We start from the raw sequence: 46,819 nt of genomic DNA on the forward strand, positions 1-46,819 counted from the left end.
AGTGGCGAAGTGAGATAAGCGCAACGCAACTCAGCGCGTCTTGCCGTAACGATCGGCGCCATCCAATTTTGCGAGCAGGTCTTTGAGATCCTCCGGCGCCGGCTTCAAGATCAGGTCGAGATAGAGAAGGGAGAAGCGCTTTTCGAGCGCTTCGCGCAACGAGCGTCGAAGCAGCGCCTTCTTGCCCTCCTGCGAGCCGGTTCCCGGTGACGCGATTGTCATGACGCGCGTTCGACCTCTTTGAAGAGAGACCGCCAGTTGGAAGGTCCTTCGCGTGCGTCTTTGCCCGAGAAGGTGCGTTCAGGAGATTGGTCGGCAAATCGAAACGACTCGCCGCCTCGGACCAATCGTGACCTGCCGCGCTTCGCGCGATATTCGATGATGAACGGGCGAACGACTTTCTTCATGGACGAGCCTTCGTCTTGCGTGCGGACAACGATCAACGATTATGCGACGCAAATGTTCCGGTTCTTCAAAGTCGGAAAGAATGCGCGCGCTCATCTGCAAATTTCAAGAAAGAATACGCAAACTTAAAAAAAGAATGCCGGCGAGTTTGACTCGCCGGCGTAGGCAATGAAGCGTCGGCGCTAGTGGCGCGACATCCAGTCGTCGATCTGCTCTTTGGCCTTGTCCTTCGCCAAGCCGTAACGCTCCTGGATCACGCCTTCGAGCTGCTCGCGGTTGCCATTGATGCGGGCAATGTCATCATCGGTGAGCTTGCCCCACTGCTCCCTCACATTGCCCTTGAATTTTTTCCAGTTTCCTTCGATCGTATCCCAGTTCATGGATTCCTCCTTATCAGGAAACGGCCGCAATCGCGGCGTACGCCTTGGAAAGCGAGCCCGGGCCTGACTTTCACGTCCGATTAACCCTTCGCTCGCGCAGATGTTCCATGTCGACTTGCGCGCGCGCTCACATTTAAGGTTTCGCACGGCGCGGGACCTCTGCCGTAGCCTGTTCGCCAAGCTCGAGAGCGCTTGGGCATTGCAGCGCAATGTGAGCCGCTCATTGGGCTCGAAGCGAAGCAACCAAATAAAGCGCGTGGCGACTGACCGCTACGTCGTTGGCCCCGTTGCCTGCGACATCCGAAACCGATCGGCGAGGGCGTGTCTTTGAGCGGGCCTAAGCTGATCCTAAGGCGTTATGTTGATCGTGAGATAAAGCGTGCGCGTCAGCGGGTCGAGGCTGCCGAGGCCCAGAAGGATGATGAGCCAAAGCGCCGCAGCGGCGGCGAACAGCCAGACGGTCGCGCCCTCTTGACCGAGGTCCATGAATCCGACCGCGGCGACGCCCACCATCGTCGCCGCGACGATCGCGACGCCGCCGCGTCCCCAACCCGGAAAGGCGAACGTCGCCGCGAGTTCTGCGGCGAGAAGCGCAAACATCAGCGACGCGACCGCGACAAGACGAACAATGACCGCCGTCATGACGCGCGTCCTATGAGATAGATGAGCGGAAACAGGACGAGCCAAATGATATCGATAAAGGTCCAGTAGAGCCCCACGACACGGACCGGACTATGGCGCTCGGCGGTAAACCGTTCGGCTTGGAAGATGATCCAGGCAACCAGCCCAAGTCCGACGACAAGATGCAGGCCATGAAGGGCCGTGCCGAAAAAGTAAAAGGCGAAGAACAGTTGAGCGCCGCTTCTGGCCGGCCCATGAATTGCGAAATTTGGGCCGGGAAACAGACCTTCCTTAAGGTCCATTCGCCATTCGACTCCAAATTTGAGACCGATGAAAGCGGCGCCGAGCGCCCAAGCGATCGCCAGCCATATGACCATGCCGCGACGGCTTCCGAATGCGATACAGGCCAGCCCGACGCTATAAGTGAAACTGCTCGCGAGCAGTAGCCCGGTGTTGGTCAAACCGATCATCAGCGCCGTGTGTCGACTGCCGGCGTCGAATGCGCTCGGATCGGCATGACGCGCATAGATCCACGAAAGGAAGATCGGACCAAAGAACAGCGCCTCGGTCGCGAGAAAAAGCCACATCCCGGAAATCGCCGCTTCATGCTGACGTTCGGCGCTTCCGAATTGGAATTCATGAGCCTCGGCGTCACTCATGGTTGACGGTCTCCGCCTGCCTGTACTGGTAAGGCTCTTCCGTTACGATCGGCGTTACGGCGAAATTTTCCGTTGGCGGAGGAGAAGGCGTCGTCCATTCGAGGCCGGTCGCTCCCCAAGGATTGGCCGACGCGCGTTCGCCATAGAACAGCGACCAGGTGAGATAGCCGAGCGGCAAAATATAGCCGACCGCAAGCGTCAAAGCGCCTGCGGAAGACAGCAGGTTCAGCGCTTCGAAATGTTGCGGATACGCAAAATAGCGCCTCGGCATGCCGAGATAGCCAAGCAGGAACTGCGGAAAGAAGGTGAGGTTGAACCCGACGAATATGATGATTGCGCCGGCGCGGCCCCACATCTCAGGATAAAGACGCCCGGTCATTTTCGGCCACCAGAAATGAATGCCGGCGAAATAGGCCGAAACCATGCCGCCCACCATCACATAATGGAAATGCGCCACGACGAAATAAGTTTGCGTGAGATGGACATCGGCGGCGAGCGCCGCGAGGAAGAGGCCCGTCAGACCGCCTGTCGTAAACAGCCCGATGAAGCCGATGGCGTAAAGCATCGGCGCGTCGAAATGGATGTAGCCCTTATGCATCGTGCCGATCCAATTGAAGACTTTGATCGCCGATGGCACCGCAACCATATAGCTGAGCAATGAAAAGACGAGCGCCGAAAAGAGCGACGTTCCCGCCACAAACATGTGATGGCCCCAGACGAGAAAGCCGATGACGGCGATCGCGATGCTCGCCCAGACGACGAATTTATAACCGAACAGCTCCTTGCGAGAGAACGCGGGAATGATTTCGCTGATGACGCCGAAGCCGGGAAGGATCATCACATAGACGGCAGGATGCGAATAGAACCAGAAGAGATGCTGAAACAGCAGCGGATCGCCGCCGATCTTCGGATCGAACACGCCGATCCCGAAGATGCGTTCGAATGCGAGCAGCAGCAGGGTCATCGCGAGCACGGGCGTCGCGAGGACGAGAATGACGCTGGTTGCGTAAAGCGACCACAAGAAAACCGGCATCCTGTACCAGGTCATGCCCGGCGCCCGGAGCTTGTGTATGGTGACGATGAAATTGAGTCCGGTTGCGATCGACGAAAACCCAGCGATAAAGATGGCGACGACCGCCGCAATCACATGTCCCTTGGAGTAGAACGACGTCAGCGGCGTATAAAATGTCCAGCCGGTGTCGACGCCTCCGCCCACGACCGCATAGAGCGCGACGACGCCCGCGACCATGAACAGATACCAGCTCAGCAGATTGAGCCGTGGAAAGGCAAGGTCGCGCGCGCCGAGCATCAGCGGCGCCAGGAAATTGCCCAGCGTCACCGGCACGGCTGGAACAAGGAAGAACCAGACCATCAATATGCCATGCATCGAAAAGAGCCGATTATAGGTCTCCGCCGACCCGATCAGTCCCTTCGGAGAGAGCAGGTTGTAGCGGATGAGAAAGGCCGCAAATCCGCCGACGAAGAAAAAGAAGGTTATGGCTCCGATGTAGAGAATTGCGATGCGCTTGTGATCGGTGGTGAACAGCCAGCTGCGCAATGTATGGCCGTCGTCCAGATAAGAGGCCGGAGCCGCCGAAGGGTTCATGTCCGGCTCCCGGACTTAAGCGACTTGATGTAGGCGATGAGCCGCAGCACGTTCTCCTCGCTGATCTGGCCTGAAAAGGATGGCATGATCTGCGGATAGCCGGCGATCGGCATTTTGTCGGGCGTCAGAAGACAGTCGCGGATGAATTTTTCATCAGCCGTTACGGTCGCGCCGGTTTGCAGCTTGACCGAACGGCCCAACAGCCCCGCCAAGGCGGGCGCGCTGACGCCCGTCGTCGCGGGCGATCCGCCGACGCCACCTTCGCCGTGACAGCCGCTGCATCCATGCGCCGTAAAGAGCGCCTTGCCGGCGGCCGCCATATCTTCGCGCTGGCCAGGCGCGGCGCCGCCCGCGAGCCAGGTTTCGAATTCGGGCTGCGACATCGCGACGACTTCGCCGCTCATCGAATAATGGCCGACCCCGCAGAGCTGGGTGCAGAAGAGTTCATAGGTTCCTGGCGTTTCGACCTGAAACCAAAGAGACTCATAGCGTCCAGGAAGTACGTCGTGCTTGATGCGAAAGGCCGGAATGGAAAAATCATGAATGACGTCTTCCGACGTCATCACAAGTTGAATCGGGCGGTTGATCGGAACGTGTAGCGCGTTGATCTCCCGCTGACCGCCCTGATGTTCGACCTTCCACATCCATTGCTTGCCGATGACATAGATCTGCAAGGCGTCCGCAGGCGGCTGGAAAAGGCGCACGTAAAGATCGCCGCCCCAGATAAACAATACGAAAAAGACCGCCAACGTCGCCGCGGTCCAGCTGATCTCGAAACGCCAGGTCTTTCGCCCCGGCGCGCCGCGATAAACGCCGCTGTCGGCCCGATATCGAACGACGTAGAGAAGGATGAGCCCAAAGACGAGGGCGAGAACGGCGCATGACACCAGTACCAGCGCGAGGATCAGGAAGTCGACTTCACGCCCCTCAACCGTTGCGCTTGGCAAATAACCGTTCATGCGCGAGCGCCCTTTCGGAACTCGCGATAAATCATTGTCGCAAGCACAAGCGCCATAACGACGGCGCCGAGGCGAATTAATTTGATGATCGCGAATGTGTATTGGCCCGTCGTCGAGTCGAAATCGAAGCAAAGCAGAAGCGCGGGCGAGGCGCGCGCCGTGACGTCCCCGGCTGCAGCGACCTGAACCGCCTTGCTTAGTTCGCCAGGGGCCGACCCGATGGCGGAGAGGTAGCCGGAAACGACTCCGCTCGGCGTCACCACAACCGCGCCGATCGGGTGAATGAATGTCTGGGGCTGCGCGCCCTCGCGATAGCGATAACCGACAGCCTCCGCGAGCGCGCGAATGTCGTCCGGCTTTCCGGTAAGGTAATAAAATCCCTCGGCCGTCCCGTTGGGCGCCACCGCGGCAAAGTCGGCGTCACGCGCATGTCGCGCGGCGTCGGCGTTTTCAGTAGCATCGATGCTGACCGCGACGAACAGATAGTCTGCGCCCGCCGACAGTCCCGCTTTTTGCGCGGCGCGCAATAAGGTCAGCCGGGTCGCTCCGCAGAGCTTTTCGCAGTGAAAATAGCCGAGCACGAGAAGGAGCGGCGCATGATTAAGCAACTCACCAATGCCAACGTCTCCACCATCGGCGTCGATGAATGCGCTTTTTGACGGAAGGCGCGCGCCTTGCTTCTGCTCGTATGCAATCCCCGCTAAGTCGGGCGTCCGTTGCGCATGGGCCGGAAAGCTGTCGAGAAGCAGCAATGCCATCAGCGTAAGAAGCAGCTTCATCCGCATTCTCCTTTAGCGGCCGAGATGGGAGCGGCGGCGCGGGCGGAGCGCGCGGCCAGTCTGCAATTCCTTCTTTTGCGATCATTCGCATCGCGGTCGCGATCGGAATATGCGCCGCGCCCTCCCCCTGATCGATCCAGCCGGCGCTGTTCAAGCGGGCCAATTCGCGCCGGTGGAAGTCCGCCATATCCTCCGCCGGGTCTGTCTGGAGCCGCGGCTCGGGGTACGGCGGGAGCGGCAGATGGATCGTCCGGTCGATCAGGGCGCCGGGAAAGAGCGCCCATGTGAGAAAGGAAAGAAAAATGACGGCGAGAATCGTTGATGCGAAGCCGATGCCGATGAATCGGCCGCTGATGTCGCTGGCTTCGTCCGAAGCTGGAGCAAGGTCTTTTTCTTGCATTGCGCTCACGCCTCAATCCAATTCGAAATTTGCTTTCTCCCGCGCGCGACGAGCAAACTCGTGCAAGCCATGGCCACCAAGGCTGAAAGCGTAAGCAGTGCGATCATCCCTGAATTAGCGCCGGCAAATGGCGCGACCAGCCAGAATTGATCAAGAATTCCACCTGCAATGATCGACGCCGCGGCAAATCCAACGGCACGTCGCGAACGTTGGGCCGCGGAGGAAAGCAGCGTGAAAAAAGGCGCAACGAAATGCGTGAGGACGATAAGTCCGCCGATGACTCGCCATCCCTGACGCCAGCGCGGAAGATACCAGGCTGCCTCGTGCGGAAGGTCGGACTGCCAGACGATCAGCAGCTGCATGAAGGCGAGATAGCTCCACAGAATGACGAAGGCGAGCAGCAGGCGCGCAAGTTGACGCAAGGCCTCGGGGTCTGGCGCCGACGAGAAGAGCAGCGCCAGCGCCGCGATGGAGAGGGACAGCGCGCCGATCTCGCTGATCTGGACGAGACCAAATATGCTGGACGCGAAAGTCGGCTCGAGCGACATGATGGCGTCGATGGCTGCAAATGTCGTCGTCAGCGCAAGAAGAATGAGCGCAGGCGGCGCAAGACGGGCAAGCTCGTTGGCGTTTTCGGCGGCGCGCGTGACGAGCACGGCCAGAACGAGCCAGATCAGCAGATAGATCACGCCGCGCAGAACGAATGCGGGGCCGTTAAGATAGAGCGCATTGTCGACTTGCGCCGCGCCGGCCTGGAGCCAAGGATACAAGCGGTGCGCGGTCAACGCGTAGGGAATGACGAACAGGGGGATAAGAAACACGCTGCGCACCCCCGCAGCGAGCGCGTGATGAGCGGCTTTTCCCCAACGGCCGCCTGTAAGGGCGTGAATCAGCATCAAGGCCATGGCGCCGAGCGGCCAGGCGATCCAGACGCTCAGCGCGGCAAGCCAGCCAAAGCCAAAGAGTTTCGGCGCCAACGCCCAGCCAAGGGCGACTCCGCCATATCCGATCGCGCCCGCCAAAACTGCAAACATAAGGATCATGGCGCGACTTCCGCTTGCGCAGCGGCGAGATCTTCCGCCGATGCGTTCTGGCTTTTTTGCAAGGCCCGGATATAGGCGGTGATCGCCCATCGATCGGCCGGCGGCACGCGCGCGGCGTAGGAATACATGGCGCCATGGCCTTGCGCGATCACATCGACAAAATGACGCGTCGGCGCTTTGAGCAATCGCGCGCTGGTATAGGAAGGCGGCTCCGGAAAGCCGCGCTGCACGATCATGCCTTGGCCGTTGCCGAGTTCGGAGTGACAGGGCGTGCAAAAAATTCGAAAGCGCTGCTGTCCGCGTTCGATGAGCGCGAGCGTCAGCGGCGGCGGCGTCGGTTCGCTGTAGAGGAAAGTTACGGCGCCCGGCGGCGTCTGCGCGGGACCGACGAGCGGCGAATAGCTTCTCTGCTTCTGCTGTTCGCTCATGTCGCTGCAGGCGGTCACAGCGCAAAGGAAAATGATGGCGGGGGCGCGGGTCAAAGTTCGGCCTCTTCGATTCCGCATGCGCCGCAGCGTTGCAGGATTTCGCGCGACCGCGCCAACGCATCCGAATCGAGAGCGCGTACGACAATGACCCATCGGTCGATCATTGCGTCCCGGAGCGCACGGATTTCGTCGGCGGAATCGTAATAGCGCAGAAAGCCGCAGCGCGCGCCGGCGCCGGCGACCGTGGCGAGAACGACCGATAAGATGCCCGCCTCGAAAGCGATGGGGATGAACGACGGCCAGGAAAACGGCGGCCGTCCGCCGATATTCAGCGGATAGCTGACAATATTTGCGAAGCTCTGCAGGCCGAAGACGGCGGCGGCGCCGAGCAGACCGATGACGAGCGCAAAGGCGGGCAGGCGCGTTCGCTTCGGCGGCTCGGGGGGCGGGAGAGGACTGAAAAGCCGCGCGTCGCCGACATCGGACGCGCTCAGTTTGGCGAGCGCCGCCAGCGCGGCGTCTTCCGACGTGAAGGTTGCCGCCAGTCCATTCGGCGCGATTGGCGCTTCGGCCGCGGCGTTCATCGATTTCGCCTCGCGCGGCGAAGAATGATTTCACGCATCTCGTACATCGAAACCGCCGGCAGCAGCCGAATGGCGATAAGAAAACCGGCGATGAACAGACCGACCGTGCCGAAGAGCGTCAGCCAATCCCAAATCGTTGGCGTGTAGTCGCCCCAGGCGGAGGGCAGATGCGTGCGCCGCAGGCTCATCACGACGATGACGTAGCGCTCGCACCACATGCCGGCGATCACCAAGAGGCTGACGAGAACGACGAGCGTTTCGTTCAGTCGAACGCTCTGGCGCCACATCGATTGCGGCGCCAGGACATTGAAGACAATCGTCGCCCAGTAGATTGGCGCCAGCTCGCCCGTGACCTTATCGATGAAGAGGCGCTTCCCGGCCGCGTCGGGCCCATAGAAGGTGGTAAACGCTTCCATGAGACAGGCGTAGGCCACGCAGAGACTGCTCGTCAGCAGCAGCTTGCCGAGAATGTCGAAATGGCGGCCGGTGATGAAATCCTCGAGCCCGAGCAACCGGCGCATGGGGACGGCGACCAGCATCACCATCGCGAAGCCCGACAGCAACGCGCCGAAAACGAAAAAGGGCGGGAATTCCGTCGAATGCCATCCGAGCGTCGCCGCGCCGGCGAAGTCGAGGCCGACGATGCTGTGCACGGAAATGACGAGCGGCGCCATGACCGCGGCCAGGAGACCATAGCCGACGCGATAGTAGCGCCAGGCGTCGTCCGAGCCACGAAAGCCCAAAGCGAGCACGCCGTAGAAGCGACGCTTATGCGGCGCGTCGGCCTTGTCGCGCATCGTTGCGAGATCGGGAACGAGGCCGAAATACCAGAAGAGGATTGAGGAGATGACATAAGTGAGGATCGCCGCGAAATCCCAAAGCAGCGGACTGCGGAATTGCGGCCAGACTCCCATGACGTTGGGATAAGGGAACAGCCAATAGAAGAGCCAAGGACGGCCAAGGTGCAAAATCGGATAGATCGCGGCGCAGGCGGCGGCGAAAATCGTGATCGTCTCGGCAATTCTGTTGAGCGCGCTGCGCCATTCGGCCTCGGCGAGGTAGAACAGCGCTGAAATAAAGGTGCCGCCCGAAGCGATGGCGATCCACCACACGTAATTGATGAGCGCGAAGCCCCAGACGACGGGCCAGTCGATCCCCCAGACGCCGACGCCGGCGTAAAACAGCCAGCCAATGGCGACGGCGAGGATAAGGACAAGGAACAGCGCCGCCGCCAGACTGAGTTTCCACCATAACGGCCATTGCTGCCGAAGAGGCGGCGCGCATATTTTCGAGGTCATCGACGATATGGTCTGCACCGGGGCGACGATCGGGTCGTTGGCGCGCGGCTTGAGGTCCTGCGCCGAGGCGCCAATCGCCGAGCCGGTCCGGAGCAACGTCACTGCTGCGGCTCTTTCGCTTCATCGACGTTGAAGACGCGCGCTTCATAGGTGACGCGCGGTTTGGTGTTCTGATCGGCGAGCAACGTATAGGACAGCGGCCCGGCGCGGCGCGCCGCGACCTCGCTCGCCTTGGCCGCGAGATCGCCGAAGGTGAAGGCCCGAGTCGGACAGGCGGCCTCGCAAGCGGTCGTCACCGCTGACGCTTTTTCTCCGTCGCGGTCGGCGACGATGCGCGCGGCGGCGATGCGCTGCAGACAGAAGGTGCATTTCTCCATGACGCCGCGCGCACGCACGGTGACCTCGGGATTGCGCGACTCGATTGCGCGGCGCTCTTCGCCCGCGAAATCGAAATAGTTGAAACGCCGAACCTTATAAGGGCAATTGTTGGAGCAGAAGCGCGTGCCGATACAGCGATTGTAGACCATTACGTTGAGCCCTTCGGCGTCATGCATCGTCGCGCCGACCGGGCAGACGGTCTCGCACGGCGCTTCCTCGCAATGCATGCAGAGAACGGGCTGGAAATTCGTTTTCGGCGACTCCGGCGGACCCTCGTAATAGCGATCGATGCGCAGCCAGTGCATCTCGCGCTCGCGCAGAACCTCGGCCTTGCCGACGACCGGAATATTGTTTTCCGCCTGACAGGCGACGACGCAGGCGCCGCAGCCGATACAGGCGTTGAGATCGATGCTCATGCCCCAGGCCGCCGGACCTTCCGGCTTCCATTCATAGAAGGTCGGCTGCGGTTCTTCGTTTCGTCGAGCGAAATTGGGATCGTTGAGGAATTGCGCAATCGTGCCGTTGCGCGCATAGACGCCCCACCCATCGGACATGGTTGCGCGATGCTGGGCGCTTGCCAACTCTTCCTTGGCACCGGTTTTCTGAATGTCCGGCGCGCCGCAGGAACGCCCCGTCAGCTTGAAGAAATCGACGCCGACATTCTGCCCGACGGGGCCTGCGTGACGCCTGCCGAAGCCCAGAAGCGCGACGACGCAATCGTCCGACTGACCCGGCGCGACGACGATCGGGGTTGTCATATGCAAGCCGTCGATGGCGATGCGCACGACATCGCCGCTCTCAAGCGACATCTCGCTGGCGCGCCGCGGCGAGATCTGGAGCGGATTGCCCCAGCTGATTCTCGTCAGCGGTCGCGGCAACTCCTGGAGCCAGGCGTTGTCGGCATAGCGCCCGTCGACAAGATAAGGGTCGGGGCGAAACAACAAGACGACCCCCGCCTTCGGCGGCTCGGGCAATTGTACGCGCGCTGCGGCGTTGGACAGCGCACGATTGCTGACTGAGCTGGCGCTGTTGGGAATGACGCCCTTGGCAAGAGCGTCGGTCCAGGCGTCCGCCGCGCCGAGTTTGTCCTTCCAGGTCTGTCGCACCAGATCGAGCGACTTCGGCGGATCGGGCCGCAGCAGCAAACCCACCAATTCATGCGGTTCGACGCCCTTGTATAAGGGAAGGGCCTGCGGCTGCATCACGCTTGCCGTTCCGTCGAAGGCGCGCGCGTCGCTCCAGCCCTCCCAAGGATGAATCATCGGAACCGCCCAGAGCGACGCTTCGGTCGTTTCGTTTGGCGTTGGGCTCAGACAGAGGCTGAATTCCAGCTGCGCGAGCGCTTCCGCGAAATCGAGGACGCCGGGCGCGGCGTAGGCGGGATTGCTGTCGATGATTAGAAGCGAGCTGACGCGACCGGCGCGCATGTCGGCGACCAGGGCGGCGAGCGAGAGCGCATCGTCGGACGAGACATGCGCAGGATCGTCGACAAGCGCATAGACGGCGCCGCGACCGCCGAGCGCCTCGTTCATCGCAAAGACGAGCGCATGCGCTTCCGGCGGATGATCGGGTCCGAGGTGAATGAATGAACGACCGCGATTGGATTTGAGATCCGATACGATCCCGCCGAGCCACGGCGGAGCTTCCGCCGGCGGCGCCCCGAGCAGCGCCGAGGCGAGAGCCTGCAGAACCCGGTGGATTTCTCGCGGCCCCGCGATGAAGCGCTCATCGGCGACGGCGCCGGTGAGCGACGGCGCTGCTTCGATCGCGTAAAGGCGATTCATTTTCGCGCGCGTCGGATTACGCCGGGCCGCGAATTCGCGCGCGAAGAACAAATGACCGGGCGCGGCGCTCAAGAGATCGCTGTCGATGGCGAGAATGACGTCGGCGTTTTGAATTTGCGGCTTCATTTCGAGGCGCGCGCCGTACGCCAGCAGGACGCCCTTTCTGACGTTCTCGCGTCCGATCGGTTCCCAATGCAGCCAGCCAATCTGCGGATAGGTCTTGCGAAGCGCATCAAGCTGCGCGGCAAGCGTCGGCGACGTCGAAGCGCCCGTTAAAATGACGAAGCCCGCGCCGCGGGTCGACGCCAGTCGGGCGCGTTGCTCGGCGAGCGCCTGTTCCAGCGCGGACCGGCTTCGCGGCAGTTTGGCGCGCGTTACCCCCCAGGATCGCGAAGGGTCGTAAAAATTCAGCAGTTCGGCCTGCGCCATGGGGCTCGTCGCCCCAAGGCTCGCGGGCTGAAAAGGATTGCCTTCGACCTTGATCGGCCGTCCCATGAAGTGCTTGACGACGGTTCCTTCGGCGTAGCCGCCTTCGACATGCGCGCTGCTGTAGTAATCGGGCATGCCTGGGACGATGCCGGGCGGCGGTCGGACGGCAGGGATAAGATGTCCTTCCGGCGCGCCGTCGCACCCGCCGAGGCCTGCGCCTGCGAGCGCCAGCGCCGCGGCCATCAGACTTAGCGCCTGACGACGATCGCGCGGCGCCGCAAGCGCGGCGGCGAGTCCTGGAAATTCCTGCTCGACGCGCAACAAAAATTGCGAATCCTGCGCCAATTCCTCCAGACTGCGCCATTGCGCCTTCACCTGTGGCATATCGAGCAGTCCGTCAGGTTTCTCTGCGGGACGCCGTATTCGGCGAGCAGGAGTTCCGGCGCCGGGGTCGTCGCGTCGCGTGTCCAGCTGGTGTCGTAAATCTTGTCTTTTGGCCGCAGGCGCGGGCCGGGATTGCGGTGGCAATCGAGACAAAATTGCATGGTGAGCGACATGGCCTTGTAGGTCAGCGCCATGCTGGCCACGTCGCCGTGACAGTTCGAACAGCCTACTCCTTTGGCGATGTGAATGCTGTGATCGAAGTAGACGTAGTCGGGAACGTCGGTGACGCGGCGCCAGACCAGAGGCCGATCGTCCTGCAGGCTGTTGCGCGCCGGCTCGAGCAGGGCGGCGTCGGTCCAGATCTGCGAATGGCAGGTCATGCAAGCGTAGGTGGGCGGCATGCCCGCATTGGAAGAAACTTCGACGGAGGCGTGGCAGTAGCGACAATCGATTCCCAATCCGCTCACATGATGCTGGTGGCTGAAGGGAACGGGCTGCGCCGGGGCCGAGTTCACGCGCCGCGCATAATCGCTTTGCGGCCAAAGCCAAACCACAAGCGAAAACGCGACGGCGGCGAGCGCCAGCATGAGGAGCGTGAGCGAAGCCCAGAAATTGGCGGCGGGTCGAAAGACCGAGCCCATCTACCGCTCCGCTTCCGTCATCGCGCTTCGCCTTTCGGCGGCGCGGCTAAGGCCTAATCCAAGCCTACAGTTGGCACAGCGCGGGTCCGCGACAAGCGCCGCGCGAAGCGTCGGCGTCTCGGTGACGAATTCGACGGAATGCGCAAGGGCGATGACTGGGTGGTTTTATCGCGCTGGAGCGGCCTACTTCGTTCTCGGCGCGCTTTCCCGAAACCGGCGCGCGCCTCCGCATATTGCGCGGGTTATCGAAACTATTCCCTCTCCGCGGAAGGGCGCATGAGCCTGTGCGTCGGCGCACAGCGCCAAAGCGCGCCTCTCCTTAAGTTTTGATCATCGCAGAGAGGAGAATCCCATGAAACCGGTGATCGCGACAGGAATTTTCGGAATCGTCGCCATTGCATTGGCCGCCGAGGCGCTCAACATCGCCATGTCTCTTAGCGAATTCAGCCATGTCGTCGCCTTGAATGCGGGAGTCTTCTGACAGCCCTCCCGCTTCGTGCGCGGGGCGCATCGACAGGCCGCGCGGAGAATTTTTATCGCTCGCGACTGAGGGCGGGGAAAAAGCCCCTTCCAATAAGTCGCGCGGCGACATCGCCGAGTGCCCTCTCGCCCTCGTCTTTCGAGGCCGATCTCAAGCGACGAGACAGGCGTTGCCTTGAAGGTGACCAAGCACGCGGTCGACGTGCTCGGCGGCGCAGACGGCGATCTCCGCCGGCTCGACCACTGTCTGGCCGGCGCGCTGGAAGGTGACGCGGCCGGCGTCCGCCGCGGCGATCGTCGCGGCGATCAGCGCCTCGCGGTCATTGCTTCCGTCGAGTAGCGGCGTCACCACTTGCGCGACGATGTCGAGCCGAATCGGCTCGTGGCGCAGATTGGCCGAGTGCAGGACGCCTGCAGCGGCGTCGCCCCTCAGCATTGGGCAGGCGACCGGCTTCGCCGAGAGGGCGCGCGCCATCCGGAAGGGCTCAGTCGAGGCGGTTGCAAGTCCGACAAAAACCAGGCGCAGCAGCGCGTCGGCGATCTTGGAGCGCATCGCCTCGTCGACAGAAGCGCCGCGCAGCTCCATCGCCGCGACGAGCTCGTCGACCGAACTCGAATCCGGCAGGCGCGCGACAAGCACTTCCATGGCCTTCCGCACATCAGGGTCCGGTGTGGAAAACCACGCCCCCGAGCCATCGGCGAAAATCGCCTTTTCGTCCTCCTCGCGCAAAAAGCCGAATTCGGGCCGCGCGACGAAATGCAGCCCCTCGAGCGCGTCCGGCATAATCTTGCGAACGCATTTTGCTTCCCGCTCTTTGTGCATGAGCAGCGTCTGCCGGAAGGTCCGGCCGGTGAAAATGTCCATGTGTTGTTCGAGCGAGACCTGATTGTCGCCCGCAAGCGCGCGCAGCAGCGGCGCCGCGGCCGGATTCATGTTCTCGGGCATCATGGTGGAAAGGCCTGCCTCGCCGAGATAGGCGAGGCCGCGTCCCCCTGCGCTGGTCATAAACTCGGAGAAACTGCAAGGCTCGTTACAGTCTTCGAGAAATTCATGGCCGAGATAGGAGTCGTCGGCCGTCCTCAGATGAGCCGCCTCGGCGCGGAAAATCGCGCCCCAGGTCGTCTCCGCCGGCGTGTTCTGTTCGAGGAACGACAGCATCTCGCGGGCGCGGGCGACGCGCTCGCGCAGCGACCCCTGCTGCCCGACGTGAAGCGCCAACGCGTCGCGCAGCGTCTGGCGCAGGCGCCATCCCGGCAGCACATTATAGCTGATGAAGGCGACGCCGTTCGGCGCAAGGTTCTCGCGGGCGATTCGCATAATCGCGTCGCGCACCTGCTCGGGCACCCAGCTGTAGACGCCATGACATATAATGTAGTCGAAGCCGCCGTCCTTGGAGCGGAGGTCGGTCAGGCTCTGGCGGCGCAGATTGACGTTGGACAGACCGAGCGCCGCGACCCGCTGCTGACCTTCCTCGATCTGCCGCTGCGACAGGTCGACGCCGAGAAAATAGGCGTCGGGGTGACGGGCGGCGAGGGGAATAAGATTGCCGCCGGCCGCGCATCCGAGCTCCAGAACACGCGCGCGAGAGAGGTCCGGGGCCGCCAGTTTGAAGATGCGCGCGACGGCGCCGATTCGCGCCGGATGGGTCTGCGGAAAGGGATGCGAAACATAAGGAAGATCGTCGTAAGAGGCGGCGTTGCGCGCAATCGCGGCCTGCACGGCCGTCCCGAAGTGAGTGGTCATCAGCAAGTTTCCGGAGCCTGAAGGAGTTTCATTCTCCACTTCGGCCGGCGAATTTGCAATGTCGCGAGATTCGCCTCGGGCTCCTCTTCGAGAATCGCTTTGTTAACGATGTTCGAATTTGAGAGGTCGTCTGTTAACGATATTTGAAGAAGCAACGCCTCCCTTGAGAAGACGACGTGCGTAGCTTTACGGAGTCAATATCAAGGCGACGCGCGTTCCCGCGTTCACTTCAATGATTTGCGATTAGACGGCGCACTTGTTGCGCTTTTCGCCCGGTCCTCCGCACTGTCTCCTTTTTATCACAGCCGCCGGAAATGTGGCCAAACCGAGCGCCAAACCAGGCGTTCTTCGTTGACTGTGCATGGGCGTCTAAACTTTATTCATCGGGACCACTTCTCCCGCAGCTCGGCAAATTTGCGGGTTGGTGCTCTTCGCAGTCCAAGGAATGGGAAACTGATCATGACCAAACTGTCTCAGAAACTCATCAAGCCCAAAAATGGTTCCATCGCACTTCGGCGCGCGCTGATGGGCGGCTCCGCCGCCGTCGCGATGGGCGTCGCCTTCGCCCCGACCTCGGCGAGCGCCGCGGTCTGCGTGACCGTCAACCCCATCCTTGCCGGCTCGAGCGACGGCGGAATAAGCACCGCCTTTGCTTGCGGCCGCTTCGCCGACGCGTCGTCGATCGGCGCCACGGCGGTCGGCGCCGGTGTGGGTGGTCAAGGCCCCACCGCTTCCGGATTATTTGCGACGGCGATCGGCGCCGGTGGCGCGATTGACGCAGGCCCGCTGGCGAGCGGCGAAGGCTCCATTGCAATCGGCAGCGTGCAGAACCCGGCCGGCACCAAAGCTCCCGTGGCGTCTGGCAAGGGCTCGATCGCGGTCGGCACCTTGACGAAGGCTACTGGCATAGACTCGACCGCCATCGGCGCTTCCAGCACTCCCGGCCTTCCCGGCGCAGAAGCGACTGCCCTCGCCGCCACGGCGCTGGGCGGCTCTGACGGCGTGACGCGCGGCGCATTGGCGTCCGGAATTCGATCGATCGCTGTCGGCACCGGCGCTGCGGCGACCGGCACCGACACCATCGCGATCGGCACGAAAGCGACAGCGACCGATTCGGTGGCGATCGGCGCCGGCGCGACCGCCTCGGGCGGCGGCACGGCGGTGGGCGACGCCTCAACGGCGACTGGCGGGCAGCCCTCAGCCGCTTTCGGCAAGGGCGCGACCGCGACCGGCTCATGGGGAACCGCCACCGGCGCATTCTCCACGGCGTCCGGCACCGGCTCGCTCGCAGTAGGTTCCGGACCGTTCGCTGGCCAAGGCCCGGCGGCGACCGGCCTCTTCTCGACCGCGATCGGCACGGGCGGCTTCATCGACAAGGGCCCGCAGGCGACCGGCGAAGGCTCCGTCGCCCTTGGCAGCGTGCAGAACCCGGCCGGCACCTTCGCTCCTGTGTCCTCGGGCAAGGGATCAATCGCCGTCGGCACTTTGGTTACGGCCAGCGGCGACTCCTCGACGGCGCTCGGCTCCTCCTTCACGCCTGGTCTCGCCGGCGCGACGGCTTCGGGACTGGCTTCGACCGCTCTCGGCGGCTCTGACGGCGTCCTGGCCGGCGCTCTGGCCTCCGGCCTTCGTTCGATCGCCATTGGCGTCGGCGCCGCTTCGACGGGCACCGACACCGTCGCGATCGGCACGGGCGCAAAGGCGACCGACTCGGTTGCGATCGGCGCCGGCGCGACGGCTTCTCTCGGCGGCACGGCCGTCGGCGACGCCTCCACCTCGACTGGCGCCTCTTCTGCTGCTTATGGCAAGGGCGCGACGGCGACCGATACTGCGTCTACCGCAGTGGGCGGCTTCTCGACGGCTACGGCCTTCGGCGGCACCGCTATCGGTGGCGGCCCGGCGGCTGGACAGGCTGCGTCGGCGACCGGCCTGTTCTCGACGGCGATCGGCGCCGGCGGCGTGATCGACAAGGGCGCTCAGGCGTCCGGCGAAGCCGCGATCGCGATCGGCGGCGTGCTGAACCCGGGTGGATCGCCCGGCGCGGTGGCCTCCGGCAAGGCGGCGACTTCGATCGGCTCGCAGACGACGGCTACGGCGCAAGGCTCCACCGCGATCGGCGGTAGCGGCGTCGGCGCGACAAAGGGCGCGGTCGCGACTGCCAAGTCGGCGACGGCTCTCGGCGGCGCCAGCTTCGGTGGCCCGGGCGCCAGCGCGACGGGCACGAGCTCGGTGGCGATCGGCGGCGACTCGCTTCTGGGCACGGCCGGAGCTTCGGCGTCCGGCTTGGGCTCAGTCGCACTCGGCACGGGCACCGTCTCCAGCGGCGTCGGTTCCGCGGCTGTTGGCGCGGGGTCCACCGCGACGGCCCTGGGATCAGCGGCCTTCGGTCCGGGCGCTACAGCGTCTGGCATTGGCGCGACGGCCTCGGGCTCCTTGTCGACGGCGAGCGGCTTCGGTTCAACGGCAGTCGGCACCTTGTCGACGGCGAGCGCTATCGGTTCGACGGCGCTCGGCGCTGGCTCGACGGCTGGCTTCGCCGGTTCGACTGCGGTTGGCACGCTTGCGGCCACTGAAGCTCCCAACGAGATCATGCTCGGCGCCCGCCTCGGCGGTGCTGGCTTGGCGTCGCTTGGACCGACTCTGACCGCTCCCGGAATCACCTCTGCTGCGAGCCTCGCGGCGCAGGTGGGACCGACCACGTTCACCACCACGGATGCCTTTGGCCATCTCGCGACTTCCGGCTTCGGTCCGCAGGACATTGCTGCGCTCCAGTCCGGCGTCCTGGGTCTGTCGCAAAGCGTGTATGACCTCGGCAAGTCGGTGAAGCGCGGCTATGAGGGCACGGCGGTCGCCGTTGCGCTCGGCGGCGCCAACTTCCTGCCGGATAACAAGCGCTTCGCGGTCACCGCCAACTTTGGCACCTTCCGCAGTCAGTACGCTCTCGCCGTTCAGGGCCAGTTGCGTGTGAACGATTGGGTGGTGGTTAACGGCGGCGTCGGCGCGGGCTTCAAACAGGGCGGCGTCGCCGGCCGTGCAGGCGTGACGATGGCTTGGTGATCCATGATCTTGAAGATCAGGCAAATAATGCTCGCGGCCCTAGTGGCCGCGAGTTTTTTTCCGACGATGGCTTCGGCGCAGTCGCCTAAGCCGGGGCAGGCGCCCAAGCCCGCTGACATCGACAAGAACGGCGTTTTGATTCTTATTCGCTCGACGCTGATCGCGCTCGATCAGGCGAACAAGACCGGCAATTACACCGTGCTTCGTGATCTCGGCGCGCCAGGCTTCCAGACCAACACCGCCGCACGGCTGGCCGAGGTTTTCGCGCAGCAGCGCAAAGACAATCTCGACCTGTCGGGCGTCGCCGTGCTGGAGCCGCAGCTCAGCCTGCTGCCCCAGATAGAGTCGAACGGGCTGATGCACATGGCGGGGTTCTTCCCGTCGGTGCCGACGCAGATCCGCTTTGAAGTGCTCTACGCGCCGTTCCAGGGCCAGTGGAAGCTCTTCGGCCTCTCGGTGTCGCTGGGCTCTTCCGCGCCTACCGCGCCGAGCGACGCGCCGGCGCCAAGCGCTCAGGAAAAGCCGAAGGGTCCGACCGGGCTGCGCAGCTCGCAGCCCAAGCCCTGACGCCTCTCGAAATGAAAGCGCCGGGACGGCTCTTCCGTCCCGGCGTTTTTTTGTCGCTGTCTTGTTAGTTCGGCCAGCAGCGGCGGCCGTAGGGGCCGAGATGGAAGCCGGGCGGGCAGGGCCGGCCGTAGCCATAGCCGCCCCATTGTCCGCCCCAGCGACAGCCGCCGTAAGGGCCGCGATGGCCATAGGGTCCGCAGCCTCCATAAACCTGCATGATCGGCGCGCCCGCCGTCTCTGACGGCGCGACCGGCATGGCCGCATGGGCGGGCGCCGCCAGAGCGGCGGCAAACATAAGCGCGAGACCCGTTCTCAACCGCATGTGCAATCTCCTTTTCCAACAGGAAGGGCGCCGGGCGATTTGCAGCGCCGGCGCAGAGACGAATATCTGCGCCCGAACCGAACCCTGGCAATTGCAATTTGCGATCAAAGTTAGTCAATGTTCACATATTGTTCTTGCGCGACGGGAGCGCGCCAGCTAAGCTCGCATGGACATTTGCTAAGGGGCTTTCAGGGGGCGCGCGATGGCGGTGAGGGTGGCGACGCTCGCTTTCGAAGGCGTCGAAGCCCGTCCAGTCGACGTTCAAGTGCAAATCTCGAGCGGCGCCGTCGTTTTCAACGTCGTCGGCCTTGCCGACAAGGCTGTCGGCGAATCGCGCGAACGGGTGCGCGCCGCGTTGATCGCTTCTGGACTGGCGTTGCCGGCCAAGCGCATCACGGTCAATCTCGCCCCCGCCGACATGCCGAAAGAGGGAAGTCACTATGACGTGCCGATCGCCCTTGGCGTCATGGCCGCCATCGGCGCCATTCCCTCGGACGCGCTCGAAGGATTCGTCGTGCTTGGCGAACTCGCGCTCGATGGAACGCTGACGCCGACGGCGGGCGTCCTGCCGGCGGCGGTCGCCGCCAATTCGCGCGGACTGGGGCTGATCTGTCCGAGCGAATGCGGGCCGGAAGCCGCCTGGGCGTCGAGCGACATGGAGGTGATCGCGCCGCGCTCGCTCATCCAGCTCGTCAATCATGTCAAAGGCGCGCAGGTCCTGGCCCGGCCTCAGCCTGCGGTGCGCAGGCTCGCCGTCGATCAGCCCGACCTCTCCGACATCAAGGGTCAGGAGAGCGCCAAGCGGGCGCTCGAGATCGCCGCCGCCGGCGGCCATAATCTGCTCATGAGCGGCCCTCCGGGCGCGGGAAAATCGATGCTCGCCGCGCGGCTGCGCTCGATCCTCCCGCCGCTGACGCCCCGCGAATTGCTCGAGGTCTCGATGATTCATTCGGTGGCGGGGCAGATCGCCGGAGGCGAATTGACCGACCGGCGGCCCTTTCGCGCCCCGTACCATTCCGCCTCTATGCCGGCGCTGGTCGGCGGCGGGACGCACGCGCGGCCGGGCGAGATTTCGCTCGCCCATCACGGCGTGCTCTTTCTCGACGAATTGCCGGAGTTTCAGCCCCAGGTCCTCGACAGCCTGCGTCAGCCGCTTGAGACCGGCGAGATCGCGGTGTCGCGCGCCAATCACCGCGCCGTCTATCCGGCGCGCTTTCAGCTCGTCGCGGCCATGAACCCCTGCCGTTGCGGCCATGCGATGGACCCCGGCTACGCTTGTAAGCGCCAACCCAACGAGCGTTGCGTCGCGCAATATCAGGCGCGCCTGTCAGGGCCGCTGCTCGACCGGTTCGATTTGCAGATCGAAGTCCCGGCGGTGACCGCCGCCGATCTTGTGCTGCCGCCGCCGAGCGAAGGCTCGCGGCAGGTTGCGGCGCGCATCGCGCGCGCCCGCGAGGTTCAGCGTGCCCGCTACGACGCCCTCTCCCTGCCGGCGGTTGCGACCAACGCCGCCGCGCCCGCAGCGGTGATCGAGCGCTCGGCGCGTCTCGACGCGCCGGGCACGGCGCTGATTCGCGACGCGTCCGAGCGCTTCGGCCTCACGGCGCGAGGCTTTCACAGGGTCTTGAAGCTGGCGCGCACGATCGCCGATCTCGACGGCGCCGACGCCGTCGGCAGACCGCATCTCGCCGAGGCGCTTTCCTATCGGGCGGGGCTTGCGTCGGGGCGGCTTGCGGCCTGATGATGGGCCTATGTCATTAGACCATCTTGCGATTTTGGCCGCGGCGCAGCTTGCCATACTGCTTCTCGCCGCATCGATTTTCATTGCTTTGCGCAGGCGCGGCCGCGAACAGGTCGAATCCGAACTTGAATCGCTGCGCGACGAAATCTGGGAGTTACGCGCCGCCGCCGCCGCCCGCGACCGCGCGGAGGCCGCAAGCCTGGCGAAGTCTCGCTTTCTGGCCGCGGTCAGTCACGAGTTCCGTACGCCGCTCAACGGCGTCGGGGGACTGGCGCAACTGCTCGCCATGACCAAGCTGACCGACGAACAGGCGAGTTATGTCGAAGCGATCAGGGATTCGAGTCGCTCGCTCTCGCAGCTCATCGACGACATTCTCGATTTTTCCAAGATCGAGGCCGGCAAATTCGAGCTGCGCTGCGAGACCTTTGCGCTCGCCCCGTTTGTTGAAAGCGTAGTCGAATTGCTAGCGCCCCGAGCCCTGACGAAAGGCCTGGAGATCGCCAGCGTGATCGCGCCTGATCCGCCTGGCGAGATCGTCAACGATTCGGCCCGGCTGCGGCAGGTGCTGCTCAACCTCATTGGCAACGCCGTGAAGTTCACCGAACGCGGCGGGGTGGGCGTGCGCGTCACGCGCGACGGCGCGCGGCTGCGTTTCGCGGTGTGCGACACCGGACCGGGCGTGCCGGAAGAGGCGCGCGACGTGATCTTTGAAGAATTCGAACAGGCTGATCCTTCCGAGAACCACCCGCGCGCGGGCACCGGGCTCGGCCTTGCCATCTCCCGCCGTCTCGTTGCGCGAATGGGCGGCGCGCTCGCGCTTGTTGAATCATCCGACAGGGGTTCCATTTTCGCCTTTACGCTCCCGGCGCCGCCGGTCACGGAAGCAGTCGCTCCGCCGCCTCTTTCTGGACTTAAGACGCTGATTGTCGCGCACAGCGTTTTTGAAGCGCCGTACCTTGCGGAGAGTTTGCGCCACGCCGGAGCCGAGGCGGAGATCGTTACGGCGGAAGACGCTGCGGACACGCTGCAGAGCCGTCGCGAAAAGCCTTTCGACGCCGTCATCGTCGACTGCGCGCTGGGACCGCATATGACCGCCGAGCTGGCGAAAGCGGCTCGCGCGGCGCACGCGCGCCGACTATTCCTGCTCTTCTCGCCGCTTGAGCGGCGCGCCTTCGGCGAAGAGGCCTTGTGCGACTTCGACGGCTGGCTGGTGAAGCCGGTCCGGACCGCCTCGCTCATCGCCCGCCTCTCGCAAGCAAACGCCAAGGCGCCGGCGAATGAGGAAGGCGCGCCGTCGCAAGCCCTCGCCGGGGTGAATGCGCTCGTCGCTGAAGACAATGAGATCAACGCCCTTATCCTCATGCGTCACCTCGCAAAGCTTGGCGCGAAGGTGACCCGTGCGGAAAGCGGCGCGCTGGCGCTCGCCCGCGCCCGCGAAGCGATCGAGGGCGTAGGCGCGCCCTATGATGTGATCGTCATGGATCTCTTCATGCCTGATTTCGATGGGTGCGAGGCGAGCTTTCGCATTCGCGAAGCCGAAGCGCGCGCGGGCGCTCCGCGCACGCCGATCTTGGTGCTGACGGCGAGCGCGCGCGAGGAGGACGAACGCGCCGCCCGCGCCGCCGGCGTCGACGCCTTTCTCACCAAGCCCGTGGAATTTTCGTCTCTCGCCGCGACGATCGAAGAGCTGAGATTGGCGCCGCGACGGGCATAGCGGCGCGGCGCCGCTTGTTAGCCGCCCTGCGGGGCGATGTCGCCGAAGCGTCCCGATTGATAATCGACGAACGCCTGCCGCAACTCGTCCTGCGTGTTCATCACGAACGGCCCTTGCTGCGCCACGGGCTCGTCAATCGGTTCGCCGCTCATGATGATCAGCTTCGCGTCGCTATTGGCTTCGAAGGCGATGTCGCCGCCTTCCTCTTCGAACACGACGACGTCCGTGGCGCGCGCGATCTTCTCTCCGTTGACTTCGATCGTTCCTTCAAGAACCGCGGCAAGCGCCGTGTGGCCTTCCGGCAGCGTGAATAGGGCGCTCTTTTCGGCGTCGAGGCGCACGTCCCAAAGATCGATCGGCGTCGCCGTTTGCGCGGGTCCGAGATGGCCGGCGAATTCGCCGGCGATGACGCGAACAAGCCCGGCGTCGTCGGGCAGATCGACGCGCGGAATATCCTTGTCGAGCAAGGTTTGATAGCGCGGCGCGCTCATCTTCTCGTGCGCCGGCAGATTGACCCAAAGCTGCACGACCTCGAAGCGTCCGCCCGACTTGGCGAAGCTTTCGGAATGATACTCCTCGTGAACGATCCCCGAGGCGGCGCGCATCCACTGCACGTCGCCGGGGCCGATCAGTCCGCCGGCGCCGGTCGAGTCGCGATGCGCGACTTCGCCGTCCAAAACGATCGTCACCGTCTCGAAGCCGCGATGCGGGTGCGCCCCGACGCCGCGGCGCTTTGCGGTCGGAGGAAAGTCGAACGGCCCCGCGTAGTCGAACAGCAGAAAGGGGCTCGCCTGCGCGCCATGTTCGTGATGCGAAAACAGCGAACGCACAGGAAAGCCGTCGCCGACCCAGTGCGTGGTATGGGGGGCGGGGTAAACGCCGATAATTTTTCTCATGACAAAGGCTCCTTGCGGCCTATGTGGGCGGCGGAGAGCGAATTGCAAATGCGCGGTTCTTGACGGACGAGGCTGCAAAACCCCACAAGTCCCGGACGCCGGTAATGGCGACGACCTCGGTAGCGCAAGGACGGGTTGGATGGACTGGATTATTCTTTTTATCGGCAGCTTCTGCGAAGTCGGCTGGCTTGTCGGCATGAAATATGCGGAAGGATTCACGCGGCTGTGGCCTTCGGTCGTCATGGTGTTTTTTATGGCGGCGAGCGTCGGTTGCCTGGGCCTTGCGGTAAAAACCATTCCTGCCGGCACGGCGTACGCCGCATGGACTGGCACGAGCATCGCCGCGGCGACCCTTGTGGGCGTCTATCTCTTCAACGAACCAACCACGGCGCTGCGGCTGGGATCGATCGCTCTCATCGTTCTGGGGATCATCGGCCTGCGGCTCGGCGGCGTCGACATGAAATGAATCGCCAGCCGCGTTGTCAGTTCCGGCAGACCTCAGGTCCGACCGGGAATGCCGGAGTCGCAACAAGAAACTTGGGTGTTGCTCTCGAATCCCGATCGCGCGCAAAACGCGCGCCGGGCATGACAATCGTTGTTCAAGCCGCGCGAGTTAGAAATAGCTCTCGAGCGTTCCACGACGACGCACGTCCAGCGTGGCGCAGTGGAAGGCGCCGCCGAACGCGGCATAGTGCAGGAAGGAGCAGGGGATCGGCTCGTAGCCCCATTTCTCCATCTGCCGCATCATGTTGCTGTGATGCGGATCGACGATGACGCGCTTCTCGTCGATCATGAGAATGTTCATGCTGAGCCATTTGCCGCACATCGAAGTGATCGCGAGAATGCGGTCGTTGATCGGATCTGGCTCAGGCGCGACGAGAATGTCCCACTGCTTCAAAATGTCGGGCAGTTCATCGGGGTTGATATATTCTGGATTGATCAGCAGCCGGCCCGGCCCCAGCGGAAGGATTGTCGTGTCGATATGCATCGGATTCGGGCAGCGGCTCTTGATCTCGTGAATGCGATAGCCTTCGCCGAGATGGCGGCGCAGCCAGTCAATGCCCATCGCGTTGGTTACATTGGAGCGCGTGACGAAAATGTCGCGGCCGCAGCGGAAGAAGTCGGCGGCGTCGAACACCGGCTCGAATTCGGTGAGGATGTAGCGAATCTCCTCGCCCTTCTCCGGCAGTTTGAAATCAGGGTCGAAGAGTTCGTCGGTGAGCTGGGGCTTTGGCGCCGACGTCCAGCGCGCGCCGCGGCGAAAATAGTCCTTGAGGATTTCGCGATAGGAATGGGTTTCGAAATAACGGCAGGGCCAGGCCATTGGCGTTTCAAGAATCTCGTCGCCGAAAACGAGCATGGAGTCGCGCGGACAGGAATTGCAAAAGCCGCGCGACGACCAATGCGGCGTCGAGAACTTCGCCTTGTGATTGACCGCGTCCGGCCGGGTCACCGTGACGCCGAGCGACTCAAGGAGAGCGACAAAGCCGTCGAGCTCCTGCTGCGCCGGCTCGATCATGAATTTCGGAAAGCGAAATCCGGCGGCGAGCGACTGCGCGCGCGCGGCCATGCCGGGGATGTTGCAGGTGACGACCGGATGATCGGAGGGGATGGTCGAGCCCTCGAGCCGCCCGACGATGATCTCCTCCAACGGATCCCATTCGTTGTGAGAATTGACCGGACATTCCGCGGCAATCGCGGTCCCCATAGAAGCATGGATATTCATAATGCGCCCCGGAATCGTTTCCAGCGAGAGACTTGTAACGCTTTTGGACTGATCTTCAAGTCGTCGAAAAAACGCCCTGCTTCTTGTAGTTTAACGATGCGCTGCTTGGTCTTAACCGCTTTGTCCTCTATTGAAGCCTTTTGGGTGGGCGGACTAAGTCGCGAAGAGCGGTCGCAGTCCACTCCGGCCCTGCCTTGAGCTTGTGACGACTTGCGTTTTCCCGGTCCTTGGGCAATAAACCGCGTTCTACAGAACCGCCCGGCCAGTGATGGGCTGCCGTGGCGGTTCTTTCGCTCGCGCGAAAAAGCGCCTTCGGGCTGGTCCCGCACGGCGCACATAACACAGGGCCACGCGCCCAGGAGAGCAAAATGCCCAAGCTGAAGACGAAATCGGGCGCAAAAAAGCGCTTCAAGATCACCGGAACCGGGAAAGTGGTCTATGCCCAGCAGGGCAAGCGCCACGGCATGATCAAGCGGACGAATAAGCAGATCAGAAATCTGCGCGGCACGAACGTCTTGTTCAAGACTGACGGCGACAACGTCAAAAAGTACTTCCTGCCGAACGGCTGATCCGCAGCACGCTTTTTTCCGCAAAGGAGTTTCGTCATGGCTCGCGTCAAGCGCGGCGTCACATCGCACGCCAAACACAAGAAGACCCTCAAGGCCGCCAAAGGTTTCTACGGCCGCCGCAAGAACACGATCCGCGCCGCCAAGGCCGCGGTCGATCGCTCGATGCAATATGCCACGCGCGATCGTAAGGCCAAAAAGCGCGTGTTCCGCGCGCTGTGGATTCAGCGGCTCAACGCCGCCGTGCGCGAGCACGGACTGACCTATTCGCGCTTCATCGACGGTCTCGCCAAGGCGGGGATCGAGGTCGACCGCAAGGTCTTGTCGGAACTCGCCATCCATCAGCCAGAAGCCTTCGCGGCCATCGTGACGCAGGCGAAATCGGCGCTGCCGCAGGCGGCGTAAGACTGAGATCGCGAACAAATTAAAGCCTCCCGCAGCTTGGCTCCGGGAGGTTTTTGGTTTTGGAGCGTTTGAAATTCCGTTCGCACCGAGGCGTTCTGCGCTTCGGCGGCTTGCTTGCCTGCCCATGGCGTCGTCTCGCCTCCGCGCCAGGTTGCTCTATAATCTCGCGACGACCTAGGGCGGAGCATGACCGACACATATGATCTCATCGTCATTGGCGGCGGGCCCGGCGGCTATGTCGCCGCGATCCGCGCCGCGCAATTGGGCTTAAGGACCGCGGTCGTCGAGCGCGAGCATCTTGGCGGCATATGCCTGAACTGGGGCTGCATCCCGACGAAGGCGCTGCTGCGTTCGGCTGAAGTCTATCGTTTGGCCAGAGAGGGCGAGCGATTCGGCGTTTCGCCAGGCGCCTTGAGCGCCGACGTGGCGCGCATTGTCTCGCATTCGCGCGAAGCGGCCACGCGGCTTAACGGCGGCGTCGCCTTCCTACTCAAGAAGAACAAGATCGACGTGATTTGGGGCGAGGCGACGATCGCCGGAAAGGGCGAGGTCCAAGTCGGCGCGCCGACCAAATCGCCAATGCCGCCGCAATTGCCGAGCCCCAGAACGACGCTCGGCGAAGGCGTCTATCAGGCGAAACACATCATCGTCGCGACCGGCGCCCGTCCGCGCGTGCTGCCCGGCCTTGAGCCCGATGGCCGACTCGTCTGGACCTATTTCGAGGCGATGAAGCCTGAGCGCTTTCCGAAGTCGCTGCTCATCGTCGGCGCCGGCGCCATCGGCGTCGAATTCGCCTCCTTCTATCGGACGTTCGGCGTTGAAGTCATTCTCGTCGAAGCGCTGCCGCATATACTTCCAAGCGAAGACGAAGAGATCGCGGCATTGGCGAATCGTTCATTCAAGAAGCAAGGGATCGACATTCGCGTCGCGACGACTTTGACGGGCGTCGAGAAGAAAGCCGACAGCCTCGTCGTCACGTTGAAACCCGCAGACGGCGAGGCGCAGACGCTTGAAGTCGAGCGCGCTCTGTCGGCGATCGGCGTCGTCGCCAATGTCGAAAATCTCGGGCTGGAGGCGCTCGGCGTCGCGCTGGAGCGCGGCGCCATCAAGATCGATGGCTTGGGACGCACCAATGTTGAAGGCGTTTACGCGATTGGCGATGTCGCCGGCGGTCCGATGCTCGCGCATAAGGCCGAGCATGAAGGCGTCTCTTGCGTCGATGCGATCGCCGGACTGGACGCCCATGCGCTCGATAGATCGCGCGTGCCGGGCTGCACCTATTGCCACCCGCAGGTCGCCTCAGTGGGTCTGACCGAAGCCAAGGCGAAAGAGCAGGGGATCGACGTGAAGATCGGCCTGTTTCCCTATCTCGCCAATGGCAAGGCGATCGCTCTCGGCGAACTTGAAGGGCTTGTAAAGACGATCTTTGACGCCAAGAGCGGACGGTTGCTCGGCGCGCATATCTTCGGGGTGGAAGCCACGGAATTGATCCAAGGCTTCGTCATCGCGATGAATCTCGAGACGACGGAAGAAGAGCTGATGCGCACGATTTTTCCGCATCCGACGCTGTCGGAAACGATGCATGAGAGCGTGCTCGCGGCTTACGGCCGCGCGATCCACGTTTGAGATTCACGCCAGCATGGATGTCATTCCGACGCGCGCTTCGCGCGCGATCGGGAATTCAGACTCATAACAAATGTCCTAGATGTTGCTCTGGATCCCAGATCGCGCTCGCGCGCGTCGGGGATGACCCGTTAGGACGGAATGCGTGTAAGCGTTATCTCAGCCCGTCAGCTCTGCAGCACATAGGTTCCCGGCGCGTCGCAGAGCGCCTCGCCGATGACAGGCGGCGCGACCGGCGCGCCGGAACGGGCGGTGAGCCAGGCGACCCATTCGGGCCACCATGACCCTTCCTTAACGGTCGCGATCTTCACCCAGTCCTCGGGGTCGGCGTAATGCTCGCCGTCCACTCGGCTTGTGAAGCGGTAATCGCCGCGCTTCTTCTCGGGCTCCGAGACGATGCCGGCGTTATGCCCGCCGCTCGTCAACAGGAAGGTGATTTGGGAGTCCGCGAGCAGATGAATCTTGTATACCGAGCGCCAGGGCGCGACATGATCGCGCTCCGTGCCGACGGCGAAAATTGGGGCGCGAATGTCGCTGAGCGCGATGGCGCCGCTGTTTACGCGCAGCCGGCCCTCAGCGAGATCGTTGTTGAGGAAGAGCCGCCGCAGATATTCGGCGTGCATGTTGTAGGGCATGCGCGTCGCGTCGGCGTTCCAGGCCATCATATCGGTCATCGGCTTGCGTTCGCCCATCAGATAGGAGTTGAGCGCATAAGACCAGACGAGATCAGTGGACCGCAGAAGTTGGAACGCGCCAGCCATCTCCTTTGAATCGAGATAGCCGTGCTCCCACATCAAATCTTCGAGAAAGTCGAGTTGGCTCTCGTTGACGAAAAGCGTCAGTTCTCCCGCCTCGGTGAAATCGGTTTGCGCCGCGAGCAAGGTCAAGCTCTTGAGGCGCTCGTCATTGTCCCGCGCCATTGCGGCGGCGGCGATCGCGAGCAACGTCCCGCCCAGGCAATAGCCGGCTGCATGAACCTTTCGATTCGGCATGAGTTGCGAGATCACGTCGAGCGCGGCCATCACGCCGAGCCTGCGATAGGCCTCCATGTCGAGATCGCGATCTTCGGCGCCCGGATTGCGCCAGGAGATCATGAACACCGTAAAGCCTTGCCCGATCAAATACCGCACGAGCGAATTATGCGGCGACAGATCGAGGATGTAATATTTCATGATCCATGCGGGCGTGATGAGCACGGGCTCGAGCCGCACCGTCTCCGTCGTCGGCGCATAGTGGATGAGTTCGATCAGCCGGTTTCGGTAAATCACCTTCCCAGGCGTGATCGCGACGTTCTTCCCTGGCACGAAGGCTTCGGCGCCGACCGGCCGCTTGCCGCCGGCCCGCCGCTCCATGTCTTCGAGAAAATTCTGCAAGCCGTAGAGCAGGTTGACGCCGCCAGTCTCGAAGGTTCGCTGCAACGCCTCGGGATTGGTCAGCAGGAAATTCGACGGCGAGAACATGTCGAGCGCCTGTCGCGAGGCGAATTCGACGACGTTTTCATGCTGCTTGGTGACGCCGCCGATGCCCGTCGTGGCGTTGTGCCACCATTGCTGATTGAGCAGAAAACTCTGGTAGAGCGGGGCATAGGGCCAGCGCCGCCACGCTTCTCCGGAGAATCTCTTGTCCTGCGGCAGCGGCTCAATGCAGGGCGCCGCGTTCGGCTGCAACGCGCAGCGCCAGGCGTAACTGGCGAACCGCCAGCTCTTGCGCGCCGCCTTTTCGGCAAGCTGCATTTGCTTTCCTGGCGATGAGGCGAGATGCACCGCCCAGTCCCAATAGGCGCCCGCCATGGCCGCTGGCGAAAGGCCCCCGGTCAGATGCGCGACGCTTGCATGAAGCGATCGGTCGACGACGTCGCCGAGCGCCGCGTAGCCGTAGGACGCTCCGTCGGTGGCGCGTTCCGCCGCCAGAAAGGCGCTGGGCCACGCATCGACGAAGGCTTTCGACGCGAGGTGCGGAAAGCTGTGGGCAGGGCTGGAGGGGCCGAGGCTGGAGATTGCTTGCTCTTCGCGCGCATGCGTTTGCGCGGCGTTGGGGTTGTTCGTCATCAACTTCCTTGAAGTCGAGGTTCTCGACTGGATTTTGATCTTATTTAGGAAGATGTTGCGCTGCAACATCATAGATTATCTCTTCGGCCTTGGCCGGGCGGCGAGCGCTACCATGTCCTTGTGAAGGAATGTCGACTTGAGGAGACCCGTCGTGAGAGCCATCGCCGTCGCCGCCGCATTTACGATCGTGTCCAGCGCCGCGCTCGCCGCTCTCAAGCCCGGCGACGCCGCGCCGAGCTTCACCCTTCAGGCGGCGCAGGGCGGCAAGGAATTCTCCTTCTCGCTGCAACAGGCGCTCGCGAAGGGGCCGGTCGTGCTCTATTTCTATCCAAAGTCGTTCACGAGCGTGTGCACCATCGAGGCGCATGAATTCGCCGAAGCCATAGAGCAGTTCGCCGCCATGGGCGCGAGCGTCATTGGCGTGTCGGGCGACAAGATCGCCACCCAGCGCGACTTCTCATCGAAAGAGTGCCGTGACAAATTCCCGGTCGGCGCCGATCCCGACTTCAATGTGATCAAGGCCTATGACGCGGCTTTCAATGTTCCGGTCGTGGGCGCGATGTTCGCCAACCGCATCTCATATGTCATCTCTCCCGAGGGAAAGATTCTGTCTGTCGTCGAGGATTCCGGCGCGACGAAGCACATTCAGAATGCGCTCGCCGTCGTGAAACAGTGGCGCGAAGCGCAAGGCAAGTAAGCGGTGAGCTTAATCACCGTCGTCCGATCAGCCAGCGCAACAAGACGATTTGCGCCAGCAACGCGGCGAAATGCGTGTTCCAGTCGACAAACACCGCGCAGGGCTCGTTCGCGTCGCCGCAGCCGAAGCTCTTTTCGAGCGAAGGCTCGAGGAGCCATCCGACGGGCGTCCCGAGCGGAAAGGAGAGCGCGCCCATCGCCTGGCGCGAGAATCGCCCGGCGGCGCGCAGGCGTTCCGACAGATCGTAATCATCGTAAGCAGTGACGTAGATCGCCAGAACGGCGATCGAGAGGGCGACAGTCGCTATCGCATAGGCGAGCCATGCGACGCGCAGCAGCCGCCATCGCCGGTCTTGCGGCGGGGCGCCGCTCACCCCCTCTTGGGACGAATGCGGATGATCACGTCGCAGCCAACGACTTCCATCCCTTCCGGCGGCGCCGGCAGGCGCGCAAATTCGACCGAACCGTCGGCGGCGTCGAACATGCGGCCCGTCGCCTCATCCATGAAGTGATGATGCGGCGAGGTGCGCGTATGGAAGTAGGTGCGCGGTCCCTGAACCGCGATCTCGCGCAACAATCCCGCTCCGGCGAATTGGTTGAGCGTGTTGTAGACCGTCGAGAGCGACATGGTCAGACCGGCCTCGCGCGCCTCGGCGTGCAATGCTTCGGCGCTGACATGCCGGTCGCCGTTGCCGAACAGCAGCCGGCTGAGGGCGAGCCGCTGAACGGTTGGACGCAGACCCGCGCCGCGCAGCCGCGCCTTAATTTCCGAGATCTTGGTCGCGCTCTCGGGGGATTGATCGCGCAGTTTGATCGAACGGGCGAAACTCGTAGTCGAAGGTTGATGAGTCATTCGTCGCGACAGGCGAGCATCACTCGCTCCCTATTCCTGCAATAGCTTTTTTCAGTAGAAGGCAGCGCCTGCCCCCTGTCAAACGAAATGGCGGAAGGTGTAATATTTCCAAAGAAGCAGCAAAGGACTGGCTAATGATGCGGCGCCTTGAGCCAATACTCTATGCAGATATCGATCGGCGCCGAATGCTCGGCGCGTCGCTTCTTGCGCTGGCCGCTTTCCGGCTTGCCGGCGGCCGCGCCAAAGCCGACACGTTCGAGGCGTTTTTGCAGGGCCTGTGGCCGTCGGCGCAGGCCGCCGGCGTCTCGCGCGAGACCTTCGATGCGGCGATCGCCGGACTTACGCCTGACCCGTCGGTCTCGACGAAGCCGCGCGCGCAGGCCGAATTCATCGTCTCGATTCCTGCCTATCTCGCCGGCGCTGTGACGAATGGCCGCGTCGCGCGCGGCCGCGCCGTCGCCGCGGAGTTCGCGGGTCCGTTGGGTCGAGCCCAGGCCCGCCACGGCGTTCCAAGCGAGATCGTCGTCGCTATTCTTGGCGTCGAAAGCAATTTCGGAACGGCGGCAGGCGGCGCCGACGCGCTGCGGGTCTTGGCGACGCTCGCTTGGCAGGGCCATCGCGCGGAAACTTTCATCGAGGAATTCGTCGCGGCGCTGGCGATGCTCGAGAAAGGCTATGCGACGCGCGCGCAATTGCGCGGCTCCTGGGCCGGCGCGATGGGACAGCCGCAATTCATGCCTTCCGCCTATCTGAAATATGCTGAACGCGACGAAGGCGGCGGTGCGGCCGACATCTGGCGCTCGCGCGCCGACTCGGTGGCGTCCATCGCCAATTTTCTGGCGAAATCCGGCTGGGTTGCGGGACTGCCGGCGGTCATCGAAGTTCGACTGCCGGACGGTTTCGACTATGCGGCGTTCGATCTCGACTTCGCCCGCTGGCGCCAGCTCGGCGTCACGCGCGCCGATGGCGGCGCGCTGCCGGCAAGCGGCGCCGCCAGCCTTTATCTGCCCGCCGGCGCAAACGGCCCCGCGTTTCTCATCACCGACAATTTCGAAGTCATCCGCCAATACAACACATCCGACGCCTATGCGATGTCGGTTGCGCTGCTCGCCGATCGCATCGCCGGGCGCAACATTCCGATCGCGCCCTGGCCGAAGGTCGCGCCGCTGTCGACGGCCGACGTCAAGGCGATGCAGCAACTCTTGACCGAGCGCGGCTTCTATCGCGGCGTGTTCGACGGCAAGCTCGGCCGCGCGAGCCGCAACGCCATCCACGCCTTTCAATTGAGCGAAGGCATGCATCCCGCCGACGGCTTTGCGACGAAAGAAGTTCTGGCGCGGCTGCGCGGCCGCTAAAGACGCTCCGGTTCAGATGTCGAGATCGCGGTAGACCGAAACTTCCCGTTCGCGCGCGGTCCGCGCCGCGTCGCCGGCGCGAATCCCACGCCAGACGTCGAACGCCATGACGAGCGTCGTGAACAGCCCGGATATTTTTCCGATGATGAAGCTGAAGGGAAAGATCAGGCGATCCGGCGGAATGATGAATTGGGCGCCAAGAAAGATGACCGCGGCGTTGATAAAATAGGCCGGCCGAAACAGCGATTTCTCTTCCCACGCGCTTTGCGCATAGCTGCGCGAGTTCTTCTTCACCGCGCGGTTATACGCAGGATTTGGAAACGCGCCCCAGAACCGCCGTTTCGGCGGCAGCGCATTCGGTCCCGCGAGCAGCGCGCGGTAGCTCTGGCGCACCGAGGCATGCGCGAGCAGCGCGAGAACGACATTGGCGAGCGCGAAAGCGAATTTGAGCTGGATAAACGAGAAGGACAGTTGCGCGGCGAGGTCGACGAAAAACAGCTGCGTGAACGCGTTAAGCACGAAAGCCGAGCGATGAAAGCTCGCGCGGTTGATATCTTGCGTCTTCTCGTCGATGAAAGCCGCGCCAGCCTTGGCGCCGGCGCGTTCCTTCAGCACCAGACGGTCATAGTCGTCGGTTTTGAACCGCCTTGCGATCTCCTCGATGGTCTCGTCCGGCGCGCCGCGCTTGATCTTGAAGGTCGCCCTGTTGAGGAAGGCGGAGATTCGCGTGAAAACGCCGCGCGCCATGGCGTAACGCGACGTGACCGAATTGAGAAAATCGGGCTCTCCCGCCATTGCGCGCACCCAAGCTGAATCTCTCGTCCCCGCATTGTTATAGCCGCAACGCGCGCCGGCGCCGACCCTCGCGGCAGGTTGATCCGGATCGGCCTTCTGCCATATTTAAGCCGGTTCCAGTCCTCGCGCCTCCACTGCCAGGAGGCGCCCATCCCTGTGGTGTCCCGCCATGTTCAGCGCCCTTTTGACGCCTCGCTCGAATGCCGAAGCCGCCGCGCCGGCGCAAGCGGCGGAGCCCCTGCCGGAATGGAATCTCGCCGATCTTTATCCGGCGATCGATTCGCCGCAGGTCGCGGCTGATCTCGCCAAGGCCGCGCAGGAGGTTGCGCAATTCGCCAAGGATTATCGCGGCCAGGTCCAGTCGCTTGCGCAGGGCGCAAACGCCAGCGCCGAGCTTGGCGCGGCGGTCCAGCGTTACGAAGCGCTGCAGGACCTGCTCGGTCGGCTGATGTCCTTCGCCGGCCTTCTCTATAGCGGCGATACGACCGATCCTGTACGCGCCAAATTTTACGGCGACGTGCAGGAAAAAGTGACCAACGCTTCGGCGCAGCTTCTCTTCTTTCAGCTCGAGCTCAATCGGCTGGACGACGCCACATTGATGGCGGCGGCGAGCAAGGAGCCGCTGTCGCGCTGGAAACCATGGCTGGAAGATATCAGCAAGGAAAAGCCTTACGAACTTGAAGATCGGCTCGAAGAGCTTTTCCACGAAAAATACATTTCAGGCGCGGCCGCCTGGAACCGTCTCTTCGATGAAACAATCGCCTCCTTGCGATTCAAGGTTGGCGGCGAGCAACTCGCGATCGAGCCGACGCTCAATCTCATGCAGGACTTGCGCAAAGAGACTCGGCGCGAAGCGGCCGAAGCGATCGGCCAAACGCTGAAGAACAATCTGCGCACCTTCTCTCTCATCACCAACACCCTGGCGAAGGACAAGGAGATTTCTGATCGCTGGCGCGGCTTTGAGGACGTAGCCGACTCGCGCCATCTCTCCAATCGCGTCGAACGAGAGGTCGTCGAAGCGCTCGCGCAAGCGGTGGAGGCTGCGCATCCGCGCCTGTCGCATCGCTATTACAAGCTCAAGGCGAAATGGTTCGGCCAGGATGCGCTCGACTATTGGGATCGCAGCGCGCCGCTGCCGGCGACGCCCGCCAAGCGCTATTCCTGGCCGGAGGCGCGCGAAATCGTGCTTGAGGCCTACAGCGGCTTTGCGCCGCGCATGGCGGAGATCGCCGGGCGCTTCTTTGAGAAAAACTGGATCGACGCGCCAGTGCGTCCCGGCAAGGCGCCGGGCGCCTTCTCGCATCCGACGGTCCCTTCCGCGCATCCCTATGTGCTGCTGAATTTTCAGGGAAAGACGCGCGACGTGATGACGCTCGCGCATGAACTCGGCCATGGCGTGCATCAGGTGCTTGCGGCGCGACAGGGAGCCTTGATGGCGCCGACGCCGCTGACGCTCGCTGAAACCGCCTCGGTCTTTGGCGAAATGCTTACCTTCCGCGCCCTCATCGCCCAGGCGCCGGACAAGGCGCAAAAGCGCGCGATGCTCGCGTCGAAAGTTGAGGACATGCTCAACACCGTCGTGCGGCAGATGGCGTTCTATGCTTTCGAGCGAAAGGTGCATCAAGAGCGGCGCGAGGGCGAGCTGACGGCCGACCGCATCTGCGAATTATGGATGAGCGTGCAAGGCGAAAGTCTCGGCCCTTCGATCCGCCTGGGCCCCGGTTATGAGACCTTCTGGGCCTATATTCCGCATTTCATTCATTCGCCGTTCTACGTCTACGCCTATGCGTTCGGCGATTGTCTGGTGAATTCGCTCTACGGCGTCTATCAGAATGCGCACGAAGGATTCGCCGAGCGTTATTTCGCTCTGCTCGAAGCCGGCGGCGCCAAGCCCTACGGCGAATTGCTCAAGCCCTTCGGACTTGATGCGCGCGACCCGGCGTTCTGGAACATCGGTCTCAAAATGATCGAAGGCCTGATCGGCGAATTGGAAGCGATGGAGGACGCCGCTTAATCGGCGGACGCGGCCAGGCCGACGCCAAACAAAAACGCCGGCGTAAAGCCGGCGTTTTGAGCGCGCTCAAAACCTTTGAGATCGATCACGTTGTCTGCATTTGGGCGACTGCGCCCAAATGCAGCGCGATCTCGTGCTGGAAGAAGTTATTGCAGGAAGGCGCTTATTGCTGGCCGGCCCGGATCGTGAACTTTTCGCCGTCGCAGGCGGCCTCGCCCGAGTAGACGCGGACGGCGCCCTCGACGGGCTTGCCGGTCCACACGCAGTTCTTCTTGGAGTCGGTGCGATCAACGAGCTTGAGCGTGTAAACGCCGCCCGCGAGTTCGCCTTCAATCTTGTAAGCCAGCACGGTGCCGTTATCGAGCTGCAATTCGCCCTTGCCGGAAACCTTGTCGCCTTCCGCCGCGACAGTCCAGGTGCCCTGCGCGCGCTTGATGCCGGCCTTGTTGGCTTCGGTCACATTCCACTGCCCCGCATAGGCCGACGCGCTAAAGGCGACGGCGGCAAGGGCCGTCGTCAAAGCAAGCTTGATCATTCGTTGTGCTCCCATAGAGTGTTGTGATGAGCGGCAAATCAGCCGCAGCGCCAACTGGGGCTTGTGAAATGCGGCTATCAAGCCTTTTCTTGCGTCCGGGCGCTTTGGCGCACGAACGACGGCGGCACATCACGTGATATGCTGCGGGATGTCAATTAATTTCGCCTTGACGAACCTCAAGCTCCCGGCGTCAAAGGACGTGAAATGGTCGAAGAAAACTGGCGTCGCGTTGACGATTACATCGCTTCGGCGCTGATTTCCAAAGAAGAAGCGCAGGAGGCGACGCTCGCAGCCAATGCCCGCGAAAATCTTCCGGCGATCGACGTTTCGCCGCCGCAGGGCAAATTGCTGCACCTGCTCGCCTGCGCCATCGGCGCAAAACGCATTCTCGAAATCGGAACGCTTGGCGGGTATTCGACGATCTGGCTGGCGCGTGCGGTGGGCGACGGGGGAAAGGTTGTCACCTTCGAAGTCGATCCGCGGCACGCCGAAATCGCGCGCGCTAATATTGCCCACGAAGGCGTGAGCGCGCGCGTCGATTTGCGCATCGGCGCGGCGCTTGATCTGTTGCCGCAGCTCGAAGCGGAGCGGGCCGGATCCTTCGATCTCGCTTTCATCGACGCCGATAAGCCCAACAACGCCGCCTATTTCGCTTATGCGCTGAAGCTGTCTCGGCCCGGCGCGCTGATCGTCGTCGACAATGTCGTGCGAGAGGGCGCGGTCGCCGACCCTGCGAAAACCGATGGCGGCGCGCTCGGGGCGCGCGCGCTGTTTGAGGCCGTCGCGGCGGAGAAGCGGGTCGAGGCGACGGCGGTGCAGACCGTCGGCGCCAAGGGGTGGGACGGCTTTCTGATCGCGCGCGTCAAATAAGGCGTTCGATCGCATTGGCTTATGGGCGGGTTCGCCCATAGGCGGACAACGCGACCGGCTTCAATAGCCTGGCCGCGCTCTGTTAGACGCTGTCGAACGCCCTTTTCGCGCCGCGCCGTTTGCTCGGCAAAGGAGCGCCATCGGCGCCGAACAGGGCCGCTTCGACCTGATTGCCGCAGTCGTCATAGCGCCATGAGATCCGCGCCGCGCCAAGGTCCTTGCGGACCGTTGGTTTCCCTTCGGCGTTGAAATAGGCCTCTTCGACCTGATTGCCCTTAGCGTCATAAAAGCGCGCCACCCGGGCGGCGCCCAGGCTCTTGCGCTTCATCGGGCGCCCGTCGTGGTCGAAATAGGTCTCGACGACCTCCACCCGTCCGCGCGTCGGCGGGTCGGCGATAGCCTCGGGCGCGACGCGAATGTCGCCGTCGCTTGCTGCGGTGAGCTTGCCGCTCTGAGAGCAGCGGCGTTCTGCCGAGGCGGCGCGACTTCTCGTCTTCACGAGGCGCGCCGCTAGGTGTGTTTTCTGTTCCATGATCCCAAATCGCTGCGCGGTCCGATGGCTGATCACAGCCGCCCGTTTGAGAACTGAGCGGCGCGTGCGTGCTAGACGACGCACGCTGACAACGACGGATACGCTGTTCTGACTCCCCGCCGCCGGCTTGCTGGCGAACGGGCGTGAGCCGCAATTAGCGGTAAGCGTCAGGTCAGGATTGGGGGCGCGCGGGATCCGAGAGGCGGAGTCGACGCCTCGCTGGATATGGACGTCGCGTCAAAGGCGAGCTTGATCGTCGAATAGGACGCCGGCGGATGCGCCTCGCCCACGAAGGCCGACGCCGCCGTCGCTCCGCCAAGCGGCGCACAATGCGCGACGCAGCAGACGTCGCCGCCTTGCCGCGCCGGACGCGCCGGAGTCGCGGGATCGCCGGATAGCGGTCCGGACGACTTGTTGAAGCAGATCGCGTTGGCGAAAAGGCCCGAAGCGCGCCCGCTGGACGAGACGCCGATTGCAAAGCCTTGCAAAACAAGCAGATAGGCGACGAGCAGAGTGACTGCCGTCGATCCGTACTGCCATGTTTTGACTTCGCTGCGCGTGCTCATCGCCGGTCAAAGCTATTCACTGATTCTGTTGAGGTCAATGGCGGCGGATATCGGGGCAGGGCGATCGGGTGAAGAAGTTGGTGACAAGCAGTTGACGCGCTTGAGCTGTCGAACTGCTCTCTCTCAGAGAGGGGAGATTTCGACGGAAGGGATCGACGCCGCCTGCGTGGCCTCGGCAGAGGCCAGTGTTTTTCTATTAGATTTCAATGACATGCCGTATCCGCGCGGGCAAGGTCATTTATCCGCTCTATAACTCCCCAGCGCCTCAATCGGATGACCGGCTCACCGGACAACCACTCCTCCCCAGCCTCGTCGCAGCCTAAGTGCTTTCACCCGATTCCCCGCATGTCGGTCGCCGGAACCCTGAAAAGAAAGTGGCGCCCGGGAAACTCGCGCGCTGTGATCAGCGAAACAGGGCGGCGGTCTTAAGGAGCGTCATCCAGACGCCCCACGCTAGCGGCGTGCCGACGGCGGTCCAGGCGAGAACCAGCAGAAACGCGCCGCCGTTCGGGGCAGGCGGCGCGCGCGTGACTATCGTCGGATCGGCGTCGGCCGCAGCCGGCTCCAACCCTTCTTCGACAAAATCCTCGAAGTCGGCGTGGATTTCGTCGTCTTCTCTGATGACTTCAGCGACCGTGATGTGTTTTTTCGCCGCGACCTCTTCGTCGCTCATGTAGTATTTCTCGGCGCATGGCCGCACGAGCAGATTGCAGATGAGACCCAAGAGCAGCAGGCCGGCGAGCACATACATCGTCTGGTTATAGGCGTCCGCGCGCGCCACGCCGTGCGCAAGCTGATATTCGCGAATGTAATTGACGAGCACCGGCCCCAGCACGCCCGCCGTCGACCAAGCGGTCAGAAGCCGGCCGTGGATGGCGCCGACATGATGCGTGCCGAAAATGTCGGCGAGATAGGCCGGGATCGTCGCGAAGCCGCCGCCATACATGGTGATGATGACCGCGAACAGCAGAACGAAGAGGCCGACCATCCCGCCCTTCGCCGCGAATGGCTCCGTCGAATAAAGCGCGAGGCCGAGGACGAAGAAGATCGCATAGGTGGCCTTGCGGCCGAATGTATCCGAGGCCGAGGCCCAGCCAATGCGCCCGCCGATGTTGCAGAGGCTCAGGAGGCCGGTGAAGCCGGCTGCGATCGCCGCGATCTGCTTTTTCTGCTCGGCGTCGAGCTGATCAAAGCCGACGTCCAAGCCGATGAGCTTGCCGCCGAAGACTTCCTGCAGCATCGGCGAGGCCATGCCCAGGACGCCGATGCCTGCCGAAACATTGAGACAAAGAACGCCCCAGAGCAGCCAAAACTGCGGCGTCTTCCATGCGACGTCGAGATGCACATGACGATGCGTCACCAAGGCGTTCTTGGCCGTGGCCGGCGGCGTGAAGCCTTCGGGCGCCCAACCTTCGGCCGGCACGCGGTAGGCGAGCGCCCCGGCGACCATGAACGCGAAATAGATCGCCGCCAGCGTGACGAAGCTTTGCCAGACGCCGGGCGAACCTGGCGTCGCATAGAAGCCCATCAGCCGGTCGGCGAGCGGCGCGCCGATCATCGCGCCGCCGCCAAAGCCCATGATGGCGAGACCGGTCGCCAGGCCGCGCCGGTCGGGAAACCATTTGATGAGCGTCGAGACCGGCGAGATGTAGCCGAGCCCGAGACCGATGCCGCCGATCACGCCGGAGCCGATCCACAACATCCAGATTTGATGGAGATAGACGCCAGCCGCCGAGATCAGCAGGCCGCCGCACCAGCAGCAGGCCGCGGCGAGGCCAGCCTTGCGGGGTCCCGCCGTCTCCAGCCAATGGCCGAAAACCGCCGCCGACGAGCCGAGGAAGACGAAGAAGAGCGTGAACGTCCACCCCAGCCAGCTGATCTTCCAGTCACATCCGGTCGCGACGAGCGTCGCGAAAAACCCGAGCGCTTCCGGACATTCTTTCGGCTGCGCGCCGCCGATGGCGCGCGAGAGCGGCAGCCAGAAGACGGAAAAGCCGTAGGCCATGCCGATGCAGAGATGGATGGCGAGCGCCGCCGGCGGGACAAGCCAGCGATTGAACGTCGGCAGTGCGACGGTTCGCTCCCGGCTGAAAAAGTCGGGACGGGCGATGGCGTCGGCGGTCATTAAACTTCCGGGCTTGCTATTGTCGATCGGTTATCGCGCATGCCCGGCGCCTGGCACAAGCCCGGACTCCCGAAGCGTCCTCATGCTTGTAACTTGAAGTGCGTCGGATCGGCGTCCTGCCGCTGGGGCTTTGCGTCGAACCCGAACGCTCGCTTAGGGCGGGCGAAGCCTGCAGAGGAGCCCGCAGAGCGGCCGCGCAGCCTCGGTTCAAGCCGATATCGCGGCGTTCCCGTCGATACGTCCGTGTAGGCCGTTGGGCAGCCGCGGATTGGACAGAATATAGCGCCCGCGCTCGCGCACCATCTTGGTCACGGCGGCGAAATCGACCTTGCCGGAGCCCAAGAGCGGCACGTGCTCGACGATCATGATTTCTGCTGGGATCATCAGATCGGACGCGCCTTTCGATTTGGCGTAGTTTTGAAAATCCGCGCGCGTCGCGTCCTGTCGCTGCGTGACCAGAATGATTCTCTCGCCCTTGCGCGGATCGATCTCGGTCGCCGCCGCCGAGATGGCGTCGGGCCAAAGTTCCGCCGCCAGCAGTTCGATCGCCGCAAGCGAGACCATCTCGCCGCCGATCTTGGCGAAACGCTTCGCCCGTCCCTTGATGGTGACATAGCCCTGCGCATCGATCGTGACGATGTCGCCGGTGTCGTGCCATCCGTTCTCCGGCGGCTGCGCCACGCCGGGCTTCTCGATCTTGAGATAGCCCATCATGACGTTCGGTCCGCGCACTAGCAGCCGCCCGCCATGCTCGACGCCAGAAACGGGTTCGAGCTTATGTTCGACGCCCGGCATCAGCCGACCGACCGTGCCGGATTTGTTGAACATCGGGGTGTTGAGCGCGAGCACCGGCGCGGCTTCCGTCACGCCGTAACCTTCAAGAATGCGAATGCCGAACTTGTCCATCCACATATCGCGGGTCGATTGCTTCACCGGCTCGGCTCCGGCGACGACATAACGGATCGACCGAAAATCATACGCGTGCGCCGCGCGGGCGTAACCGGCGAGAAACGTGTCCGTGCCGAACAGGATCGTGGCGTTCGAGCCGTAAACCAGCTCCGGCACGATGCGGTAGTGCAAAGGCGAGGGATAGAGATAGATCGGAACGCCGGAAATGACCGGCAGCGTAAAGCCGACCGTCAGACCGAAGGAATGGAATATCGGCAGCACGTTGAAGACCTTGTCGGTGCGTCCGAAATCGATGCGCGCCGCCGCCTGCGCGGCATTGGCGAGCATGTTCTTATGCGACAGCGCCACGCCTTTCGGCGCGCCTTCCGAACCCGAGGTGAAGAGGATCGTCGCTACGTCGTCGGCCTTGCGCGTGACAACAGGTTTGCGGAACCGCCGAAAGGCGTCGAGCTTGTCGGCAAACGAGATGCGCCTGCGGATGTCTTCGAGATAGACGATCGCGACCTTCTCTTCGAGCGCGTCGACGAGCTTTTCGAGCTTGGCTTTCTCGATGAAGCCGCGGGACGTCAGAATCGTCTTCGCCTGCGCCGCCTCGCAGCCCGAAAGAATATTCGCGGCGCCGGCGGTAAAGTTGATCATCGCCGGCGTTCGGCCGGCGGAAATGACCGCGAGAAAAGCGATTCCCGCGCCATTGGCGTTCGGCAGCATGACACCGATCGCGTCGCCCGGTTTGCCGATGTTCGCGATCTTGCCGGCGAGCGCGCGCGTTCCGATCAGGAGCCTGCGATAGCTGAGCTTGCCGGCGACCGGGTCTTCTAGCGCGACGCGCGACAGCCCGTGCGCGCGCGCCGCTTCGACGACGGCTTCGAAAAGCGTGCGGTCGACATCGGTGGTGCGGAAGGCGAGATCCGACATGATCTGATAGAGCGCTGCGCCCGCCGCAATGCGCCGCGCTTTGCCTTTCAGCCCGTCGTCGACGGCGAGGCGGACGGGTTCGAGCGCGGTGAGCGTGAATTTTGGAAACCTGCGGCGGCGCGCCTGTTCGCGAGTCAGCCGGGAGAACATCGTCGCTTCGGCGCCGTCGATGCGCACGGGGACGATCATCGCGCCGGATTTTTCCGCAATCAGCCCCGCGCCGTCGTAGACTTTCATCAGGCTGCCGGTGACCGTCAGCCTGCCTTCCGGAAAGATGACGAGCGGATTGCCGTCCTTGACCGCATTGATCAGCGCGCGCGCGCCAAACGGATTCGCCGGATCGAGCGGAATGGCCCGTGCAAATTTCAGAAACGGTTTGACCCACCATTTCTGCGAAATCTCGCGGTCGATGGCGAAGACCGGCGCCTTCGGCATGACCGCGAGTATCGCCGCAGCGTCGAGGAAGCTCACATGATTGAGCGCGACAATCGGATTGGGACCCGACTTGTCGAAATTCTCCAGCCCCTTCACGTCGAGACGGTAGAAGGTGCGGAAGTAGATCGAGAGCAGGTCCTGCATCGGCGAAGCGACAACCCTCTTGACGATCCAGACCGAAGCGGCGAGCGCGACGATCGCCTGACCAATCAAAAGCGCCGCGAAAGAGACGCTGAGGCTCTGCAGCACCGCCACGCCGACGCCGCCGAGCGCCATGAAGGCGGCGTTCTGCACATTGACCGCGGCGACGGTGCGGGCGCGTTCCTGCGGCGCGCTTTGGACCTGAATGGCGGCGAAGGACGGCACGATCATCAGACCGCCCGCGACCGCGAGAATCAAAAAATCGATCGCCGTGCGCCAGGCGAGCGGCTGCGCAAAATAGGCCTCCGGCGCCAGCGCCACGGCCGCGTCGGGCGGCGGCGAGAGAAGCAAGGCGACGCCGAGATCGGCGGACCCGAAAGCGATGAGCGCGGCGCCGACGGCGGACGGCAGCAGCACGATTTTGCCCTTGAGCAGGAAGGCGGCGAGCCCTGAACCCGCGGCGATGCCGACGGCGAACAGCGCGAGATGCACGCTGACGACGATCTCTGCGCCGTGCAGCGTCTGCGTGATCAGAGAGGGCGCCAACGCCATGGCGATCGAGCCGAAAAGCCAGAACAGGCTCGTGACGATCGCGAGGCGCCGCAACGCCGGTTGAGCGTGCAGATGCCGCAGCAATTTGAACGTCGAGCGAAATACGTTGGCGTCGATCGCCAAATCCGGATCGGCGCGTCCGGTCGGCGGAATGAGCCACGCCGCGCCAAGAGCGAGGATCGCGACGCCGATCACGCCTGCAGCGAGAATCGCGCCGTCGCCCGCGTGGAGCGCCGCCCCGCCGGCGATCGTGCCGCTCAGAATCGCGAAGAAGGTCGCGCTCTCGACGAGCGCATTGCCTGCCGGAAGCTCCTCCCGCGTCAGATGATCGGGCAGGATGCCGTATTTGATGGGCCCAAACAGCGCGCCGGTTACGCCGAAGAGAATGAGCGCACCAAAAAGCGTCAGGAGATTGGCGAAGAGAAAGCCCCCCGCCGACAAGGCGGCGACGGCGACGTCGGCGAGGCTCAGCCAGCGCACCACGCGCGCCTTGTCATATTTGTCGGCGAATTCTCCGCCGATCGCCGAGAAAAGAAAGGAGGGGGCGATGAAGGCGGCGCCGGCGAGCGTGACGAGCGACGCGCCGCTCTCGGCCATGTGCGCCAGGATCAAGAGCACGAGCGCGTTCTTGAGGAAATTGTCGTTGAAGGCCGCAAAGAACTGACGCCAGAACAACGGCGAGAAACGCCGCGAAGCAAGGAGCGAATGCGTCATGTCCGAACATCCGGGAGAGGCGCCGTGACTTTCGCCGATGACCCTTAAGGATCGGTCAAATCCGGCGCGTTGCAATGCGCGTTGAAGGTCAGCTTTTCGCCATGAACTACGTTCATAAGGGAGATTGCAGCGCTTTTGCTCTGCCGTCAATCGAAAAATGAACTATGTTCAGATTCGGGTTGGGAGGCGGCCCATTGAACGAAAAACTGACCGAGGCGGGAACCGACCGCCGAACCCAATTGCGTGAACGGCTGATCGAAGCGGCGCAGGAAACGATTGCCGCACAGGGCCTTGCGGGGCTTAAGGCGCGCGACCTCGCCGTAGCGGCCGGCTGTGCGCTCGGCGCCATCTACACCGCCTTCGACGACCTCGACGAACTGATCCTGCGCGTCAACGCCCGCACGTTGGCGCGGCTGGAGATCGCGCTCGATCGAGCGTTGGGAGACGCGGAGGCCGAGCAGGCGCTGCAGACCATGGCGCGAACCTATCTGAACTTCGCGAGAGCGGAGGAGCCGAGCTGGCGCACGCTCTTCGAACATCGCCTGCCGCAAGGCGTCGCGCCGCCGCAGTGGTATGTTGAGGCGCGCAACCGCCTGTTCAATCGGCTGGACGCGCCGCTCTCGCAGCTGTTGCCCGGAACCGGCCACGTCGCCCGCGCGGCCTTTGCGCGAACGCTATTCTCCGCCGTGCATGGCGTAATCGCGCTCGGGCTTGAGGAGAAGATCGCCGAGACTCCGCCCAAGCTCCTCGACGAGCAGCTGGAGAAGCTCGTGCGCATTCTTGCGGACGGGCTGATGATGGAGTCGGCCCGCTTGATTTGAACCGCGCGACCTGACATAGGCGCGCATGGCTTTCATTCTGCTGTTTGCGGTGGCGACCTGGGCGGGCGCGCAGAATGCGCTTGCCGGCGGCGGTTCGTTCCTCACGCTTCCCACGCTGATGCTAACCGGAATGGACGCGCTCGCCGCCAATGTCACGTCTTGCGTCGCGCTGTTTCCGGCTCAGGTCGCCACCGGCTGGACCGGACGCAAACTGGCGACGGGCGCCAACGGGCTGTCGCTGCGCATGCTGTTCGCGATCAGCATCCTTGGCGGCGCCATCGGCGCCGCGGTGCTGCTGGCGACGCCGCGCGGGCTCTTCGCGCAGCTCGTGCCATGGCTCGTGCTGTTTGCGACCGTGGTGTTCGCCTGGGGCAGTTTCTTCCGAAAGCCCGGCGAAACGCCTACGCATCTCAGCGCGCCGGGCGCGGCGCTAGCGCAGTTCCTTATCTCGATCTACGGCGGCTATTTCGGCGGCGGCATCGGCTTTCTGATGGTCGCCGCGCTGACCATGGCCGGACAGGGCGTGCGCATCGCCAGCGCGACGAAAAATGTTCTGGCGGGCGTCATGAACGCCTCGGCCGTCGCCATTTTCCTGTTGTCGCCGGATCTGCACTGGCCGCAGGCGCTGGTGACGAGCGCCGGCGCGACGATCGGCGGGATCGCCGGCGCTCGCCTGATCCCTCATATCGACGAAAAGCTGCTGCGCATGTTCATCATCGTGATCGGCGCGGCGCTGACCGTCGGACTCTTTCTCAGAGCGCCTTGACTCGCTCGTTCAGCGCGTCGCGCCGTCGGCCGCCATCGCCTTTTCGATCTCTGGGATGAGCGTCGTCGCGACGGCGGAAGGCGTCAGCGGGCCGACGAACTTATAGGCGATGACGCCGTCGCCCTTGATCACGAAGGTCTCCGGCACGCCATAGACGCCGAAGTCGATCGCGGTGCGGCCGGCGGGATCGACGCCGACTCGCGCGAAAGGATTGCCGCCGCCTTCGAGGAAGTTTAAGGCGTTCGCCGTTTCATCCTTATAGGAAAGGCCGTAGAGCTCGACGCCTTTCGCCTTGAGCGCTTCGTTGCCGGCGAGCGACATCAACACCGGATGTTCCTGCCGGCAGGGTCCGCACCAGCTTGCGAACACATTGACCAGGCTGACGTGGCCCTTGCGTAGATCTTCGGTTGAAAGACCCGGGACGCCCGCAAGTCCGTCAAGCGCCGGCAGATCGAAGGCAGGCGCCGGCTTGCCGATCAGCGCGGAAGGGATGCGCGACGCGTCGCCGGCAAAGAGCCGCACAAGGAAGACGAGCGCCAGCACCGCGAACAGCGCCAGCGGCAGAAAGCGCAGCGCCGACCGCGTCGCGACCGCGTCGCTCACGCGCCGTCTCCCTGGTCGCGCGCGCCGGCGGCGCCGAAACGCGCCAGCGCCGCGCGCAAGCGGCGATAATCGAGGACAATGCGCAGGGTCACTACGCCCAGCGTGACGGCGGCTGCCCCATAGGCCGCGGCGATATACAACCAGTGGTCGCTCACTCTGCCGCCTCCATGCTTTCCTCGCCGGCGCTCTCACCTGCGCGCACGGCCAGCATCGAAAGGCGCGCCAGCCGGCGTCGCAGGATTTCATTGCGGATCGCCATCACATGCAGCGTCAAAAACAGCAGCGTCGCGGCGAGCGCCATGACGATCAGCGGCCAGAGCATGGAGCCAGAGATCGCCGGCCCGTCGATGCGAAACACAGACGCCGGCTGGTGCAGCGTGTTCCACCAGTCGACCGAATATTTGATGATCGGAATGTCGATCGCGCCGACGATCGTCATGATCGCGGCGATGCGCGCGCCGCGCGGCGTGTCGTCCATCGTCTGCCTGACGGCGATGAGACCGAGATAGAGAAGAAAGAGAACGAGCATTGAGGTGAGACGCGCGTCCCACACCCAGAACGTTCCCCACATCGGCTTGCCCCACAGCGATCCGGTGACAAGGCAGATGAAAGTGAAGGCGGCTCCGAGAGTCGCCGCCGTTTTCTGGGCCGCATCGGCCAGCGGATGGCGCCAAACCAGAACGCCGAGCGACGCCGAGGTCATCACGACATAAGCGAAGATCGAGAGCCAGGCGGACGGCACATGGATGTACATGATCCGAACGGTTTCGCCCTGCTGATAATCTGGCGGCGCGGCGAAGGCGCCATAGAGCCCGATCGCGAGCAGAAGCAGCGTGGCGCCTGAAAGCCACGGCAGCGCGCGTTCCGCAAACCGCAGAAAGCGCGCTGGATTAGCGTAAGTGGACAGAAAGCTCATCGACGGCGAAGACTCCCGCCGACTGCCTAAGCCCCGCCG

The 46,819-nt window shown here is 63.4% G+C and carries 45 protein-coding genes (1 of these 45 only partly in view); 16 read left to right on the forward strand and 29 right to left on the reverse strand.

Features of this window, described 5'->3' with window-relative positions; translation table 11 throughout:
* Positions 1-13: the 3' portion of a NepR family anti-sigma factor gene (locus QZ964_RS08455; RefSeq protein ID WP_292530954.1), read on the forward strand. Its footprint begins 146 nt before the window's first position; 13 of the gene's 159 nt are visible here — the last part of the coding sequence; its start codon lies beyond the left edge, outside the window; the stop codon is at positions 11-13.
* A 17-nt stretch (positions 14-30) separates the two neighbouring features.
* Here QZ964_RS08455 and QZ964_RS08460 read toward each other — a convergent pair whose 3' ends face one another.
* The 13 genes from QZ964_RS08460 to QZ964_RS08520 form a co-directional block, all read right to left on the reverse strand.
* On the reverse strand, positions 31-222 hold the full coding sequence (locus QZ964_RS08460) for a hypothetical protein (RefSeq protein WP_292530955.1): 192 nt from the start codon (positions 220-222) through the stop codon (positions 31-33).
* A gap of 365 nt (positions 223-587) precedes the next feature.
* The gene (locus QZ964_RS08465) at positions 588-785 is read right to left on the reverse strand and encodes a CsbD family protein (RefSeq protein ID WP_292530956.1); all 198 of its coding nucleotides are present in this window, start codon (positions 783-785) and stop codon (positions 588-590) included.
* A gap of 348 nt (positions 786-1,133) precedes the next feature.
* Positions 1,134-1,427: a hypothetical protein gene (locus tag QZ964_RS08470; RefSeq protein ID WP_292530958.1), complete on the reverse strand. Its 294-nt coding sequence runs from the start codon at positions 1,425-1,427 to the stop codon at positions 1,134-1,136.
* Positions 1,424-2,065 (reverse strand): cytochrome c oxidase subunit 3, encoded by a 642-nt coding sequence (locus QZ964_RS08475; RefSeq protein WP_292530959.1) that lies wholly within the window; start codon positions 2,063-2,065, stop codon positions 1,424-1,426. The genes QZ964_RS08470 and QZ964_RS08475 overlap by 4 nt, the downstream gene beginning before the upstream one ends.
* Positions 2,058-3,671 carry a cbb3-type cytochrome c oxidase subunit I gene (locus QZ964_RS08480; protein ID WP_292530960.1) on the reverse strand — a complete coding sequence of 538 codons (1,614 nt, stop codon included), beginning with the start codon at positions 3,669-3,671 and terminating at the stop codon, positions 2,058-2,060. Before QZ964_RS08480 ends, QZ964_RS08475 begins: the two co-directional genes overlap by 8 nt.
* Positions 3,668-4,630, reverse strand: coding sequence for a cytochrome c oxidase subunit II (gene coxB, locus QZ964_RS08485; RefSeq protein WP_292530962.1), 963 nt, complete (start codon positions 4,628-4,630; stop codon positions 3,668-3,670). The genes QZ964_RS08480 and coxB overlap by 4 nt, the downstream gene beginning before the upstream one ends.
* Positions 4,627-5,409: an SCO family protein gene (locus QZ964_RS08490; protein ID WP_292530964.1), complete on the reverse strand. Its 783-nt coding sequence runs from the start codon at positions 5,407-5,409 to the stop codon at positions 4,627-4,629. Before QZ964_RS08490 ends, coxB begins: the two co-directional genes overlap by 4 nt.
* Positions 5,410-5,814: 405 nt before the next feature.
* Positions 5,815-6,852 (reverse strand): hypothetical protein, encoded by a 1,038-nt coding sequence (locus tag QZ964_RS08495; protein WP_292530965.1) that lies wholly within the window; start codon positions 6,850-6,852, stop codon positions 5,815-5,817.
* Positions 6,849-7,334, reverse strand: a complete 486-nt coding sequence (locus QZ964_RS08500; protein WP_292530967.1) for a cytochrome c — start codon at positions 7,332-7,334, stop codon at positions 6,849-6,851. The genes QZ964_RS08495 and QZ964_RS08500 overlap by 4 nt, the downstream gene beginning before the upstream one ends.
* A complete protein-coding gene (locus QZ964_RS08505; RefSeq protein WP_292530969.1) occupies positions 7,331-7,864 on the reverse strand; it encodes a DUF3341 domain-containing protein in 534 nt (177 codons plus the stop codon). Before QZ964_RS08505 ends, QZ964_RS08500 begins: the two co-directional genes overlap by 4 nt.
* The gene (gene nrfD, locus QZ964_RS08510) at positions 7,861-9,264 is read right to left on the reverse strand and encodes an NrfD/PsrC family molybdoenzyme membrane anchor subunit (protein ID WP_292530970.1); all 1,404 of its coding nucleotides are present in this window, start codon (positions 9,262-9,264) and stop codon (positions 7,861-7,863) included. The genes QZ964_RS08505 and nrfD overlap by 4 nt, the downstream gene beginning before the upstream one ends.
* Complete coding sequence (locus QZ964_RS08515) at positions 9,261-12,137, reverse strand: TAT-variant-translocated molybdopterin oxidoreductase (RefSeq protein ID WP_292530972.1); 2,877 nt, start codon at positions 12,135-12,137, stop codon at positions 9,261-9,263. Before QZ964_RS08515 ends, nrfD begins: the two co-directional genes overlap by 4 nt.
* Complete coding sequence (locus tag QZ964_RS08520; protein WP_292530973.1) at positions 12,125-12,778, reverse strand: cytochrome c3 family protein; 654 nt, start codon at positions 12,776-12,778, stop codon at positions 12,125-12,127. The genes QZ964_RS08515 and QZ964_RS08520 overlap by 13 nt, the downstream gene beginning before the upstream one ends.
* 352 nt (positions 12,779-13,130) lie before the next feature.
* Here QZ964_RS08520 and QZ964_RS08525 point away from each other — a divergent pair, with 352 nt between their 5' ends.
* The gene (locus QZ964_RS08525) at positions 13,131-13,259 is read left to right on the forward strand and encodes a hypothetical protein (protein WP_292530974.1); all 129 of its coding nucleotides are present in this window, start codon (positions 13,131-13,133) and stop codon (positions 13,257-13,259) included.
* Positions 13,260-13,409: 150 nt separating this feature from the next.
* Here QZ964_RS08525 and QZ964_RS08530 read toward each other — a convergent pair whose 3' ends face one another.
* Positions 13,410-15,002: a methyltransferase regulatory domain-containing protein gene (locus tag QZ964_RS08530; protein WP_292530975.1), complete on the reverse strand. Its 1,593-nt coding sequence runs from the start codon at positions 15,000-15,002 to the stop codon at positions 13,410-13,412.
* 459 nt (positions 15,003-15,461) lie between these two features.
* On the opposite strand from QZ964_RS08530, the gene QZ964_RS08535 reads away from it, so the two are divergent.
* Both QZ964_RS08535 and QZ964_RS08540 read left to right on the forward strand, forming a co-directional pair.
* Positions 15,462-18,059 carry a YadA-like family protein gene (locus QZ964_RS08535; RefSeq protein WP_292530977.1) on the forward strand — a complete coding sequence of 866 codons (2,598 nt, stop codon included), beginning with the start codon at positions 15,462-15,464 and terminating at the stop codon, positions 18,057-18,059.
* A gap of 27 nt (positions 18,060-18,086) precedes the next feature.
* Positions 18,087-18,626, forward strand: coding sequence for a hypothetical protein (locus QZ964_RS08540; RefSeq protein ID WP_292530978.1), 540 nt, complete (start codon positions 18,087-18,089; stop codon positions 18,624-18,626).
* A 64-nt stretch (positions 18,627-18,690) separates the two neighbouring features.
* Here the strand turns inward: QZ964_RS08540 and QZ964_RS08545 are convergent, their stop codons facing one another.
* On the reverse strand, positions 18,691-18,921 hold the full coding sequence (locus tag QZ964_RS08545) for a hypothetical protein (protein ID WP_292531020.1): 231 nt from the start codon (positions 18,919-18,921) through the stop codon (positions 18,691-18,693).
* Between the two features lie 229 nt (positions 18,922-19,150).
* Here QZ964_RS08545 and QZ964_RS08550 point away from each other — a divergent pair, with 229 nt between their 5' ends.
* Positions 19,151-20,689 (forward strand): YifB family Mg chelatase-like AAA ATPase, encoded by a 1,539-nt coding sequence (locus QZ964_RS08550; RefSeq protein ID WP_292530979.1) that lies wholly within the window; start codon positions 19,151-19,153, stop codon positions 20,687-20,689.
* Between the two features lie 10 nt (positions 20,690-20,699).
* Positions 20,700-22,403, forward strand: a complete 1,704-nt coding sequence (locus tag QZ964_RS08555) for an ATP-binding protein (RefSeq protein WP_292530980.1) — start codon at positions 20,700-20,702, stop codon at positions 22,401-22,403.
* Between the two features lie 17 nt (positions 22,404-22,420).
* Here the strand turns inward: QZ964_RS08555 and QZ964_RS08560 are convergent, their stop codons facing one another.
* Positions 22,421-23,299 carry a pirin family protein gene (locus QZ964_RS08560; RefSeq protein WP_292530982.1) on the reverse strand — a complete coding sequence of 293 codons (879 nt, stop codon included), beginning with the start codon at positions 23,297-23,299 and terminating at the stop codon, positions 22,421-22,423.
* A 139-nt stretch (positions 23,300-23,438) separates the two neighbouring features.
* On the opposite strand from QZ964_RS08560, the gene QZ964_RS08565 reads away from it, so the two are divergent.
* On the forward strand, positions 23,439-23,765 hold the full coding sequence (locus QZ964_RS08565; RefSeq protein WP_292530983.1) for a multidrug efflux SMR transporter: 327 nt from the start codon (positions 23,439-23,441) through the stop codon (positions 23,763-23,765).
* Between the two features lie 147 nt (positions 23,766-23,912).
* On the opposite strand, the gene QZ964_RS08570 is transcribed toward QZ964_RS08565, so the two are convergent.
* Positions 23,913-25,025 carry an amidinotransferase gene (locus tag QZ964_RS08570; RefSeq protein ID WP_367119246.1) on the reverse strand — a complete coding sequence of 371 codons (1,113 nt, stop codon included), beginning with the start codon at positions 25,023-25,025 and terminating at the stop codon, positions 23,913-23,915.
* A gap of 368 nt (positions 25,026-25,393) precedes the next feature.
* Here QZ964_RS08570 and rpmI point away from each other — a divergent pair, with 368 nt between their 5' ends.
* From rpmI to lpdA, 3 genes are all read left to right on the forward strand, one after another.
* On the forward strand, positions 25,394-25,594 hold the full coding sequence (gene rpmI, locus QZ964_RS08575; protein ID WP_014890449.1) for a 50S ribosomal protein L35: 201 nt from the start codon (positions 25,394-25,396) through the stop codon (positions 25,592-25,594).
* Positions 25,595-25,630: 36 nt separating this feature from the next.
* Positions 25,631-25,996, forward strand: coding sequence for a 50S ribosomal protein L20 (rplT, locus tag QZ964_RS08580; protein WP_292530989.1), 366 nt, complete (start codon positions 25,631-25,633; stop codon positions 25,994-25,996).
* 186 nt (positions 25,997-26,182) lie between these two features.
* On the forward strand, positions 26,183-27,622 hold the full coding sequence (gene lpdA, locus QZ964_RS08585) for a dihydrolipoyl dehydrogenase (protein WP_292530991.1): 1,440 nt from the start codon (positions 26,183-26,185) through the stop codon (positions 27,620-27,622).
* 164 nt (positions 27,623-27,786) lie between these two features.
* Here lpdA and QZ964_RS08590 read toward each other — a convergent pair whose 3' ends face one another.
* A complete protein-coding gene (locus tag QZ964_RS08590; protein WP_292530992.1) occupies positions 27,787-29,667 on the reverse strand; it encodes an alpha/beta fold hydrolase in 1,881 nt (626 codons plus the stop codon).
* Positions 29,668-29,818: 151 nt separating this feature from the next.
* Between QZ964_RS08590 and QZ964_RS08595 the strand changes: the two genes are divergently transcribed.
* Positions 29,819-30,364 (forward strand): peroxiredoxin, encoded by a 546-nt coding sequence (locus QZ964_RS08595; RefSeq protein WP_292530994.1) that lies wholly within the window; start codon positions 29,819-29,821, stop codon positions 30,362-30,364.
* A 13-nt stretch (positions 30,365-30,377) separates the two neighbouring features.
* On the opposite strand, the gene QZ964_RS08600 is transcribed toward QZ964_RS08595, so the two are convergent.
* Together QZ964_RS08600 and irrA are read right to left on the reverse strand one after the other, a co-directional pair.
* A complete protein-coding gene (locus QZ964_RS08600) occupies positions 30,378-30,737 on the reverse strand; it encodes a hypothetical protein (RefSeq protein ID WP_292530996.1) in 360 nt (119 codons plus the stop codon).
* Positions 30,734-31,216 carry an iron response transcriptional regulator IrrA gene (gene irrA, locus QZ964_RS08605; RefSeq protein WP_292530998.1) on the reverse strand — a complete coding sequence of 161 codons (483 nt, stop codon included), beginning with the start codon at positions 31,214-31,216 and terminating at the stop codon, positions 30,734-30,736. Before irrA ends, QZ964_RS08600 begins: the two co-directional genes overlap by 4 nt.
* Before the next feature lie 137 nt (positions 31,217-31,353).
* Here irrA and QZ964_RS08610 point away from each other — a divergent pair, with 137 nt between their 5' ends.
* Complete coding sequence (locus tag QZ964_RS08610) at positions 31,354-32,571, forward strand: lytic murein transglycosylase (protein WP_292531021.1); 1,218 nt, start codon at positions 31,354-31,356, stop codon at positions 32,569-32,571.
* A 12-nt stretch (positions 32,572-32,583) separates the two neighbouring features.
* On the opposite strand, the gene QZ964_RS08615 is transcribed toward QZ964_RS08610, so the two are convergent.
* The gene (locus QZ964_RS08615; protein ID WP_292530999.1) at positions 32,584-33,366 is read right to left on the reverse strand and encodes a hypothetical protein; all 783 of its coding nucleotides are present in this window, start codon (positions 33,364-33,366) and stop codon (positions 32,584-32,586) included.
* A 169-nt stretch (positions 33,367-33,535) separates the two neighbouring features.
* On the opposite strand from QZ964_RS08615, the gene QZ964_RS08620 reads away from it, so the two are divergent.
* Complete coding sequence (locus QZ964_RS08620; RefSeq protein WP_292531001.1) at positions 33,536-35,380, forward strand: M3 family oligoendopeptidase; 1,845 nt, start codon at positions 33,536-33,538, stop codon at positions 35,378-35,380.
* Between the two features lie 163 nt (positions 35,381-35,543).
* Here the strand turns inward: QZ964_RS08620 and QZ964_RS08625 are convergent, their stop codons facing one another.
* Positions 35,544-35,915, reverse strand: coding sequence for a hypothetical protein (locus tag QZ964_RS08625; RefSeq protein WP_292531002.1), 372 nt, complete (start codon positions 35,913-35,915; stop codon positions 35,544-35,546).
* A 204-nt stretch (positions 35,916-36,119) separates the two neighbouring features.
* On the opposite strand from QZ964_RS08625, the gene QZ964_RS08630 reads away from it, so the two are divergent.
* Positions 36,120-36,785: an O-methyltransferase gene (locus QZ964_RS08630; protein ID WP_292531003.1), complete on the forward strand. Its 666-nt coding sequence runs from the start codon at positions 36,120-36,122 to the stop codon at positions 36,783-36,785.
* 82 nt (positions 36,786-36,867) lie between these two features.
* Here the strand turns inward: QZ964_RS08630 and QZ964_RS08635 are convergent, their stop codons facing one another.
* From QZ964_RS08635 to QZ964_RS08650, 4 genes are all read right to left on the reverse strand, one after another.
* A complete protein-coding gene (locus tag QZ964_RS08635; protein ID WP_292531004.1) occupies positions 36,868-37,317 on the reverse strand; it encodes a hypothetical protein in 450 nt (149 codons plus the stop codon).
* 167 nt (positions 37,318-37,484) lie between these two features.
* The gene (locus QZ964_RS08640) at positions 37,485-37,883 is read right to left on the reverse strand and encodes a hypothetical protein (RefSeq protein ID WP_292531005.1); all 399 of its coding nucleotides are present in this window, start codon (positions 37,881-37,883) and stop codon (positions 37,485-37,487) included.
* Positions 37,884-38,286: 403 nt separating this feature from the next.
* Complete coding sequence (locus QZ964_RS08645; RefSeq protein ID WP_292531006.1) at positions 38,287-40,008, reverse strand: OFA family MFS transporter; 1,722 nt, start codon at positions 40,006-40,008, stop codon at positions 38,287-38,289.
* Between the two features lie 207 nt (positions 40,009-40,215).
* Positions 40,216-43,674, reverse strand: coding sequence for an acyl-[ACP]--phospholipid O-acyltransferase (locus QZ964_RS08650; protein ID WP_292531007.1), 3,459 nt, complete (start codon positions 43,672-43,674; stop codon positions 40,216-40,218).
* 194 nt (positions 43,675-43,868) lie between these two features.
* Here QZ964_RS08650 and QZ964_RS08655 point away from each other — a divergent pair, with 194 nt between their 5' ends.
* Entirely contained in the window at positions 43,869-44,495 is a 627-nt protein-coding gene (locus tag QZ964_RS08655) for a TetR/AcrR family transcriptional regulator (protein WP_292531008.1), read from the forward strand.
* Positions 44,496-44,520: 25 nt separating this feature from the next.
* The gene (locus tag QZ964_RS08660; protein ID WP_292531009.1) at positions 44,521-45,261 is read left to right on the forward strand and encodes a sulfite exporter TauE/SafE family protein; all 741 of its coding nucleotides are present in this window, start codon (positions 44,521-44,523) and stop codon (positions 45,259-45,261) included.
* Between the two features lie 9 nt (positions 45,262-45,270).
* Here the strand turns inward: QZ964_RS08660 and QZ964_RS08665 are convergent, their stop codons facing one another.
* From QZ964_RS08665 to QZ964_RS08675, 3 genes are read right to left on the reverse strand one after another with little or no spacing between them, the layout of a single operon-like run.
* Positions 45,271-45,864, reverse strand: a complete 594-nt coding sequence (locus QZ964_RS08665) for a DsbE family thiol:disulfide interchange protein (protein WP_292531010.1) — start codon at positions 45,862-45,864, stop codon at positions 45,271-45,273.
* Positions 45,861-46,019 (reverse strand): heme exporter protein CcmD, encoded by a 159-nt coding sequence (gene ccmD, locus QZ964_RS08670; protein WP_292531012.1) that lies wholly within the window; start codon positions 46,017-46,019, stop codon positions 45,861-45,863. Before ccmD ends, QZ964_RS08665 begins: the two co-directional genes overlap by 4 nt.
* On the reverse strand, positions 46,016-46,780 hold the full coding sequence (locus tag QZ964_RS08675) for a heme ABC transporter permease (protein WP_292531022.1): 765 nt from the start codon (positions 46,778-46,780) through the stop codon (positions 46,016-46,018). Before QZ964_RS08675 ends, ccmD begins: the two co-directional genes overlap by 4 nt.
* Between the last annotated feature and the right edge of the window lie 39 nt (positions 46,781-46,819).

Origin of the sequence: Methylocystis sp., from assembly GCF_021731785.1 — a bacterium.
In the GTDB taxonomy this organism is placed as follows: Bacteria; Pseudomonadota; Alphaproteobacteria; order Rhizobiales; family Beijerinckiaceae; genus Methylocystis.

Excerpts from the sequence above, each read along its gene's own strand:
- QZ964_RS08460 (WP_292530955.1), bottom strand. The coding sequence starts at position 222 with ATGACAATCGCGTCACCGGGAACCGGCTCGCAGGAGGGCAAGAAGGCG.
- QZ964_RS08465 (WP_292530956.1), bottom strand. The coding sequence starts at position 785 with ATGAACTGGGATACGATCGAAGGAAACTGGAAAAAATTCAAGGGCAAT.
- QZ964_RS08470 (WP_292530958.1), bottom strand. The coding sequence starts at position 1,427 with ATGACGGCGGTCATTGTTCGTCTTGTCGCGGTCGCGTCGCTGATGTTT.
- QZ964_RS08475 (WP_292530959.1), bottom strand. The coding sequence starts at position 2,065 with ATGAGTGACGCCGAGGCTCATGAATTCCAATTCGGAAGCGCCGAACGT.
- QZ964_RS08480 (WP_292530960.1), bottom strand. The coding sequence starts at position 3,671 with ATGAACCCTTCGGCGGCTCCGGCCTCTTATCTGGACGACGGCCATACA.
- coxB (WP_292530962.1), bottom strand. The coding sequence starts at position 4,630 with ATGAACGGTTATTTGCCAAGCGCAACGGTTGAGGGGCGTGAAGTCGAC.
- QZ964_RS08490 (WP_292530964.1), bottom strand. The coding sequence starts at position 5,409 with ATGAAGCTGCTTCTTACGCTGATGGCATTGCTGCTTCTCGACAGCTTT.
- QZ964_RS08495 (WP_292530965.1), bottom strand. The coding sequence starts at position 6,852 with ATGATCCTTATGTTTGCAGTTTTGGCGGGCGCGATCGGATATGGCGGA.
- QZ964_RS08505 (WP_292530969.1), bottom strand. The coding sequence starts at position 7,864 with ATGAACGCCGCGGCCGAAGCGCCAATCGCGCCGAATGGACTGGCGGCA.
- QZ964_RS08515 (WP_292530972.1), bottom strand. The coding sequence starts at position 12,137 with ATGCCACAGGTGAAGGCGCAATGGCGCAGTCTGGAGGAATTGGCGCAG.
- QZ964_RS08520 (WP_292530973.1), bottom strand. The coding sequence starts at position 12,778 with ATGGGCTCGGTCTTTCGACCCGCCGCCAATTTCTGGGCTTCGCTCACG.
- QZ964_RS08525 (WP_292530974.1), top strand. The coding sequence starts at position 13,131 with ATGAAACCGGTGATCGCGACAGGAATTTTCGGAATCGTCGCCATTGCA.
- QZ964_RS08530 (WP_292530975.1), bottom strand. The coding sequence starts at position 15,002 with ATGACCACTCACTTCGGGACGGCCGTGCAGGCCGCGATTGCGCGCAAC.
- QZ964_RS08535 (WP_292530977.1), top strand. The coding sequence starts at position 15,462 with ATGACCAAACTGTCTCAGAAACTCATCAAGCCCAAAAATGGTTCCATC.
- QZ964_RS08540 (WP_292530978.1), top strand. The coding sequence starts at position 18,087 with ATGCTCGCGGCCCTAGTGGCCGCGAGTTTTTTTCCGACGATGGCTTCG.
- QZ964_RS08545 (WP_292531020.1), bottom strand. The coding sequence starts at position 18,921 with ATGTTTGCCGCCGCTCTGGCGGCGCCCGCCCATGCGGCCATGCCGGTC.
- QZ964_RS08550 (WP_292530979.1), top strand. The coding sequence starts at position 19,151 with ATGGCGGTGAGGGTGGCGACGCTCGCTTTCGAAGGCGTCGAAGCCCGT.
- QZ964_RS08555 (WP_292530980.1), top strand. The coding sequence starts at position 20,700 with ATGTCATTAGACCATCTTGCGATTTTGGCCGCGGCGCAGCTTGCCATA.
- QZ964_RS08560 (WP_292530982.1), bottom strand. The coding sequence starts at position 23,299 with ATGAGAAAAATTATCGGCGTTTACCCCGCCCCCCATACCACGCACTGG.
- QZ964_RS08565 (WP_292530983.1), top strand. The coding sequence starts at position 23,439 with ATGGACTGGATTATTCTTTTTATCGGCAGCTTCTGCGAAGTCGGCTGG.
- QZ964_RS08570 (WP_367119246.1), bottom strand. The coding sequence starts at position 25,025 with ATGAATATCCATGCTTCTATGGGGACCGCGATTGCCGCGGAATGTCCG.
- rpmI (WP_014890449.1), top strand. The coding sequence starts at position 25,394 with ATGCCCAAGCTGAAGACGAAATCGGGCGCAAAAAAGCGCTTCAAGATC.
- rplT (WP_292530989.1), top strand. The coding sequence starts at position 25,631 with ATGGCTCGCGTCAAGCGCGGCGTCACATCGCACGCCAAACACAAGAAG.
- lpdA (WP_292530991.1), top strand. The coding sequence starts at position 26,183 with ATGACCGACACATATGATCTCATCGTCATTGGCGGCGGGCCCGGCGGC.
- QZ964_RS08590 (WP_292530992.1), bottom strand. The coding sequence starts at position 29,667 with ATGACGAACAACCCCAACGCCGCGCAAACGCATGCGCGCGAAGAGCAA.
- irrA (WP_292530998.1), bottom strand. The coding sequence starts at position 31,216 with ATGACTCATCAACCTTCGACTACGAGTTTCGCCCGTTCGATCAAACTG.
- QZ964_RS08610 (WP_292531021.1), top strand. The coding sequence starts at position 31,354 with ATGCGGCGCCTTGAGCCAATACTCTATGCAGATATCGATCGGCGCCGA.
- QZ964_RS08615 (WP_292530999.1), bottom strand. The coding sequence starts at position 33,366 with ATGGCGGGAGAGCCCGATTTTCTCAATTCGGTCACGTCGCGTTACGCC.
- QZ964_RS08620 (WP_292531001.1), top strand. The coding sequence starts at position 33,536 with ATGTTCAGCGCCCTTTTGACGCCTCGCTCGAATGCCGAAGCCGCCGCG.
- QZ964_RS08625 (WP_292531002.1), bottom strand. The coding sequence starts at position 35,915 with ATGATCAAGCTTGCTTTGACGACGGCCCTTGCCGCCGTCGCCTTTAGC.
- QZ964_RS08630 (WP_292531003.1), top strand. The coding sequence starts at position 36,120 with ATGGTCGAAGAAAACTGGCGTCGCGTTGACGATTACATCGCTTCGGCG.
- QZ964_RS08635 (WP_292531004.1), bottom strand. The coding sequence starts at position 37,317 with ATGGAACAGAAAACACACCTAGCGGCGCGCCTCGTGAAGACGAGAAGT.
- QZ964_RS08640 (WP_292531005.1), bottom strand. The coding sequence starts at position 37,883 with ATGAGCACGCGCAGCGAAGTCAAAACATGGCAGTACGGATCGACGGCA.
- QZ964_RS08645 (WP_292531006.1), bottom strand. The coding sequence starts at position 40,008 with ATGACCGCCGACGCCATCGCCCGTCCCGACTTTTTCAGCCGGGAGCGA.
- QZ964_RS08650 (WP_292531007.1), bottom strand. The coding sequence starts at position 43,674 with ATGACGCATTCGCTCCTTGCTTCGCGGCGTTTCTCGCCGTTGTTCTGG.
- QZ964_RS08660 (WP_292531009.1), top strand. The coding sequence starts at position 44,521 with ATGGCTTTCATTCTGCTGTTTGCGGTGGCGACCTGGGCGGGCGCGCAG.
- QZ964_RS08675 (WP_292531022.1), bottom strand. The coding sequence starts at position 46,780 with ATGAGCTTTCTGTCCACTTACGCTAATCCAGCGCGCTTTCTGCGGTTT.